Below are 57,671 nucleotides of genomic sequence, written 5' to 3'. Positions count from 1 at the left end.
AATTCGGCAATGCGCCGGAAACCGTTCGTCGCATCGTAAAGTCCGGTAACGCCGCGCTCGCCGTCATAGTCGTTTTCCGTAGCAAGGAGCAGACGCCCGTCCGGCGTGAAAACGCCGTGGCCATAGAAATGCCGGTCGGGAGGCGGCGCAAAAGCCCGCGGCTCATCCTTGCCATCGAGGGAAAAGACGACCGCAAAGCGGCCCGGCGAGCGAGCAAAGGCCACGGCCCGCCGGCGCGGCAGGTCAATTGCGAAAGAGTGGCCGCGCGCCTCCAGCGGCACCACCAGCCGGTCATTGCCTGCAGCATCGATGACGGCGGCCTCAAACCCTCCGCCATTCAGGCGCGCGCCCAGAAAGAGCGCCTCTTCCGCCGCGTTTGCCACCGACAGCGGATAGAGGCTTGCGGCGCTGCAAAGCGCGAGAAAAGTTCTCCGATCAATCTCCGTCGAGCGCATTGAATCCCATGACCAGTCCGAGCGCGCCGGACAATTCCCCGTTGAGCGTATGTTTTGCGCCCTCCATGGCGACCGTCGCATAGGAAATGCGCGAACGATCCTCGGGCGCGGCGAAGGCTTGTTCCGGTTCAGCCTCGACAGAAGCGAGGGCATCGCGCGCATGGCTGACGTCAAAAACCATGGCCCGGCCATAGCCATTCACGAGGTCGGATGTTCCATCCACGAAACCGGCCGCGTGAACAAGCTGGTCCACCCCATCGAGCTGAGCGGCGGCGAAGGCAAAACTCTGGCCGCTGCGCCAGAACGGCGCGCGGCGTCCCTGCGCCTTTTCCGGCGCATCCCCGAGAGCGGGAAGGAGTTCGGCATTGCGCACAAATTGCAGCGCGGTTCCTGCCGCCTTCACGATCTCGGCAGCCACCTCCTCCCCGGAACGATAGGGATCCAGATCCGGCGCCGGGTCGGTGAAAGCCTTGTGAAACGATGTGCCCTCGCTCCAGCCTTCGACCAGCGTATCAACAATAGCCTCGACATTGGCAGCGATGGACACGCCATAGGCGCATCGCCGCTCGCCATCACCTGCTTCGGCGATCGCCTCCGCACCGGTCCCGTAAAGCACATATTCGAGCGCCGGCAGTCCCTGCAAAGCAACACTCTGCCCGGCTACATCTGCCGAGAGCGGAGCATCCGAGGCAAGCAGCCCCTGGACCTGGCGAAGCGTCACGCCACGCGGATCGGGCCAGAAGAAAACCCGTTCAAAGCGGTTTTCGCGAACCAGAGGCCCGAAACGCAAGACCGAAACATAGCCCCAGGCAGGCACTGTTTCGGCAAAGGCGTCGCGCGCGCTCTGAAGTGCGTCCGCAGACGGTGCCCGGCATAATTCTTCCATCGAGGAGGCCAGTGTCGCACTCGTCTCGCTCAGGGCGCCCAGAACCGGGTCCACGAAGCCTTGAATAACCGCCGATCCGATATCCGGGGCAATGGCATTCGGATCCGGGGAAACCTCGCCTTCCTGTGCGAGCGCCGCAGCCGACAGGAGGCAAAAAGGGAAGAAACAAAGGGTCGAGCGCGCGCGCATCAAAAGGCTCCGGACTTTCGCTGTGAGCGCGGCGACACGCCGTCACGCTCGGTCCATAAAAATGCAGGTGCAACGACACCCGCTCAGCGCATCGGCCTGAAGACCTGAGGGAAGCTTTCGGAAAGCACGACGCGCGATTTTCATAATCCATGGCCTGCGCGTCCCAAAAGGCACGCAGAGCTGTAGGGCTTAGCGCCGACGGACACAGATCACAAGGGCGCAGGCATGATCATCGATAAAAATTGAACGCACTTGTCCAGAATAAGCGTTTCACATCAATCAATTATACATATGAAACCGGTGTTTTTGCGAAAGAGCTTGCATCGCCCGCTAACCGAAGCCACATTGAAATAAGCCGTCGCTGCGTCAGCCAGCCCTTTCCAGACGGCATCCGCACCTTCATCGCTTTCTCTTCCAATCGGCCTTTCTCGCCGTGGTGCGCCCACTTTTCCCAGACTTGTTTCGCCGCGCTGTTTCCAGCGCGCCTTCCTTCATCAATCACGTTTTGGAGATGACCATGCCCGCCAATCGACGGGACCCTTTCGCCGCCTGCACGGTCCATGCGCCTGGAGACAGGCTGCTCCTGAGCCTGCTGGCGCTCTGCGTCTTCTTTGTCGGCGCAACCGAGTTCATGGTTGCGCCCCTACTCTCCCCCATAGGCACGGCATTCAACGCAACACCGGCAGAAGCCGCGCTTCTGATCTCCGGCTATGCGCTTGCCTACGCAATCGGAGCGCCGCTTCTGGGCCTTCTTTTTCGCTCGAGCGGGCGCCGCCCCCTGCTTTTGAGCAGCCTTTTTTTGCTGGCGCTGGATGGGGTTGCCGTCACTCTTGCCCCTTCCCTGCCCCTAGCCATCGGATTGCGCATCCTGGGCGGTCTGGCGGCTGCCGGGCTCATTCCAGCCGTTTTCGCGCTGATCGCGGATCACTACTCACCGGCTCGTCAATCGGCGGCCATGGGACACGCGATGCTCGGCATGACTGCCGGTATCGTCAGCGGTCCTGCGATTGCCGGGGTTCTTGCGCAGGAGCTTGGGTGGCAGGCCCCGTTTTTAGCCAGCGCGCTCGGTTGCCTTCTTCTGCTACCGGCAGCCTGGAGCATTCTGCCCCATGGAACCTCCCGACGCCCCCACGCCACAGACAAACCCGCATCAACCGCAAAAAGGCAATGCGCCGGATTGCTGATCGCCAAGGCGCTCTGGAACGGAACCGCGGTCGCAGGTTTTGCACTGACGGGTGAGTACCTTCGCCGGCGATACGGGCTTGCGACAGCCGAAGCCGGGTTTGCCGTCGCCTTTTTCGGGATCGGGCTCGCCGCCGGCAATCTGACGACCGGCAGAGCTCGCGGTTTCATGGGCAGCGACGAACGGCTTCTTCTTTCCGCTGTTTTTCTGCTCGGCGCGGCATTTGCTGCTTTCCTGATCCTGCCTCTGCCCCTATTCGGCGCATTGGCCGCGCTTTTTGCTTCAGGCCTTGCGCTTGGTTATGCGGCTCCTGCAAGCACGACGCTCCTTGCCGCGCGCGCGGGACCATCGAAGGGGGTGGTGCTTGCGCTTTCGGAAAGCGCAAACAATCTGGCGCTGCTGTTCCTGCTGTCGCTCTCGGCAAGTGTTTTCGAGCAACAAGGCATGATGGCGGCGGGCATTCTCCTTCTTTGCGGGATGGGGTGCGGCATTGCCCTTCTGGTTTCAGACCTTGGCCAAGGCACTCAACCGAAAGAACGCGAATGAGCCTTGCCCGCCGTTTTCCCGAAACTGCACCAATGCGTTCCCCGGCGGGAGAGCGCTAGTATCCAGCTGATAACCGGCCAGGAAAGGACGTTCCATGGAACTCGACGGTGCCGTTCTGCTTCTCGTCGACTATCAGCAGGCTTTCGACGGAGCGCCATGGCCACGCCGCTGGAATGATGCGCTCGACGATAACGGATTGGCGCTCCTCGCGGGCTGGCGGAAGGCCGGCAAGCCGATCATTCATGTGCGGCATGATTCCGTCGAGGCCGGTTCAAGCCTCGGCCCCGGCGCACCGGGCAACGCGCTGCGCCCCGGCTTCGCTCCGCTCAAGGGCGAACAACTGGTGAGCAAGAGCGTGAACTCCGCCTTCATCGGCACCGATCTCGACTTGCGCCTGAAGCGGCTTGGCGCAAAATGCGTCGTGACGGCGGGCATTTCCACCGACATGTGTGTTTCAACCACCATTCGCACCGGTGCGAATATGGGCTGGAAAATGATGCTTGTGGCAGATGCCTGCGATTGTTTCGACCTGCCGGACGGTCATGGCGGAACGGTAGCCGCAGAGACGGTGCAAGCCGTGCATGTGGCAACGCTCGGCTTCGAATTCTGCACGGTCACATTCACACAGGCGCTGCTGGCCTCGCTTTGACCTTCCGGTTTTCGGGAACTCTCGGGAAGGCAAAGCGTTTTCAGAAAACGGAGCCGCCCGTGTCAACCGGGCATGACGGCAAGGAATACAGGGACGATTTTCCCGGTTTCCCGCCCTGGCAACAGCGAATGGGCATACGCCTTCCTATCCCGTCCGGGCGGCTTCGATTTTTCTGAAACTGCGATGGCAATACGCACGATATCCCTTCAAGGAGTGTGGTTGAAGGCCTCTTGAATTAATTGAACGTTCATTTTATTTTTTGAGGAACGGAGGACTTCATGGCCCGAACGACCGGATCGGATGGTGAGAAGACCGAGGCGGCAATCCGCGAAGCGGCTGTCGGTCTCATTGCCCGCCTTGGTTTCGAGGCCATGTCCATGCGCCAGCTTGCCGGCGAAGTCGGCGTGCAGGCGGCCGCGCTTTATCGCTACTTCCCGACCAAGGAAGAGCTGCTTTACACGCTGATGCGCGAGCACATGGAAGACCTGATCGCCTCCTGGGAGGAGGCCCGGCCCGCCGCAGCGCTGATCGATGCAGCGCCGGCGGGCCGGCTTGCGACCTTCGTGGAAAACCATATCCGCTTCCACCTTTCGCGCCGCAGCGCCACGCATGTCAGCAATCTGGAACTGCGCAGCCTTTCGGACGAGAAGCTTGCCAGCATATTGGCGTTGCGCGCCCGCTATGAGGATGAATTGCGAGCAATCCTGCGCGATGGCGTCTCGACGGGCCAATTCAAGGTAGAGGATGTGCGGCTGACCGCCATGGCCATCATTCAGATGATCACCGGCGTCATCGTCTGGTTCCGGCCGGAGGAGCGGCTCTCAGCGAACCAGGTGGCAAAAACCTATCACATGATGACCATGCGCCTGGTCGGCGCGCGCGATTGATCGGAGGAGAGCAATGTATACGGGATCGATGAATTTCGGCCTGGGCGAGGATATCGACGCTCTGCGCGACATGACGCATCGCTTCGCACAGGACAGGATCGCGCCGCTTGCGGCCGAGATCGACGCCAGCAACGAGTTTCCGGAGCACCTCTGGAAAGAAATGGGAGAGCTCGGCCTGCTCGGCATGACTGTCGATCCCGAATATGGCGGCAGCGGCCTTGGCTATCTCGCCCATGTGGTGGCCATGGAGGAAATCAGCCGGGCCTCAGCCTCAGTCGGGCTTTCCTACGGCGCCCATTCCAACCTCTGTATCAACCAGATCCGCCGCTGGGGTAGCGACGAGCAGAAGCGCAGATACCTGCCAGCCCTGTGTTCGGGCGAGACCGTCGGCGCGCTCGCCATGTCGGAAACCGGATCCGGTTCCGATGTGGTTTCGATGCGCCTCAAGGCGGAAAAGCACAATGACCGCTATGTGCTGAACGGCTCGAAAATGTGGATCACCAACGGTCCCGATGCCGGCACGCTCGTCGTCTATGCCAAGACCGCGCCCGATGCGGGTCCGCGCGGCATCACCGCCTTTCTGATCGAGCGGAACATGAAGGGTTTCTCGGTGGCGCAGAAGCTCGACAAGCTGGGCATGCGCGGTTCCAACACCGGCGAACTCGTGTTCGAGGACGTCGAAGTGCCCTTCGAGAACGTGCTCGGCGAAGAAGGCAAGGGCGTCAATGTCCTGATGTCAGGCCTCGACTATGAGCGCGTGGTTCTGGCGGCCGGGCCGGTCGGCATCATGGCGGCCTGCCTGGATGTCGCCATGCCCTATGTGCGCGAGCGCAAGCAGTTCGGCCAGCCCATCGGCGCATTCCAGCTGGTGCAGGGCAAGCTCGCCGACATGTACACGACGATGAATGCGGCGCGTTCCTATGTCTATGCCGTGGCGGCGGCCTGCGACCGGGGAGAGACCACCCGTAAGGATGCTGCCGGGTGCATTCTCTATTCGGCGGAGAAAGCCACGCAGACCGCTCTCGATGCGATCCAGCTTCTGGGCGGCAACGGCTATATCAACGAGTTTCCGGCAGGCCGGCTGTTGCGCGACGCCAAGCTCTATGAAATCGGCGCCGGGACCAGCGAAATTCGTCGCTGGCTGATCGGCCGTGAGATGATGGCGGAGTTCGCCTGAAACAGCGGGTTCCGGTTGCACATAATTTCACCATGACCTTATCCTGTGCTTCGGCATAGTTCCGCCTCCCCTGTGCCTCAAGCACAGTTTCGCTCCATGTGCTTGAAGCACAGTTTCGCCATCCTGTGCTTGAAGCACAGTCCGCATCGATATGTTCCGTTGAGCAGAGGATTTCATGACCGTTCTTCAGTCACAGCTCTCGCCCTCCTCCGACGCATTCAAGGCGAATGCGGAACGCATGCGCACCCTGGTCGCGGAGACGGCGAGGAAAGCAGCGGAGATAGCGCTTGGCGGCCCTGCCGAAGCACGCGAACGGCACGTCAAGCGCGGCAAGCTGCTGCCGCGCGAACGCCTCGCCCAGCTTCTGGACGTCGGTGCGCCCTTTCTGGAGATCGGCCAGTTCGCCGCCTATGACATGTATGGGGGCGATATTGCTTCGGCAGGCATGATTGCGGGCGTCGGACGTATCGAGGGGCGCGAATGCGTGGTCGTCGTCAACGACGCCACGGTCAAGGGCGGCACCTATTATCCACTGACGGTCAAGAAACATCTGCGCGCCCAGGAGATCGCGCTGGAGAACAACCTTCCCTGCGTCTATCTGGTCGATTCGGGCGGGGCCAACCTGCCCAATCAGGACGAGGTCTTCCCGGATCGGGAGCATTTCGGCCGCATCTTCTTCAACCAGGCCAACATGTCGGCGAAAGGCATTCCGCAAATCGCCTGTGTGATGGGCTCATGCACCGCCGGCGGTGCCTATGTGCCGGCCATGAGTGACGAGACGATCATGGTAAAGGGCCAGGCCACCATCTTTCTGGGCGGCCCGCCGCTCGTGAAGGCGGCGACGGGCGAAGTGGTGACGGCGGAAGAGCTTGGTGGCGCGGAGGTTCATACGCGCGAATCTGGCGTTGCCGACCATTACGCGCTCAACGACGACCATGCGCTCGCCATCGCAAGGCGCATCGTGAAAAACCTGAATCGAAAGAAGGACGTAAAGCTCGATCTTCGCAAACCGATTCCGCCGCTTTACGACCCGCAGGAACTCTACGGACTGATCCCTTCCGATACGCGCCAGCCCTATGATGTGCGTGAGGTGATTGCCCGTGTGGTCGACGGTTCGGAGTTCGATGAATTCAAGGCGAACTACGGCACGACACTGGTGACGGGCTTTGCCCATCTCCATGGAATTCCTGTCGGCATCATCGCCAATAATGGCGTTCTGTTTTCCGAATCGGCGCTCAAGGGCGCGCATTTCATCGAGCTGTGCTGCCAGCGCAAGATACCCCTGATCTTTCTGCAAAACATCACGGGCTTCATGGTCGGCCGGAAATACGAAGCCGGAGGCATTGCCCGTGACGGCGCCAAACTGGTGACCGCCGTTGCAACCGCGCAGGTGCCCAAAGTAACAGCGATCATCGGCGGCTCCTTCGGCGCGGGCAATTACGGCATGTGCGGTCGGGCCTATTCACCGCGCTTCCTGTGGATGTGGCCCAATGCGAGGATTTCCGTGATGGGTGGCGAGCAGGCGGCGACCGTTCTTTCCATCGTGCGCCGCGAGGGCATCGAGCGGCGCGGCGGCAGTTGGTCGGAAGAGGAAGAGGCAGCGTTCCGCAAGCCTATCCTCGAAAAATATGAACGCGAAGGCAATCCGCTTTATTCCAGCGCGCGGCTTTGGGACGATGGCATCATCGATCCAGCCAAGACACGGGATGTGCTCGCACTCAGCCTGAGCACGGCGCTCAACGCGCCCATCGGCGAGACCAAATTCGGCGTGTTCCGTATGTAGGGGAAGCTGTTCCCGTTCGGACTTCGGACGGCACGGATATCCTACCCGTTCACCAGCGCCAGAACGAGGCGGTGGACATTGCCGCCATCGCTCATTTCCTCGCGGTCGAATTCGCGTCCCCGCCTTCTCTGCTCCTGCGAAAGAGCGCCCAGATGTTCCTGAAGCTTCTGGCGCACCTTCTGGCATTTAGGGTCGTTTTCAGCACTAAGCCCGACCGACACGGCCTCGATCTTCCTGACCATCTCGACAATGAATTCGCCATGCACGCGCTCATGCGCGGTGACGCCTGCAATGAAGGTCTCCCAAGACTGGCGCGTCTGCGGTGGCAGGGTCTGGGAAGGTTTCGGCAGGCGATAGGTGATGACGAGATTGGGTTTGGCCGAGGCAAGCGTACAATTGCCTCGGCGCGGCTGATAATCGCGCCGCCAGGTGAGTTTGAAATCCGTATAGGCGATAACACGCCCCATGCCGATCTTCGGGCCGCGCTCACCGATGGAGCGATAAAGCTCGATGCCGCTTTGGCCTGTTATTGTGTAGGTTTCGACCCGCTCCGTGGCGCGCCATTCTGCCCTGGCTGCACCCGCAGCCAGAACCGCCGCCACCGTCAACACCAAACCGCAAACCCGCATGCATCGCCCCGCATCTCTCATCAACGCAGCAAGCGTTAAGAGATTGGCCAGGTGATGGCAATGCGGGGAAAAAGATCCTTCCCGCCGATTGACCGAAGGCGGGAAGAGAAAAGGCGGCCGGCATCTCCCCTCTCGGCGATGCCGGCCCGGGCGTCAGAACTTGCCGACCACGTTCAGGAAGGGGCCGCGATCGTCCAGCGTGAGGTCACGCAGGTCGTCCGAAAAACGCCCGAAATTATAGCCCGCGCCAACCTTAAAGTTGTTACCGACATGGCGATAGACGGCGGTCATGAGACCGTAGTCCGTGGACTCGATATCCGGCAGGTAGAAGGCCCTACCCTCAATCATCGCGTCCCAGTTCTTCACGATATGCAGGTCGGTGCGCAGGATGCCGAGATGAGCGGTCGATTCTTCCCAGGCACCCAGCGTGTTGCTGCCATCCGAAGTGCGTTGACGAATCTCACCCATGCGCATGGCGTATTTTCCGCCAAGCGACAGCCAAGGCAACAGATCGTAGGTTACGTCCGCAGAAACGATGTGGCTGCGTTGCAAGGGGCCATTCTTGCTCCCTGAAAGGCCGCTGATCTGATCGTTGCCTGGCAGATCGTAGAGATAGGTGTAGCGGAACAGCGCATTCACCATGTCATGGTCAACGGGCCGATAGGCATAGCCAAGCGAGGCTTCAATATAGTCGCCATTGTAGTATTCGCCAGCATCCGTTTGGGAGATGACCGCATCCACATTACCGAGAACACGCCCGCTTTCGTCATGTTTCCAGGCAAGGCCAGCGCTCATGAGATAGGTGTTGCGGTCACGGCTGCCGTCGTCGGAACGCTCGAACCGCGCTTCACCGCGCACACGCGAACTCAGCCCAAGTTCCTCTTCCTTGAAGCCGACGCTGAGGGAACCCGCGTAGCGTTCGAAATCGGAGTATTCCTGGCCGGTGGCCGGATTGATGCGACCGTCTTCCACATCACCCGCCTCGAAACCGGCATCGACGGTCCAGAGCGGATCGGGCGTGTAGATGACACCATAGGTCTGGGCAAGCGAGACACGGCGCCCGAACAGATCGTAATTGCTTTCCGAATAGGCCGAAGCGACATCGTTGATACGCTTCTTCACGCCGGCAACAATCGCGCCGCGATCATGGCCCACAAGATCGTAGCCATAGCTCCCGTCGCCCGCCCGATCAGGGTCCAGGCGGTAACCGAGATAGTAGTGGTCCTCAGCCGTCGGATCATAGGTCAGGCCGGCAAGACCGCCGAGGCCGGCGGGACCCCAGGAGACTTCACCCTGGGCACCAATCTTCTCGGTCAGGCGTACTTCCGCACCCACGCCGTAGCGGTCGTTTTTCTTGACGTCGCCCTTCTTGTCCACGGTCGCCTGGGCGAAGCCGTAGTAGAGGTAGTCCTCGCTCTCCCGGTAGTCGACACGCACGCCTGCATCGAGGCGCGTTCCGTTATAGCCGGATTTGCCGGCTGCTACAGAAGTGGGTGAATAGAGCTTGGAATAGGAGACGCCAAAGGCTGCCTTCCAATATGCATCATACTCCCAGCTGACGGCCACCTCGGCTTCGCTTTTGCGACGCCCTTCGTCGTTTCGATAGTCGTCATAGGACAGATCGAGATCGAGTGTTGAGGTGAGAGGCAATTCCGCATGTGCACCCCAGATCCGCTCGTTCACTCGAATCTGATCAGTCAGGCTTGTAAAGCCCGCATCCTTGCTCTCGTAATAGCCGCCTAGGGTCCCGGGGAACCCCAGACGCTTGAAGTCCTTCAAATCCATCTGGCCACGTATGGCCCACGCCTGCGATGCCTTGTCGCTACGGCCCGTGGTGGCGGTGTCAGAGATGGTCAGGCCACCGTCAGTGGAATTGGACAGGCCGAAGCCAGGCCCCTTGGTCCTTGCGAACTCCGCGTCCAGATAGCTGTTTTCGGAGCGGCGAATGCGAATATCGGCGCCATAGGCCCGGTAGTCGGCGGTTCCGGTTTGATCGGAAATACCGGTAACCCCGACGCGGACACTATTGCGGAGCCATGCTTCGGCCCGACCGCCATAGGCATAATCGTCCATCTCATCCGCTCGTCCCTTATACTCGTACTGCGCGATGAAGTAGGTGGCATAGCCGCCCAATGCACCGTCACGGACAGGACCGGACACCGCGGTCGACGACGGTAAGGGCTTGGATAGAATGACAACGCCCTGCAGGTAGTCGATCGAATAGTCCTCGCCATAAGCGAGCGCCCGCCTTTCGATGACATGACCGGTGATCGGGTCGCGATATTCAACATGAAGGGTTTCCGAACCCTCGATAATCTTCTGCCGCTTCAGAAAATATGCCGAGCCACCCGTTCCCCGATATTCATCGCGTTGCGGCAAGGTCTCGGGCTGCGCTCCAAAGGCGGTTGCCTGGAAGCGCGGCTCTCCGAAGGAGGTATTGCCTGGAGAACGCAAAACCATGTTGCCGCCATAGAGGCCTCGGTCGACCTGCAGATAGCGGGTGCCGGAAATCTTGGTCTTGTAATTGCCCCACATGACATGACTGTCGCCACGCTCGAGACGGACGTAGAATTTACCGCTGGTGGGAGCATCATCCACCGATTTCGAATCGTCACCATAAACAGGGTAATATTTGTCCGGATCGATCCGGCGCAGAAATTCCTTAGGATCGCGGGCGTCGAGATCCTTGAAGAGATGTTTGATTTCGTTTTCACCGGTGTCACCGGCAGCGGTCAGAAGGAACTTTCCCTTGATCTTCCCGCGCAAATAGAAGGCAAGCCTGCCCGAGTTCCATACCCGGTCATATTCACCGGAGCGCACGTCCTCGATGCCGTCGTCGCCGGTTCTCTTGCCAAGCGTGAAATCGGCCAGCGCCACATAGAACCAGTCGCTTGTCGGAATATTCACGTCACGGCTGAAATAGACCCCGCCGCTTTTTGAATCGCCATCAACGGCAATCTCCACCTGATGTTGACCGGGAGGCAGAATGCGCTGGGTAACGAATGTACCCTTCGCATCAATGGGCACCATCTCGTCGAAAGCGATAACACCGTAGCCCTGTGGCACGTTCTTACCGTAGATTGTGACTGCGCCGCCATAGACGGGAATATTGCGGAATGCAGTACGGTCCTCTGCGCGACCCGGAGCAATCGCATCGCCTGAATCGCGCACTGGTTCAGTGCTGCTCACCGCAAGCGAGAGAGGAACCGTTTCATCAAAACGCCCGCGGTCGTCATAGACGCGCAGGACATAGGTATATTCGCCATCGCGAAGGGCCGGCATCACCCATGTCGCCTCGGAATTGGCACGAATGGGGATGATTGCGACCGGTTTGGAACGCTTGGCCTGGTCGGCATTCTCGATGCGGATTTCCGCCCTTGCGATGAAGGCTGGGTAGTTGCTGGTCGCGTAGAATTGAACCGGCTCGCCGGGCTTGTACATCCGACGCATGGGAACGGTGGAGACGTTCAGCAGAGGTTCCTGATCGAGACCGTCGAACTTTACCTGAATATCGACGGCACTGAGGTCCAGATCGGTCTTGCGCTGACGGTCGATGGAACTTGCAGCAGGATCGACGCCGAAGACCCCTTCGTCGCGGATTATGCCATTTTCATCCACCACCTGACCGTCAACAGAAATAACGAAGGGAAGCGAAGGCGTGTCACCAGGGGCAGCTATTTCCGTGTTTTCGCCAATGCGCAACCTGCCTGTCGTGCTGTTATCCAGCATTTTACCCCGAACCATGGAGGGACATGGGACTCCACCGCAAATCTCCCCACCCCCGAAAATCGATTCCGATTCCTCATCCTTGTAGACAGGCGCTTCGTCAGCAGACTTGAAAACCGGAGAGGCATCGAAAATCGCGCTCTTCGCACGCGGTGGATCAGGCGTCACGAGAGGCGGCTCGGGAACCGGATCAATGCCATTTTGCGGATCGGCAGCAAAACCAGGGCCGGCGTAGGCTGCCAAAATTGCGGAAAGCGCCGTTGTTGCCGCAAGAATGCAAGTCCTGGAACGTCTCATCATATGTTTTCCAAATGAATATAATTAAAATCATGACCGTCCATTCTGAAATTTAGACGCCAATAAATCCCAGTTTATGAGACGCTTCGATTTTCGAATTATTTTTGTCAAAACTCACAAATACATATTTACAAAGCTATACTTAAATAATAAACTATTTTAGTTATAATAAAATTTCAATTATTTATTTATATTAATATATTATAATACGTTACAATTATTTTCGTTTCTGAAAATTAGTTATTAATTAGCTCATAATTTTATGCGATTATATGAGGAAAACTTACTGATTATATGGTAGGATTAATTTCTGACAAGGTGCATTATATTGACGGTCGATGTCAGTATCCGAGGTGTAAACTTACGGTATTTCACCCCATACGATGCAGTATAGTCAGGGTCTTCAGCCGCACGCCGGGACCGGGCCATTCAATTGCTTCAGGCAGGCAGGAAATCTTCTTCCTTGAAATGCCAGAGAAGCTGATATTTGCTGCATTTCAAGGTGTCTGACCGCGGCTTCTCAAGCTGGCGGAATTGCTGAGGAGAGACGTATGTTCCAGAAGATTGTCATCGCCAATCGCGGAGAGATTGCCCTGCGCGTCATGCGCACCGCCAAGCGGATGGGAGTTGCCACCGTCGCGGTCTATTCGCAGGCCGATCGCAATGCACAACATGTTCTTCTGGCAGATCAGGCCGTCTGCATCGGGGATGCGCCCGTCGGTGAAAGCTATCTGCGGGGCGACCGGATCATCGAAGCCGCACTTGCCACAGGCGCTGAGGCCATCCATCCCGGCTATGGCTTCCTGTCTGAAAACCCGGATTTCGTGGAGAAGGTCGAGGCAGCGGGGCTGACCTTCATTGGCCCCTCCTCCAAGGCCATCCGCGCCATGGGCCTGAAAGATGCTGCCAAGCGGTTGATGGAGCGCGCGGGCGTCCCGGTGGTGCCCGGTTATCACGGAGAAACGCAAGCGCTGGTGGCGCTTGCGGCCAAAGCGAACGAAATCGGCTTTCCTGTCCTGATCAAGGCCCGGGCGGGCGGCGGCGGCAAGGGAATGCGGCTCGTCTCCGATCCTGACGCCTTTCCCGAAGCCCTTGCGGCGGCCCAGCGCGAAGCCAAGGCAGCCTTCGGCGACGAACGTGTCCTCGTCGAGAAATATGTGGAGACGCCGCGCCATATCGAAGTTCAGGTTTTCGGAGACATGCATGGCAATGTGGTGCATCTGTTCGAGCGCGATTGCTCCGCACAGCGCCGCCACCAGAAAGTGATCGAGGAAGCTCCCGCACCGGGAATGAACGCGCAAACACGTGCTGCCATGACCGAAGCAGCAGTCAAGGCAGCCCAGGCCATCTCCTATTGCGGCGCAGGCACCATCGAATTCATTGTCGATGCCTCCGAGGGGCTGCGACCCGACCGCTTCTGGTTCATGGAAATGAACACCCGGCTGCAGGTGGAGCATCCGGTCACCGAGATGATCACCGGTATCGACCTTGTGGAGTGGCAGCTGCGAGTGGCATCCGGCGAGCCGCTGCCGCTACGGCAGGACGAAATCATGGCGAACGGCCATGCCGTGGAGGCGCGCCTTTATGCAGAAGACGCTGAGCGGGATTTTCTTCCGGCCACCGGCACGCTGCACCATCTATCTTTCCCCGACCACATCGATGGGGCGAAGCTGCGTGTCGATGCCGGCGTGACGCAGGGCGACACGATTACGCCCTTCTACGACCCAATGATCGCAAAGGTTATCGTTCATGCGGCAACCCGTGCCGAGGCGCTGAATGGACTGGCATCAGCGCTCGACACCACACAGGTGGCCGGCTCCACCGTCAATCTCGGTTTTCTCACCCGGCTGTTGCGCGATGAAGATTTCGCGACAAGCAATCTCGAGACAGGCCTGATCGGTCGCAAACAGGACGCCCTTACCCGGATTCCGGTGCCTGCCACGCGTCATGTTGCGATGGCAATCGCAGCCACGAGCGGCGCTGAACTGGATACGAGCAATGGCGATCCCTTCAGCGCGCTGGCTGGCTATGGCCATTTCACGCAGATGTCGCACCGGCGCGAGCTGATGCGCGGCGAGGAAAAGGTGACGGCGCTCGTATCTGCGCAACGGGATGGCTCGCTGGCAATCCATATCGGGGAGAACGAAGCCACACAGCCTATTATCGTGCGCCGCGCGGATGCTGCGCGGGCAGCCGTCTGGCCGGGGCATGTGACCGTATTCGAGGGAGCCGACAGCCTCACCTTCGACGTGCCGGACCTGCTTCAGGCTGCCGATGACGCTGCTGGCGGCGACCGGCTGCGCGCGCCCATGCCTGGCTTGGTGAAACTCGTGCGAGCGCAAACGAATGACGCAGTGAAGAAGGGACAGCCCTTGCTCGTGCTTGAAGCCATGAAAATGGAGCACACGATCAGCGCGCCCCATGACGGCGTTATCGCGGAAATCGCCTCCGAGGGCGCACAGGTCAATGACGGCGCAATGCTGGTGCGCTTCGAGGAATAACGTTACCGTTCTTTCGCCGGAGGCGAGTTGCCCCTCAAAAGGACGCAACACTGGTTTCCGCCCGGACCGCACACTTCGGCTTCCGGCCCGGCGGGGTGAAAAGCCCCGACCGGCCACCTGATTGCTTCTATATCGCGCCGGACGAACCGTCCGGCTGCAAAATGCTGACCTTGCGCATTTGTGCCACGCCGGACGAACCGTCCGGCTGCAAAATGCTCAGTGCACTGTCATCCAGTCACGGGCATCGCGAAGAGCCTTCGCCAAATCTGCCTTCGACATGCTGCCGGCCACTTCGGAACGAAGCGCTGCAGCGCGCTCACATCCCTTGATGGCTGCGATGTTGAACCATTTGTGGGCAGCCACCAGATCGACATCGCAATCGCGACCGGTCGCATACATCATTCCCATCTGGAAGAGCACGTCGGCCTGGGTGGACGAACCAGCCGCGCCGAAGCCTGCTTCCTGAACGTCATAACGTGCCATTTTACCAAACCCTGTTTTTGTCTCCCGAGAGCCTTTATTTCCCCGTTTCCGGGCTGCTCTTCGATGGTTTCGAGAATGCAGGAGCGGGCTGAAATCGCCGTTAAATCTTGTGCTTAATTTGAAGAAAACAAAGTTCAAATTTTCAGTAAACGCCTGTTTTTGTTAAGCATCGGAAGGCGGACGAAAGCAGGCTTTGGAGCATTTTGCGCGGAATTTTCGTTAAGCGGGATGTCAATTCTTCGCTAACCACACCACACATCGATCAAGACAATTTTCTGAAAATTCGAATGAAGAACCGCTCCTCCCGGCGCAGCCCTTCAACGCGTTAAAAGCGGATTTCGCGACGAATCTTTCAGGAGCAACGCCGGTCCCGAGAAGGATTGATTTACTTTTACGTTTGCGTAAGATGTATGCATCGTTCGTTTTGGGAGGAACGTTCATGATCCGCAGCCTGTCTCTTGCCGCCGCGCTCGCCACCCTTGTTACCGGTGGCGCTCTGGCAGACCCAATCGAAGGCAACTGGAAAACCGAAGCCGGCAGCACCGCCCAGATCGTAACCTGCGGTGGGGCCTTCTGCATCACGCTGAAAAACGGCAAGCATGCGGGCAAACAGATTGGCACGTTGAAGGCGGCCGGCGACGGCAATTATGCCGGCAAGATTACCGACCCCGCCAATGACAAGACCTATTCGGGCAAGGGTTCGCTTTCGGGCAACCGGCTGAAAATGGGCGGCTGCGTTCTCGGCGGGCTTATCTGCCGCAACCAGACCTGGTCCAGAATCTGATCCGCCGAATGGAACACCTCTGGCTCACTCCGAAACAATTCCTGCCTCGCGCATACGCGTGAGGATAATGCCGTGCGCCTCCAGCGGCAGGGGGCCGGCAGCGTTCGCGCTGCCGGCCAACGGCTCGCGGCTGCACACGAAATAGGGATACCAGACTTCGCCAAGCCCGTGATTGATCTGGCCAAGCTGGGCATAATCTTCTTCGGAAAGCAGTGGCTCCGGCACATAACCCCAGCCAAGCCCGTCGCAGATCGCGTCCTTGCCAAGTTCGAAACTGCTGAGTGCAATGCGTTCGCTGCCCATCGCGTCGAGATGGAAACGTTCGCTCTGCGTGCTGTCGAGATAGGTGATCTGCGGCAGGGTGGCGAGGTCCTCGTCGGCCACATAGCTCATCGAATGCAGGGGGTGATTGCCCGCCACCATCATCTTCATCCCGATCCTGGTGACGACGCGGCTATACAATCCTGCCGCAGGGCCCGAGCGGCCCGACGCCACGAAATAGGCGATGTCCAGCTGTCCTTCGCGCACCAATTCGGGCAGGACGTCGCTTTCGGCGTAGCGCATGCTCAAACGCAACTCCGGGCGCGCGCGCCGGATTTCGCGGATGACATGGCGCCAGAAATCTTCCGGCAGAACATCGTCACGGCCAATCCGCAGTTCCCGGCTGCCCGTCTCCGCTCCCCGGGCACAGCGTTCAGCTATGCCTTTCGACAGGGCGACGATACGGGCGCAATCATCGAGAATATGCTCGCCCACGGGTGACAGGGACAGGCTGTTGCCACGCCGCACGAAGAGATCGACCCCAAGTTCGTCCTCAAGAGCCGAAATGGCCATGCTGATCGTGGAACGATTGCGACCAAGGGCCAAAGCGGCACCTGAAATGGATCCAGCTCGCGCCGCAGCTTCGAAATATTCCAGATATTCGAGACGCATGCTCACGCCCCTTCGTCAGAAAACTTGTCACTGAGCGATTTTTCTTACCGCCAATCGTCGACTATCTCAATCAAGCGACATTGAATTTGATTGTTTATATGAGGCATGAAATGCATTGGTTCTATCTGACGGCAGCGGTTTCGGCTGAAGTTATCGGAACCACCTTGATGAAGTTCCTGGTTTCGGCCGATCAGCTGGCGCTCGGCACATTAGCCGCGCTCACCATGATTGCGCTTGCCTATCTCTTTCTGGGAAAAGCCACATTGCGCATTCCCGTGGCCCTGGCCAACGCCTTCTGGGAGGGGCTGGGCATGATCCTGATCGCCCTCGTCTCGCTCCAATTGCTCGGCGAAGCCATGTCTCTCCTGCAGGGCGTGGGCATTGGTGTGGCCATCGTGGGTATTGCAGTGCTCAATTACGGGCACTACCAGCAGGAGCACGCGGAATGAGCATCTATATGGGGTATGTGCTCGGTTCCGTGGCGCTCGATATTTCCGCGAATCTCGCTTTGGCCAAGTCCGGCGGATTTGCCCGCAGGGGCTGGGGCATTTTCGCGGTTCTGCTCATCATGGGCGCCTTCGCCCTTCTGGCACTTGCCGTCACGGGCATGGATCTCTTCATCGCCTATGCGGTGTGGGGGGTAATGTCGATCCTGGGAACGGCGCTGGCCACGCGAATGGTCTTTGGCCATCGCCTGAATATCACGAGTTGGGCGGGAATGGCTCTTCTGATCCTTGCGATCCTTCTGATCCGTCTCGGCTGAGACAAGAAAAAGACGGGCAGCCAAAGGCCGCCCGCCGTTTCCACTCATCGCGCCACTTCAGCGCAATCAGCGCGCGCGCTGATCGAACAGGACCTTCTGGGCGTCCTTGTCCTCGGCAATGTTGCGGCGGTGCTCCTGCCCCACTTCGAGACCGCGAATAACCGCGGGGCGCTCCATGATCGTCTCGAACCAACGCTTGAGATGCGGGAAATCCTCAAGATCCTGCCCCTGGTTCTTGTAGGGCTTGACCCAGCCGATGCTTGCCATATCGGCGATGGAATAGTCGCCCGCCAGGAATTCGCGGTCCGCGAGGCGCTTGTTCATCACACCGTAAAGGCGATTGACCTCATTGGTGTAGCGATTGATGCCGTAAGGCACTTTTTCCGGGGCATATTGACGGAAGTGATGAGCCTGACCCGCCATGGGCCCGAGACCACCGACCTGCCAGAACAACCATTGCTCCACTTCCACACGAGTCCGTTCATCGCTCGGGTAGAACTTGCCGGTCTTGCGACCGAGATACTGAAGGATGGCGCCAGACTCGAAAACCGAGATCGGCTCACCGCCCGGCCCTTCGGGATCGATGATGGCGGGCATGCGATTGTTGGGCGAAATTTTCAGGAATGACGGCTCGAATTGCTCGCCCTTACCGATGTTGACGTATTTCACCTCGTAGGGAAGGCCTGCTTCCTCGAGATAGATGCTGATCTTCCAGCCATTGGGTGTTGGCCAATAATAGAGTTCGATCGGCTTGTTCTGGGTGGTCATGCGTAGTGCCTCCAAGATTGAGCGCCGCGCGGTCGGGGGAGGTTCGCGGCGCAGGGAGTGAGGTAAGCAAGCATCGGCCGATTTGCAATATCGCGCGGCAGGCGATCCTGCGAGCATCGGCTGTGCGGAGCTTCTTCCCTTCCCGGTAACACTTGTGAACGGCGGATGAATGTTGCCCTCAGAGGCGGTTCAGACGCCCGCTGGCATGATCGGCACCATGATGAGGGAAGAAAAAAATGCTGATGCGCCGCTTTACCATCGTCTGCCTGCTGACCGCCCTGTTCGGCATGGGACTTGCCATTCTGGTGGCCGAGGCAAGCAGGCCTTCCGGCGACTGGAGAGACAACCGGCCTATCGCCTGCACAGTGGCGACCGGGCCCTGCGCGAGGCCTCATCGATAGCGCGCAATGCAATTTCGATAGACCACACCCTATGCAACCCGACTGCAAAGCATTCTTGAAAGGAGGCCTGACGATGAAAAAACTGATTTCAACCCTCGGCCACCTTGCTAAGGCCCTGGCCGTGGCCGCGGTGGTGAGTTCCCCGTTGATGGCCGTTCAGAATGTGCGCGCCGGCAATGAAAACGTCATTGAAGGCCGCTATGACAAGTCAAGCGGCGCAGGCTTCGTGCTGATGGTCAGCCTGAAAAGGGCACGATAGGCGTCAAACCGCTTCCACTTGAGCCGTCTATCCTGGTGGAACCTTGTCACTTGGAGTCTTCTCTCTTGAAGTCCAGGCCTTGAGAAGAAAAACAATTTCCATATAAAAGGCCATGGAAAAGCAAATCTACCCTCAGCCTATTCAAACCATCGCCTCACCGGAGCCTTTTGCCCGGAAGAGCTTTACGGATGCGCGCGAGGCCGTCGCGGCCTTAAAGGCGCTTTACGAACGCAATACCGCCTTTCTGCGGGATGCCTTTTCACAGGTGGCGCAAGCCGGCGAAAGCGACCGCCGCTACCGCGCATTCTATCCTGAAGTGAGCCTGGCAACCGGCTCCTACGCGCAGATCGACACGCGGCTTGCCTATGGCCATGTGGCAGCGCCCGGTGTCTACGCCACGACCATCACCCGCCCCGACCTCTTCGAGGACTATCTGGTCGAGCAGCTTGGCCTCGTCATCAAGAATCACGGGGTCCCCGTCACCGTTTCGGAATCGCAGACGCCGATCCCGCTGCACTTCGCCTTTCTCAACAACACCTATGTGGAAGGCTCGGTGGCGGACCGGCTCAAGCGGCCGCTGCGCGATCTCTTCGACGTGCCGGACCTGAACGCGACGGACGACCACATCGTCAACGGCACCTATGAGGTTCCGCCCGGCGACCCGATGCCGCTTGCACCCTTCACGGCGCAGCGCATCGACTATTCGTTGCACAGGCTTTCACACTATACGGCGACGGCGGCTGACCATTTCCAGAATTTCGTGCTGTTCACGAACTATCAGTTCTACATAGACGAGTTCTGTGCGCTGGCTCGCCAGATGATGGAGGAAGGCGGCAATGGCTACACCTCCTTCGTGGAACCGGGAAATCTGGTGACACGGGCGAGCGAGAGCGAGCCGCAAGGCAACCCTGTGGCACGGCTGCCCCAAATGCCCGCCTATCACCTGACGCGCGACAATCATTGCGGCATCACCATGGTGAATATCGGCGTCGGCCCCTCCAACGCAAAGACCATCACCGACCATATCGCCGTTTTACGCCCGCATGCCTGGCTGATGCTCGGCCATTGCGCGGGGCTCAGGAACACCCAGGCGCTGGGCGACTATGTGCTGGCCCATGCCTATGTGCGCGAAGACCATGTGCTCGACGACGACCTGCCGGTCTGGGTGCCCCTGCCCGCTCTCGCCGAAGTGCAGGTGGCGCTGCAGGAAGCGGTTGCCGAAGTGACCGGTCTTTCGGGCTATGAGCTGAAGCGGATCATGCGCACGGGAACGGTTGCGACCATCGACAACCGCAACTGGGAACTGCGCGAACAACGCGGCCCCGTGCAGCGCCTCTCGCAATCGCGCGCCATCGCGCTCGACATGGAATCGGCCACCATCGCCGCAAACGGCTTCCGCTTCCGCGTCCCTTATGGCACGCTGCTGTGCGTTTCGGACAAGCCACTGCATGGTGAATTGAAATTGCCGGGCATGGCGACGGAATTCTACAAGAGACAGGTCTCGCAGCACCTGAAAATCGGGATGCTTGCGGTGGAAAAACTGGCGGCGATGCCCCCCGAACGCCTGCACTCCCGCAAGCTCAGAAGCTTCTTCGAGACCGCCTTTCAATAGTCCAAAACCTCCGTTACGGGGGCGGCTCAAACTCCGCGCCAAAGGAGACGAGGCAAAAGGATGCAGCGAAGCAGACCAAGGACGGTCATTCCCGCGTTGCTCGCACTGGGGGCTGTGGCGATCTCGCTGCCCCTGGTGGCGGGCTATTGGGGGCGCATCCATCCGGCTTTCGATTCCATGGCCCATTTCCGGCTGCATCTGGCAGCCCTTTTAACGCTTTTCGCGCTGCCCCTCCTGTTCTTCAAAGGGTGGCGGCAGATCGGGGCCGCCTCTTGCGTGCTTGGCATCGCGGCCATGAGCGCCACGATGACATCGGGCCTTTCTGCCCGCCCCGCCACGGCCGCAGCCGCCGAGGCACCGGCGGCACGATATCGCCTGATGCAGATGAACCTGCGCTACGACAACACCTCGCCCAAGAAGCTCTTTTCGCTCATTGGCGCGATGAAGCCCGACGTCATCACGCTGAACGAAGTCTCGGGCATGTGGGTCGAGCAGCTCAAATATCTTGAAGCAACCTATCCATACCGCATCATCTGCCCGCCGCCCGCCCGGATCGGCGGGGTGGCGATCCTGTCGCGCCGGCCCTTCCTGCATCCAGCGACGGTGACTTGCCACGATCGCGGTTCCATGGCGGTCGCAAGCATCAGCTTCGGTGGGAGCTCGGTCGATGTGGCCGCATTGCATCTGGGGTGGCCCTGGCCCTTCGAGCAGAAAGCGCACGTCCGGCGCATCACGCCGGCAGTCGAGAAACTCGGTAACACGGCAATCCTTGCCGGCGATCTCAATGCCACTCCATGGAGCGTGACAGCGCGGACGCTTGAAAGCGTGGGCCACATGAAGGCTCTGCCGGGCATCGGCGCGACATGGTTCATCCCGTCCTTTCCCATTGCGGTGAGAAAGGTCGCGGGCCTGCCTATCGACAATGTCTTCACCAAGGGACGCGTCGTCCCCATATCGGTAAAGCGGCTTGGCGATGCGGGCTCCGACCATCTGCCGGTGCTGTTCGAGTTCAGCCTCCTGCCGCGTCCGCAGGGGGAGGACGAGGGCGTCCAGCAGGCAAAGGTGAGCACCCATTCGCCAGCGTGAAAGCGTCTGCGATATCGCACATAGGAAGGTTGTCGCCGCCGATGCGGGTCGCACAGGGCTCGGGAAGTGAAGCTATCACCGGCGCTGAGACAGCTTCAAGCGACACGCAAGAATGTTCTGCTGCATCGAGACCGTGCGTGATTGCCGCGAGATCGAGCCTCAAAGCTTACGGGCGATAACCAGATGGCCGCGAACGGGCTTTCCCTGTTCGTGGCGCACCGTAATGGGCCTGAAGGCGAGACAGGCAAACCCGTTCTCCTTCATGAGACCGCGCAAATAAGCCTCGGCGTGAGCGAAGCGCTGGTGCGGACCGACCATGAAGGGGCGGCCCTCAAAGGTTTCCGTCGGAAGCGTTTCGGTGGAGAAAGCCAGGATGCCGCGCCGGGCCATCACGGAAGCGGCCCCGGCAAAAAAGCCTTCCAGATGCCCCATATAGGGCAAGACATCCGTGGCCGTCACGAGATCGTAGGGCTCGGTCTCGACACTCTCCAGAAAGTCGACGACCTCCCCCACATAGAGTTCGTCATAGACGTCTTTTTCCTCGGCGAGCTCAAGCATGTTTTCCGACAGATCGACGCCCGTCACATGCGCGGCCATATCGCACAGTGTCTCGCCGCTGAGCCCCGTTCCGCACCCAAGATCGAGCAGGCGCTCGTAGTTTCCCGGCGCGAATTTCTGCAGGGCCTTGCGCACGAGATCGGGAACGCCATAGCCCAGCTGGTCGACGAGGATGTTCTCGAAATCGCCAGCATGCTGGTCGAAAAGCGTGGTGACATAGGCATCGGGCGCCTTCGGAGGCGTTTCCCCGCGGCCTATGCTGGCAAGCCGGACGGCGGCGCCGCCGTGATCGTCGGGATCAAGCCGCAACACTTCCTGATAGGCGGATGCAGCCGCCTCATAGTCGCCCGACTTTTCCAGCGTGAGCGCCCGGTTGTAGGCTTCCGCCAGCGCTTCCTCGTCGATGCCGCCGTCTTTTTCTTCCGCCAAGGACGTCACATCCCCGTATAAACGGGGCCCTCGCCGCCCTGCGGCGGAACCCAGTTGATGTTCTGATTGGGGTCCTTGATGTCGCAGGTCTTGCAGTGGACGCAGTTCTGCGCATTGATCACGAACTTCGCCTCGTCTGCATGGGTACCGTCGGTAAGGGCATTGCCCTCCGCGTCCACCCATTCATAGACGCCAGCCGGACAATAGCGCGAGGACGGCCCCGCATAGACCGCATATTCGGACGTCCTTTGCAGTTCCATGTCCCTGACCTGAAGATGGACCGGCTGATCCTCCTCATGATTGGTGTTGGACAGAAACACCGAGGACAACCGGTCGAAGGTCAGCACGCCATCGGGCTTGGGATAGTCGATCGGCTTGTAGCCGGCTGCAGGCTCCAGCGAAGCGGCGTCAGTCTTGCCGTGCTTCAACGTTCCGAAGGGCGAGATGCCGAACAGGGTGTTCAGCCACATATCGAAGCCGCCGATCCCCACGCCCAGCAGCGTGCCGAAGCGCGACCAGAGCGGCTTGACGTTGCGCACCTTCTTCAGGTCCTTGCCGATATCTGAACCGCGCCAGGCGTTTTCATAGGCCTCGAGCGTGTCATTGGAGCGCCCGGCGGCAAGTGCCTCGACCAGATGTTCGGCGGCGAGCATGCCCGAAAGAACTGCGTTGTGAGACCCCTTGATACGCGGAACATTGACCATACCGGCCGAACAGCCAATGAGAGCACCGCCCGGAAAAGCCAGCTTCGGAACGGACTGCCAGCCACCTTCGGTGATGGCGCGAGCGCCGTAGGAAATGCGCTTTGCACCCTCGAACGTCTCGCGGATCGCCGGATGGGTCTTGAAGCGCTGGAACTCCTGGAAGGGCGACAGGAAGGGATTCTTGTAGTTCAGATGCAGTACGAAGCCGACCGCCACCTGGTTGTTCTCCAGATGGTAGAGGAAAGAGCCGCCGCCGGTCTTCATGTCGAGCGGCCAGCCGAAGGAATGCTGCACCAGGCCCGGCTTGTGGTTCTCGGGCTTCACTTCCCAGAGTTCCTTCAGGCCGATGCCGAATTTTTGCGGCTCGCGACCTTCGTCGAGCCCGAACTTAGCGATCAGCTTCTTGGCAAGCGATCCGCGAACGCCCTCGCCGATCAGCACATATTTGCCGAGCAAGGCCATGCCGGGCTGATAATTGGGGCCGTGCGAGCCATCGCGCTCCACCCCCATGTCGCCGGTAACGACACCCGTCACCGCACCTTCGTCGTTGTAGATCAAATCAGCAGCTGCAAAGCCCGGATAGATCTCGACGCCGAGCGCTTCGGCATGGCCGGCCAGCCAGCGGCAGACATTGCCCAGTGAAACAGCGTAATTGCCGTGATTATTCATCAATGGCGGCATGATGAAATTGGGAATGCGGATAGCGCCCGCAGGGCCAAGCACGAGGAACTTATCCTCCGTCACCGGGGTCCTGAAGGGGTGATCGGTCTCGCTGCGCCACTCCGGCAACAGGCGGTCGATGCCGATGGGATCGACAACGGCGCCGGACAGGATATGGGCTCCGACCTCGCCGCCCTTTTCCAGAACGACGACGGAAAGCTCGGGATCAAGCTGCTTCAGCCTGATCGACGCGGCCAGCCCCGCCGGACCTGCGCCGACGATGACCACATCGAATTCCATGCTTTCGCGTTCCGTTTCGCTCATTCGACCCTCCGCGTTTCGCGATTTAGGCCTGCCGCATCCCTCCGGCGGAGACCTGTCGTTGTAAAGGCTACGCAATCCCGATCAGGACGTGCGCCAATCGTGCGGCTATAGCGCATCCGCCGAAGCTCGAAAACCGTCGAAAACAGCGCATCCGCTTTTGTAACGATTAGATTGTGCCGCGACCAGCCGACTTCTGGCGCAAGTGCAGGAAGGCATGGAAAGCTCTCGCCATTCCGGCTATCACAACATTCACGATCCGGGCTTCCGGCCTGATGCGGCGGGGCACTTGCGCATGCATTCAACGATACGTCACGAACAGAGCGGAGAAACAGCTTCCTCGCTCCGGTTGGTTCTTACGCTGATCGCCCTTTTATGGGTTCTTTCCGATATCGGTTTCTATTTCCTGCTGCCGGCTCTTGGCCAGACGGCGAGCTATAATGAGAACCCGATAGGAACCAGCCTCTATTATGTGTTCTGGGTGGGGATCGCCGTCATCACCTTCTGGCCGCAATATGCGCGCTGGCAACGAGTGTCGCGCTGGCGCATGTTCGGCAACCGCCTGACCAGCATCGCGGTATGGTCCCTTGCCTTCATCGCGGCCATGGCGTTTCTCGCCTATCTTCCCAAACTGCCGCCAATCGACCTGCAGGGCGTTACCTTCCGCGAGGGGTTCACCCTGCCGGAGCTGCCCCTGGCAAATGGCTGGTATTTCCTGCCGAAATCGGTCGAAATCCTGTTTCAGCAGCTTCTGGTGGTCGCCCTTGTCCTTGCCATGGCCTCGGAAGGGATCAGGGTGGGAAAGATCGCCCTTTATTGCGGTCTTCTCTTCGGCGGAACCCATCTTCTTCTTGCCTTCGGCGACGTGCCGGTCGGTTATGTCATCCGCTTCGCTTTTCTGGCCGGGCTTTTCGGTCTGACGATCCCTTACCTGATCCTGCGCGTGCCCAATGGCTTTGCCTATTCCTATGCGATCCACTGGGGGTATTACGCGGCCACCGTCATGATGGCCCGGATCGTGGGGCCAGAAGCTGTTCTCACGATCATCAGGTCACTGTTCGACTTGTCATAAGGCGCAATCGAACGGCCTCGAATCACTGTAAGGGTTTCCAGGAGAAGACCGAAAGGGCCATCCATGAACACATTCATGAACTCCGGGCAGAACTGGTTCACGCGGACCTATGCACAGCACCCCGTTTTCGTGACGCTTGCCATCATCCTCGCGCTGATGAGCGCGCAGGCAGCGTTTCTGGCTGCCATGGGACACCCCGCGATCTGCGATTGCGGAAACGTCAAGCTTCTCTATCCCGATCCCTCCGGCCCCGAGACGTCGCAACACATTGCCGATTGGTACACCTATTCGCATGTGCTGCACGGGCTGATCTTCTATCTGATCCTGTGGCTCATCGCCCCCCGCATGCCCGTGGGCCTGAGGCTTGCGCTTGCGGTGGGCATCGAGGTCGCATGGGAGATGGCCGAGAACACGCCCATGGTGATCAATCGCTACCGCCAGTCGGCGCTCGCGGAAGGCTATTATGGCGACAGCATACTCAATTCGCTCTCCGACACGGTGTCTGCCATCATCGGTTTCGTCATAGCGCGGGTTTCACCCGTGTGGCTGAGCGTCGGCCTGATCGTGGCGACGGAGGTGTTCATGGCTTATATGATCCGGGACAATCTCACCCTGAACATCATCCAGCTTCTCCACCCGAGCGAGGCGATCTCGCGCTGGCAGACGGGCGGATAGGCGCGTTCCGGTCGTTTTCCCCTTGGCCCTTTTCCCCGGCCCTTTTCCCCATGCAAACTTGCATCGGGCTGCAAAGAGTCAGACAGTGCGGTGGATAATGCGGGCGTGCCGCACGATAGGAACCGGACGGGTATGGAATCCGCAGGAACAAGGGAGCTTCTGAGCTTCTATGCCGATGCCGGCGTGGACGATCCCGTATGGGACGATGCGGCTGACCGTTTCGAGGAAACGCGCATCGAGGCCGAGAAGCGGAACGAACGCCGTGCACAGGCACAGGCCGCCCGGAACAATAGTTCCCAGCGCCCTGCGCCAGCACAGCGTGCAGCCTCCGCCCCTGCGACAGCCGCCGTCCCGGACGACGCACAGGCAGCGCGAGCGCGAGAAATTGCGCGTGGGGCAGAGACACTCGACGCACTGCGCGAACAACTTAACGCCTTCGATGGCTGCAATCTCAAGACCACGGCCAAGAACACCGTCTTTGCAGACGGCAATCCGCAGGCCGACATCATGTTTATCGGAGAGGCGCCGGGCCGCGACGAGGACATTCAGGGCCTGCCCTTCGTGGGGCGATCGGGCCAATTGCTCGACCGCATGCTTGCCGCAATCGGCCTTGACCGGACATCCGCCTATATTTCCAACGTCATTCCCTGGCGTCCGCCGGGCAACAGGGACCCTTCCCCGCTGGAAACCGAGATTTGCCGCCCCTTCATCGAACGGCATATCGAGCTTGTGGCACCCAAGGTGCTGGTGACACTCGGCAACCCCTCGACCAAGCTGCTTTTGAACACCCAGACCGGCATCATGCGCATGCGCGGCAATTGGGCGGTTCACAAGACACCATCCGGGCTCGATATACCGACCATGCCGACCCTTCACCCGGCCTATCTTCTGCGCAACCCTGCACATAAGAAACTTGCGTGGCGCGATTTTCTGGCCATTCGGGCGCGGCTCAACGAAAGCGCATCCTAGATTCGCTCCTTCATCTTCCGGCCGGCGCTTAAACTGCCGCTTAACCATGTCCATGCACACTGACCGAGTAAACCCAGTACCCGGAGACGGCCATGTGCGTTCGTTCAGTATCCGGGGGGCATCTTGCGTTTATCCTTTTTCTACTTTCCAGCCCCAATCCCAGTTTCGGCGCCGATGCGCCAAGCGCCCGCAACCTCGAAGAACCACCGGAACTGAATGACCTGCCGCCCCTTGTGGAGATGGGCGCAGCGACGATCGGCTATATCTCTATCGAGCAGAGAAATGGCACAGGCACGCTGGACGACCTGTCCGACAAAACATCCTCATGGGCTCTGCGCGGTGCAGCAAGCCGCGACATGGGCAATGACTGGAACATGCAGGTCGATGGCCACTACGGCGCGGCCAAGGCCGGCCTTGCGAAGGCGCAAACCAAGGGAGGCGCAGCCCATGTCTATTATCGGCGCCCCTCAAGCCACGCGTTTGGAGGCTTTGTCGAAACCTCTCAACTGGATGCGCAACTGGCCGAACTCGCAGGCGGTGGCAAAACCGACGCGAATGCAATTCTGGGCGGTCTGGAGGGAGCCTATTTTCTCGAACAGGCCACACTTTACGGAAAGGCGGGAGCCGGTAAAGCCATAGGCGGAGAGAAATCGGCCGTTCAGATCGCGGCAGCTGCTGGAGCTCGCTACTATATCAACGATAATCTACGCCTCGATTTCGAGGGCGATTTCCGCCGTTGGCAGGCCGACGGAAAGACACTCGACACATTCGGCGCTTCCACCGTTGCAAATTACCGGTTGCATGACAGCCCGTTCGCGGCCTTTGCCGGATACCGCTATGAGCGAACAAGCTCAGACACCGAGCCCTATCGCTCGCACGGGCTGATGGCGGGGTTCCGCTATCATTTCGGCTCAGGCAGCCTGAAGGACGCCGAGCGCAACGGAGCGCTTTGGTGACGTCGGATGATTTCGGTCGTGTTCAGTTGCGTTGCAGCGACCTTGTGCGTGGTTTGACAAGCCAACCCGTACCTCATGGTGAGCTTGTCGAACCACGCACGGGAGCATTGCAATGTGGGAACCGGGCTATGAACCGGGCGGCACGAAACGCCGGGCCGCCACGCGCTTCAGGCCGAGCTGGCGCTCGCGCCAGATAATGAACAGGCCTGCACCGATGACGATCAGGCCACCGACAAGCGTGTAGAGCGTGGGCACATCGCCAAAGGCGAAAAAGCCGATGACGATGGCAAGCAGCATCGAGGTGTATTCGAATGGTGCGATGGTGGAGAGTTCGGCATGACGGTAGCACTCCGTCATGAGAATCTGCCCGATGCCGCCGGCAAACCCGGCTCCGACGAGGCAGAGCGCCTGTTTCCACGACAGGCTCTCCCAACCGAAGGGGATGCTGAAAAGCGCAAGCACGGTTGCCGTGACGGAGAACCACAGGACGATGGTTGCGGTCTTTTCCGTCGTGACAAGCTTGCGCACCAGAAGCATCGCGACGGCGGAAATGGAGGCTGCGCCGAGAATGGCAATGACGCCGATGCCCTGCCCCGCATCCATGCCCTGAGCGCCCGTCAAAAGAGTGAGCTTCGGCAAAGCGATGATCACGACGCCGATGAAGCCGATAGCGACCGCGCTCCAGCGGTAAATACGCACGCTTTCGCCCAGGAAGATCGCCGAGAAGACGACCACTATGAGCGGCTGGGCGTAATTCAGTGTCACTGCATCGGGCAGCGGCAGGCGGGTCAGGCCGAAGAAGCCAAGCCCCATGGAAAAGACACCGACCAGGCCGCGCATGACATGGCTGACCGGCCGCGTGGTGCGGAACGCGGTGGCGAGCTCATGGCGCCAGGCGAGCATGGCAAGGATCGGGAAAATGGCGAAGAGCGAGCGAAAGAAGACGATCTGTCCCGCCGGGACGGTCCCCGCCGCCTTGATAAGCGAGGACATGATGACGAATACGGAAACCGAAACGATCTTGAGAGCAATGCCGACGAGGGGCCGTCCCTCGACGTTGAGTTCGTTCACGGCCGGCATAATCGAGCCTCTGTAAGAGCCACCTCCAACCCGAGAGGCCGGAAGCTTATGAAATGGGAGAGCACGATCAGCCGCGCGCCTCCCGAATTGCCTGCCATATGCGAGAAGGTGTCGTGGGCATCTCGATATGGCCAATACCATGGGCGCGATACAGCGCATCCGTGACCGCATTCAGCACCGCCGGCGTCGCGCCGATCGTGCCGGCCTCACCCGCTCCCTTGATGCCAAGGGCATTGGTGGTCGAGGGGACATTGCGTGTCTCGAAATGGATGAAGGGGACATCGTCGGCGCGCGGCATGGCGTAGTCCATGAAACTTGCCGTCACCAATTGTCCGTCCTCCGAATAGACCGTTTCTTCCGTCAGTGCCTGGCCAAGCCCCTGCACCACGCCGCCATGCACCTGGCCGGCGAGAAGAATCGGGTTAACGGTAGCGCCGAAATCGTCAACGATCCAATAACCGATCACATCGACCTTGCCCGTTTCAGGCTCAATCTCGACCTCGCATATATGGGTCCCGTTCGGATAGGTCGCTTCTTCCTGAACGAACTCCCCAAAACCGTGCAGGTCTTCGGGCTTGGCCGCCGCGCGCGCAATCGCGGAAAACTCCACCGAACGGTCGGTGCCCACGATGCGGGCCGTGCCGCCCGACAATTCGATATCCTCGACGGAAGCCTCCAGCTCGTCGGCTGCGATGCGGCGGATCTTCTGCGCCAGATCCTCGCCCGCCCAGGCCGCTGAGACACCGCCTAGCGGAATGGAGCGGGAACCGCCCGTGCCGCCGCCCGAGGCAAGCTCGTCGGTATCGCCCTGGCGCACCGTCACCTTGTCGATATCGATGTTGAGCTTGTCGGCCACGAACTGCGCATAGGCGGTGGCGTGGCCCTGGCCGTTGGACTGGGTGCCGATCAGGAGCGTGACCGTACCATCGCCGTTCAGACGGGCATGGGCGGGCTCGGATCCCGCGAAAGCGCAGGCCTCGATATAGGTTGCCATGCCGATGCCGCGCAGCCTGCCGCGCTTTTTCGCCTCTCCGGCGCGCGCCTCGAAGCCCTGCCAGTCGGCACGGTCCATGGCGAGGTCCATGTGGCCCTCGAACTCGCCCACATCGTAGAGGCGGCCCGTCTGCGTGCGGTAAGGGAACTGCTCAGGGCGAATGAAGTTACGCCGGCGGATTTCTTCGCGCCCCATGCCCAGGTCGCGCGCGCAGGCATCGACCAGTTTTTCCAGCAAGAAGGCGGCCTCGGGCCGCCCCGCCCCGCGATAGGCATCCACGGGGCATGTGTTGGTGTAGACGCCATCGATGGTCACATCGATGGCCTGAATGTCATAGACACCGGTGGACATGGACACGCCCACATAGGGAATGAAAGCAGCGTACTGGGAGATATAAGCGCCCATATTGGCAATGAGCCGGACGCGCAGCGCGAGAAACCGCCCTTCCTTCGACAGCGCCATCTCCGCTTCGACGACATTGTCGCGCCCTTGCGCGTCCGTCAGGAAATGCTCGCTGCGGTCGCCCGTCCACTTGACCGGACGGCCAAGACGCCGCGCGGCCTCCATGACAAGCGCATATTCACGATAGACGAAGCTCTTGGGGCCGAAGCCCCCGCCCACATCGGGGGTTATGACGCGAATCTTCTCCGGGCCGATCCCGAAGGTGCGCGACAGGATGGATTGCATGGAATGCACACCCTGCGACCCAGTCGTCAGGACAAAGCGATCTTCATCACCGCGCCATTCGGCGAGGGCAGCGCGCGGCTCCATGTAATTGCAGACCAGACGATTGTTGATGAAGGAAATCCGGGTGACGCGATCCGCCTTCGCGAAAGCGGCCTCGGACTTCTCCTTATCGCCGACATGGTAGAGAAAAGCGCGGTTGGTGCCGGCATCGGGCCAGACCAGCGGTGCATCCTCGTCCAGCGCCGAAGCGGTGGCGACCACCGCTTCCTCATCCTCGTAATCGATATCGATCAGCTCGGCCGCATCCTGCGCGTGAGCGCGGCTGTCGGCGACAACGCAGGCCACCGCGTCGCCCACATAAAGCACCCGGTCGCGGCACAGAATGGGGATGTCGCGGGTGGTGGCGCGCGTGCCGTCCGGCTGTTTCTGCATGGAACCGGATTTCAGGTCGGCCAGATGGGCAAGGTCGGCGCCCGTCAGGACGAGATGGACACCGGGAGCCGCCCTGGCTTCATCGAGTGAGCCCACCGTGAAACGCGCATTGGCGACCGGGGAGCGCAGAACATAGAGATGCAGCGTGCCTTCAGGTGAGAAATCGTCCGTATAGCGGCCCTTTCCGGTGATGAAGGCCGCGTCCTCCTTGCGGCGCACGGAGGCGCCCATTCCGAACTTCTGCCCAAATTTCGGGGTCATCACGGTCATGCAAAATTCCTCCTGGCCGGGCTATGCCGCCCCGCTCATGGTCCCCGCTGTCAGGAAACAGTCGATTGACATGCAAGGTCACAGTGTTGTCGAGCCGTATGATTGTGTAAAGAGCGCCCAGGAAATTTGTTGGACCAGAAGGCCGGCAAAATTGTCGGCCAGCGAAAAAGGCCATAGAAAGAGTAGCATGCGTACGGATAGCGGCCAGATTTTTCGTCTCGAGGATTACCGGGAGAGCGACTATCTCATTCCCGAGGTGGAGCTCACCTTTCTGCTCGATCCGCAGGAGACGCTGGTCCGTGCGCGGCTTATTGTCGAGCGCCGGGAGAATGTGGCCGCGGTAACGGCGCTGGAGCTCGATGGCGACGGCCTGAACCTGTCGAGCCTCGCCATCGACGGAACGCCCGCGACGGGGACTGCCTTCGAAGCGACGCCCGATCGGCTGATCATCGCCCGCCCGCCTTCGGCAAAACGCTTTACGCTCGATATCGAAACCCGCCTGCAGCCGTCGCGCAACAAGGCGCTGATGGGCCTCTACGTTTCCAGCGACGTGTTCTGCACGCAATGCGAGGCGGAAGGGTTTCGCCGCATCACCTATTTCCTCGACAGGCCGGATATTCTGAGCGTCTACACCGTGCGCATCGAGGCGGACAAGAAGGCAGCGCCGCTGCTTCTTTCCAATGGCAATCCCGTCGAAAGCGGAAAACTCGATGGCGGGCGGCATTTTGCCGTTTGGCACGACCCGCATCCCAAGCCATCCTATCTCTTCGCGCTTGTTGCCGGCGACCTCGGTGTGGTGAGCGACAGCTTCACCACAGCCTCGGGCAGGAAGGTGGCGCTTGGCGTCTATGTGGAACACGGAAACGAAACGCGCGCGGCCTATGCGATGGACGCGCTCAAGCGCTCGATGCGCTGGGACGAGGAGCGCTTCGGGCGCGAATACGATCTGGACGTGTTCAACCTCGTCGCAGTCTCCGACTTCAATATGGGGGCCATGGAGAACAAGGGCCTCAACATCTTCAACGATAAATATGTGCTTGCCGATGCCGACACGGCGACCGATCTCGACTTCGCCAATATCGAGGCGATCATCGGACATGAGTATTTCCACAATTGGACTGGTAACAGAATCACTTGCAGGGATTGGTTCCAGCTATGCCTGAAGGAAGGCCTGACGGTCTTCCGTGACCATGAATTCTCCGCCGACCAGCGTTCGCGCCCGGTCAAGCGCATCGCGGAAGTGCGCGGCCTGCGCGCCCATCAGTTCCCCGAGGATCAGGGGCCGCTCGCCCATCCGGTGCGACCGCGGCGCTATCGCGAGATCAACAATTTCTATACGGCCACGGTCTATGAGAAGGGTTCGGAAGTGGTGCGCATGATCCGCACCATTCTGGGCGAGGATGCCTTCCGCGCCGGCATGGACCTCTATTTCGAGCGCCATGACGGACAGGCCGTCACCATCGAGGATTTCATCAAGGCCTTCGAGGATGCGTCGGACCGCGACCTGGCGCAATTTGCGCTCTGGTATCACCAGGCCGGGACGCCGCATGTGGCCATCAGCTCGCGCTACGATGCGGGCGAAAAGAGCTTCACCATCGAGATCGAGCAGTCCGTTCCGCCGACACCCTCCGAAAGCCGCAAGCGGCTGATGCATATCCCGCTCGCCTTCGGACTTGTGGGTGCGGATGGGCAGGACATGGCCTTCGACGCGGTCGAGGGCGCCGTGGTCGAAGACGGCGTGATCCATGTGCGCAAACGGCATCATTCGGTGCGCTTCACCGGCGTTCCCGCCAGACCGGTGCTGTCGATCAACCGTGGCTTTTCGGCTCCGATCACGCTGTCTGGCGAAACCAGCACCGACGACCGGCTGTTTCTGGCACGCCATGACAGCGACCCCTTCTCGCGCTGGCAATCGCTCAATACGCTTTTCACCGAGGCGCTGCTTTCGGCGACCCGGACGGTGCGCGGCGGGGACGAGCCACTGTTCGCCTCCGAGCTGGTGGGCGCTGCCGTCTCGCTTGCGGCCAACGACGCGCTTGAGCCCGCCTTCCGCGCCCTCGCCCTGACACTGCCGGGGGAGCCGGACGTGGCGCGCGAGATCGGCGCAAATATCGATCCCGATGCAATCCACACCGCCCGAATCGCCCTGCTGAAGGCCATTGCCCGAGAGGGCCGCGCGACATTCGACGCGCTCTATGCCGGTCTGCACGACAACGCACCGTTCATGCCCGATGCAGCGGGTGCGGGGCGGCGGGCGCTGCGCAATGTGCTGCTTGAATATCTCGCGCTGGCCGATGAAAATCCGGCTCCGGCCAAGCGCCAGTTCGACGCTGCCGACAACATGACGGACCGTGCCGCAGCGCTGACGGTGCTTGCCAATCACTTCGGCGAGACGCAGGAAGCGCGCGCGGCACTTTCCGCCTTCGAGGCGCGCTATGCCGACGACCCGCTGGTGCTCGACAAGTGGTTCCAGATTCAGGCGAGCGTCCCGGCACCCGAAACCGTGGCGCTGATGCGGAGCCTGATGGAGCATCCGCATTTTTCCATCACCAATCCAAACCGCGTGCGTGCCTTGATCGGTACCTTCGCCATGGGCAATCAGCGAGCCTTTCACAGCGCCGACGGCAGCGGGTACCGGCTTGTCGCCGACACGGTGCTGGCGCTTGAGGCGCACAATCCGCAGGTGGCCGCCCGGCTCGCCACCGCCTTCCGCTCCTGGCGCTCGCTGGAGACGGGGCGGCGGGATGAGGCCCGGCGCGTGCTTTCCGACATCGCGAAACACGAAAACCTGTCGCGCGACCTCGCCGATATCGTGGAACGCACTCTCGCCTGAACGCACGGTTTGAGGCCCGGATACCGCGCCTTGGAACGCGGGCGCGCACCCCTCACCTCCAGCTGGGGCCTTTTCCCGGCCATTGGAGGAGAAGGAATACGGTAGCGCGTGCGGCGATGCATTCGTTGAGGTGGCAATCAGCATGCTTCGGGTTGCGGCAAAATGGCGTGTCGCGGATGATGCGCCCTCAACCCATGGCCGGGGAGGCTATGGCGCATGTCCAGGGCTTCGGCCTAAAGGCCATGGCGGTCGTCTCTGGGCGGCTTACGAACTTCCCGGTCACCAGCCCGCCAACCCCGCGCCCCGCGAAACGCCCATCCCGTCACCGCCCGGAATATTTTCCTGAAACACGTTCTTTCAGGCTTTGCAGGGCAATGAGCAGGGCTTACAGTCGCACCAGAGCCGGCGATGCCGGTTTCGGGGCGTCGTAACCCCTCTCAGAGCGGCCGGTGTCGGCCGCAATGACACCTCCTCAGCCTATGGCCGGGGAGGCTGTGGCGCATGTCCAGGGCTTCGGCCTAAAGGCCATGGCGGTCGTCTCTGGGCGGCTTACGAACTCCCCGGTCACCAGACGCATGAAGCGCTGGTGGCCTTTTTCAGGCGACAAGCTCGGGGAGCCGACAATGGAAGACGCATCTTTCCTGCAGAACCTCATCGAAGCCTACAGCAACTCATCCGTGGGCGTGCAAATCCTGTGGGCCCTATCGCCCACCACCACACTGTTCCTGCTGATCATCGCCATGGGCGTGTGGACGCGAATGCGCGAACAGGAACCCGACATCGAGCGGGGCGAACTGATCTACAGCATCCACTGCCGGGCAGACAGCACGCTGCGCGTTGAAAGACATGGCCATTACAGGCCCCATGAACCCGCCCTGCTGATGGTCGCGCCGCCCATGCAAGGGTGGCAGGTACCGCTCTACGGGATGGATTAAAAGCGGTCCGTTAATGTCTTTTTTACCCGGCCCTCTGGACAAGGCGAATCACCTTTGATTCCTTATGGATGATTCGGCAGTTGGCGGTACCGAATCATCTGACTGAACAAGGAACGAGGGAGCCCGTCGCATGGCGAAGGCTGAGGGCTGGGTCTTGCCCGGAATTACGGGCCGCTCTGCCAGGTCACGGCATCGACGCAAGTCGCGCATGGGCCTGGCGGGCAACGCGAAGATCATTGCGGCACCCGCTTACGAACGCCTTCTGGCGATCGAGCCGCATTTGCGCCGTTCCATCCCCATTCTCATCATCATTTTCCTGCTCGTGGTGGCCGCCGCGCGCTTCGTTTCGCTTCTGAACTGGCGCGACGATATCGAGCGCGACGCCAAGACGATGCTGGCGCTTGCAGCCGAATCCATCGCCGTCACACTGTCGGTGGAAACATCGAGCGAGGAAGACGGTGCAGACCGGGCCCGCGCGCTGATCGAGGAAACCTCGCGCCGGGTCGGCTCCGCCGAACGGCGGGTGCTTGCCGTGACCGATGCCGGCTTCAACGTGATTGCCGCCTCCTCCAACGGACAGGACATGGTGGGCCGGTCGCTGGAAGCCGTTCTTTCGGGCGGGCAGCCGCTGTTCCTGTTCGGCGCACGCGCCGGCGTCATGGATGTGGAGGTGGCCGGCGAACCCTGGCTTGCCTTGATCGTTTTCATTCGCGGGCAGGACGGCGCGGTGGCGGCGCTGACCTCGCGCGATGCGCTTTTTGCCGAATGGCGGCGTTCGGTTTCGCTCAACGTGACGCTGTTCTCGCTGACGGCGGGGATCCTGATGGTGATCCTCTATGCCTATTTCAGCCAGGCAGCGCGGGCGCAGGCCGCTGACCGCATCTATCTCGAAGCCCATGAGCGCATCGACATGGCCATGGTGCGCGGACGCTGCGGCCTCTGGGACTGGGACATGGTGCGCGGCAAGATGTTCTGGTCGCGCTCCATGTTCGACATGCTGGGCTATGAGCCCACCGACGAAATGCTCTCCTTCGGCGAGGTTTCCGCCATCATCCATCCCGAGGATGGCGACCTTTTCGAGATCGCCAACCGGATCGTGGCGCGCGAGATCGACCAGGTGGACCGGGTGTTCCGGATGCGCCACGCGGAAGGGCATTGGGTATGGATGCGGGCGCGCGCGCAGGTGGTGGACCCGCAGGCGCCGGAACTCCACCTGATCGGCATCGCCGTGGACGTGACGGAGCAGCGCACGCTGGCCCAGCAGACCGAGGCCGCCGATCTTCGGTTGCGCACGGCCATCGAGAGCATTTCGGAGAGCTTCGTGCTGTGGGATTATTCGGAGCGGCTCATCATGTGCAACTCCAAATACCAGCAGGATATCGGCGTCGAGGCGAACCATGTGGTGCCGGGTGCGCGGCGGCGCGACATCGAGACGCTTGCGCCTTCCTTCCGCTCCGAAAGGCGCATCCTGACGGCGGCATCGGCCACCAGCAACAGCGCCACCTTCGAACGCCAGCTCTCCGACGGGCGCTGGCTGCAGGTGACCGAAATGAAGACGCGCGACGGCGGCACCGTTTCGGTCGGCACCGACATCACGCAGCTGAAGCAGCACCAGGGCAAGCTGGTGGATAGCGAGCGCCGGCTGATGGCGACGATCCACGACCTGAGCGTGGCGCGCCGCGCCGAGCAGGATCGTTCCGCCGAACTCAGCGAACTGAACCGCAAATACATGCGCGAGACGGAGCGCGCGGAGGCGGCCAACCGCGCGAAGTCGGAATTCCTCGCCAACATGTCGCATGAGCTGCGCACGCCGCTCAATGCCATCATCGGTTTCTCCGAGGTCATGCAATCGGGCATGTTCGGCCCGCTCGGCTCGGAGCGCTATGAGGAATATGTGCGCGACATCTGTTCCAGCGGTTCCTACCTGCTCGGGGTCATCAACGACATTCTCGACATGTCGAAGATCGAGGCCGGACAGTTTTCGGTGGAGCGCGAGGAGATCGACCTTTGCCCGCTGATCCGCGAGACGGTTCGCGTCGTGGTGTTGCAGGCGGCGGAGAAGAACATCGAAGTCAAATCGGATATTCCCGAAACCATGACAATGTTCGCGGATCGCCGCGCCATAAAACAGATCGTCATCAACCTGCTTTCCAATGCGGTGAAGTTCACCGGCGAGGGCGGGCACATCACGCTGCGGGCGCGCAAGGTGGGCTCGGCGATCACGCTGACCATCGAGGATTCAGGCTGCGGCATTCCGCGCGACGCGCTCAAGAAGCTCGGCCGCCCCTTTGAGCAGGTGCAGAACCAGTTCTCCAAGAACCACACGGGCTCGGGCCTCGGGCTTGCCATTTCGCGCTCGCTGGCCGAACTGCATGGCGGCGTGTTGAAAATCCGCTCCAACGAGGGTGTCGGCACGGTGGTGTCGGTGCGCATTCCGGTTCAGGAGCGCAAAAGGATTCACCCCGCCGCTGCGTGATGGCGGTGGCGGATGAAGGACGGGCGCCTTGCTGGATATGGCGGTGCCGAGGCGCGCCTCCTCTGCCCTGCCGGCACCTTTTCCCTGTTTTAACGGGGAGAAGGAATGCGGCGGCAACGCGTTTGGTAGGGAAGCATAAGGCGCCCGATTTCCGCTACTTCTTCCCCTGCCCCAACAGCGTCTCGAAATGGCGGCGCACGCGGCCAGCGGTTTCCTCGACATGGGCTTCAAGAACCTTCAGCTCCGGCAGATCCGTCTGACGCAACAGGAGATCGGCGAAACCGGGCGGTGCCTCATCGGGGTCGAAACCGCCCTCAAGACAGAGCCGGGTGATCTGCGTCAGCATGGTGTAGAGCCGATGTGCGTCGGCAAGTTCCCCGCGTGTCTGGGGCGGGCAAAAGGCATCCGACAACGTGTTGAGCACATCCACCGTGCCTGTGGGCCGTTCACCGGCGGCGCAACCTCCCGTCAGAACGGCAACCTGTGCAATGAACTCCAGGTCGATCAGGCCACCCGGCAGAAGCTTCAGGTCCCAAAGGTCCCGGGCAGGCTTTTCCTCCTCCAGGAGCGCGCGCATCTCGGCTGCATCGGTAAATATCTTCGCGCGGTCGCGCGGCAGAGCAATGATTTCCTCCACCTCCGCCTCGGCGCGGACCCGCAAGCCCTCGTCGCCCGCCACCGCGCGGGCGCGGGTGAGCGCCATGTGCTCCCAGGTCCAGGCCTCATTGCGCTGATAACGCGAGAAGGCACCGATCTCGGTGGCCACCGGACCCTTGTTGCCGGAAGGACGCAGGCGCAGATCGAGCTCGTAAAGCACGCCCTCCGCAGTGGGTGCCGAAACCGCCGCGATCAGCCGTTGCGTCAACCGCGCATAATATTCGGAAGGGGCAAGCTGCTTCTCGCCATCGGAGAAATCGGCTTCGGGCGCATGGTCATAAAGCAGGATCAGATCGATGTCGGAGCCCGCCGTCAATTCGCGGCTGCCAAGCTTGCCCATGCCGAGAATGGCGACACGCCCCTGCTCGATACGCCCGTGGCGGAGGGTAAAATTGGCAATGACCGCATCGAGCGCCGATCCGACCGTCAGATCGGCCAGATCGGAAAAGGCCCGGCCCGCCCGCGCCGCATCGATCGCACCCGTCAGAAGGCGTATGCCGATCAGGAATTTCTGCTCGGCGGCGAAGATGCGCAGCCGGTCGAGGATTTCCTCATAGATCTGCGCACCGGCAAGGAAGGAGTCCAGTCTTTCGGCGAGATAATCCCGGTCAGGCAGTTCCGACAGAAGCGCGGGGTCGAGAAGCCCGTCGAAGACATGCGGCCGGCGGGTGATGATGGCCGCCAGACGCGGCGCAGCACCCATGATGCGCACCAGAAGGTCGAGCAGCGCCGGGTTCGACTGGAGCAGCGAAAAGAGCTGGATGCCCGCCGGGAGACCGGCCAAAAAGGCGTCGAAGCGCAAAAGAGCCTCATCGGCGCGGCGCGTGGCGCCAAAGGCTTCCAGAAGCGCGGGCGTCAGCTCCGTCAGGCGCTCGCGCGCCTCTGCCGACTGGGTGGCCTTGTAGCGGCCATAGTGCCAGCCGCGAATGACGCGGCACATGTCACTCGGACGCTCGAAGCCAAGTTCCGACAAAGTCTGTAGCGTACCGGGATCGTCCACATCACCGGTGAAGACGAGATTTCCGATGCCGCGGGAAAGCTGAGGTGCGGTCTCGAACAGGGCGGCATAGTGCTTTTCGACCAGCCGCAGGGTCTCGCGGAACGCCACCGAAAAGGCCTCGGCATTCTCGAAGCCCAGAAGATGCGCAACCTGTTCGATTTCCTCGTCTTCCTCCGGCAGGGTGTGGGTCTGCTCGTCGGCGATCATCTGGAGCGCATGCTCGACATCGCGCAGGAACCAGTATTGCCGGGTCAGCGCCTCGCGCACCTCCTCGCCGATCCAGCCATGGGCGGCGAGCTGGCCGAGCATGGCGACCGTCTGGCGACCGCGCAACTCCGGAAAGCGCCCGCCGGCAATGAGCTGCTGGGTCTGGACGAAGAACTCGATCTCGCGAATTCCGCCGCGCCCGAGCTTGACGTTGTGTCCCTTGACGGCGATCTCGCCATGGCCCTTGTGCGCATGAATCTGGCGCTTGATGGAATGCACGTCGGCAATCGCCGCATAGTCCAGATATTTCCGCCACACATAGGGTTGCAGCTCTTTCAGGAAGGCAGTGCCGGCGGAGATGTCCCCCGCCACCGGGCGGGCCTTGATCATGGCCGCGCGTTCCCAGTTCTGGCCCCGGCTTTCATAATAATGCAGCGCCGCGTTCACAGGGATGGCGAGCGGCGTCGATCCCGGATCAGGGCGCAGCCGCAGGTCGGTGCGGAAGACATAGCCGTTCTCGGTGCGCTCCTGCAAAATTCGGATCAGGCGCCGCGTCAGGCGCACGAAAAGATCAACCGCCTCGTAGGGCTCGGTGATGGCTGGCGCCTCCGTATCGACAAGAACGATCAGATCGATGTCGGAGGAGAAATTCAGTTCATTGGCGCCGAGCTTGCCCATGCCGAGGACGATCCAGCCGCTGCCGGAGGCGGGTTTTTCGGGGTCGGGCAGATGGAGCTTGCCGGCCCGATGCGCATCGAGCAGCAGATAGTCGACCGCAGCGCGCACGCAGGAATCGGCAAGCGTGCTCAAGCGCCGCGTCGTCTTTTCGGCGTCGGCCTCGTCCGCCAGGCGGCAAAGCGCGATCAGGGCATGGGCTTCGGTCTTGTGGGCGCGCAACGCCTTCATGATGCCGCTTTCGCTTTGCCCCTCGGCAAAAGCGGAACGCTCGATTTCGTGGATCAGGGTTTCAAGGCGCGCATCGGCCACCTCATCGAACAGGGCTTCCAGCGCATGCGGATTTCGACGTGCGCAATCGCGCAGGAAGGGCGAGAGTTCGAACACGGCCTCCAGAAAGCGTTTGAGCGGTGCCTCGCCGGCAAGGAGTTTCGACAGTCTCTTGCAGCCGGCTTCCGCAGCCGCATCCGACACGATTTCCAACGCGTCCCGCGCAGCATCGGCATCCACGGGCTTCAACGCCGCTACGGGCTTGCCGAACCATGCACTTCCATCGTCCACTGCACTGCGAGCCATTTGCCCTCCCTTTCGCTCCGCCCACGCTGATCGCCCTGAAAGCCGGATCGCGGAGGGGAGACGTCAGGATTTCCGGGATGCTGGGCTCGCCGGGAAGACCATCGCCACCGCCAGACCCGGATTGTTGTCGGCGAATTCGAGGCGGCCACCATGAAATGTCATGACCGCCTTTGCAAGACTGAGACCGAGGCCGGAACCGGGTTGCGTGCGGCTTTCCTCAAGACGCACGAAACGCTCTGTGACGCGGTCGCGGTCAGCCTCGGGAACGCCGGGGCCATTGTCGCGCACCGTCAGACGGATTTCATCGCCGCTTCTTTCCAGAACCAGCTCGACGCGCGGCGCATCGCCCGAGCCGGAGGAATATTTGATGGCATTGTCGACGATGTTGGAAAGGGCCTGGCCGACCAGTTCCCGGTTGCCCTGGAATTCCACCGCGCCTTCGGGCTTGCTCGCAGTCAGCGTCACGCCCTCTTCCTCGGCGAGGGGTTCATAGAGCTCCTCGACATCATCCACGATGGCACGCAAATCAACCGCTGTTGTAAGCTCGGCCGAATAGCCGGCCTCAAGACGCGAGATCATCAGGATGGCGTTGAAGGTGCGGATGAGCTGGTCGGATTCGGCGATGGTCCGCTCGAGAGCCTCGCGATAGTCATCGGTCTTCGGCTTGCCGGCAAGGGCCGCCTCCGCGCGGTTGCGCAGGCGGGTCAGCGGTGTCTTCAAATCATGCGCAATGTTGTCGGAGACCTGGCGCAGACCTTCGTTGAGCGCCGCTATGCGGTCGAGCATCTTGTTCAGATTGTCCGACAGACGGTCGAACTCATCGCCGGCGCTGGATATCGGCAAACGCCCCGTCAGATCGCCGGCCATGATGCGCCGGCTGGCGGCAGACACCCGGTCGATGCGCTTCAGGGCGCGGCGGCCAACAAAATACCAGATCAGGAAAGCGCCCAGGCTCATGATGGCAAGGGTCACCACCAGCGCGCGCTGCATCACCCGCCGAAATTTCTCCGGCTCACCGAGATCGCGACCGACCAGGACGATGAACTGGCTCGGCAGGCGGAAGACAACGGCCATCGCCTCGTGCTTTTCCTCGACACGTCCGTTCAGTCGCTGTTCGCTTTCGCCATAGCGCGTGTAGGTGAAGGGTCGTTCCGTCCAGCCCGTAATGTCCAGAATGCCCGGCTGGAGGCTTTCCACATTGCCCGAGAGGATGCGGCCATTGATATCGGCCAGCATATAGAGATTGGCGCCCGGCTGACGGGCGCGCGCCTCCATCACGCGGACGAGAACGGGAAGCCCACCGCGCTGATAGGCCCTGTCGAGCCCCCTCACCTCCTCATTGATGGCGTCGCGCGTCTGCGAAACCAGCATGTTGGCAGAAAGCGACGTCATGTAGATGACGAGAAAGGTGGCGCAGACGGCAAAGAGAAGCAGATAGAGCGCGGAAAGACGCGCGGCCGTCGTGTTGAGGATCGCAAGGAGCCTGGCCATTCAGTCCTTCAGCATATAGCCGGCGCCGCGCACCGTGTGCAGCAGGGGCTTGTCGAAGCCCTTCTCGATCTTGCCGCGCAGCCGCGAGATATGAACGTCGATGACATTTGTCTGCGGATCGAAATGATAATCCCACACATTCTCCAGAAGCATGGTGCGCGTGACGACCTGACCGGCATGGCGCATCATGTATTCGAGAAGCCTGAACTCGCGCGGTTGCAGCACGATTTCCCGACCGGCGCGGCGCACCGTGTGGGAAAGCCGGTCGAGTTCGAGATCGGCGACGCGATAGACCGTCTCGACCTCTTTCGCACCCGACCGGCGCTCCAGCACCTCGACACGGGCAAGAAGCTCGGAAAACGCATAGGGCTTGGTGAGGTAATCGTCGCCGCCGGCGCGCAGACCAGTGACCCGGTCGTCCACCTCGCCGAGGGCCGAAAGGATCAGGGCCGGTGTCTTGTTTCCGCCCTCGCGTAGTTCGGTAATGATGGACAAGCCGTCGCGGCGCGGCAGCATGCGGTCAACAATGTAGACATCATAGCTGCCGCTATCGGCCAAGGCGAAGCCGCTATCGCCATCGCGGGCAATATCGGCTGTGTGACCGGCCTCGGCAAAGGCGTTCTTCAGATAGTCCGCCGCCTCCCGGTCGTCTTCTATGACGAGAATCTTCATTCCGCCCTTATACCCCGGAATTGAGTGAACACCGGCCCGAAAACCGGAGCAGGCAAATGGAAACGCGAAGCGTTTGGCGACTTGCCTTTTGCCGGCAGGAACCCTTCCCCCACAACAGGCGTGCGGGGGAAGAGGCTTTTCGACGAAGGATCAACCCTCGTTGGTGGGCAGAGCCACGAAACGGCTCGCGTCCTCACGCTCGATTTGAACCAACACGGCCTTGCGCCCGGCCTTCGTCGCCGCGTCGACCGCTTCCTCGATATCCTTGCCGGACTTCACCTCACGGGAGTTGACCGTGAGGATGATGTCGCCGGCGCGAATGCCACGATCCTCGGCGGCGCTGCCCGGTTCCACATCGGTCACGACGAGACCGCGACCATCCTCGGAAGGCGTTACCGTGAGACCGAACTGGGCATCCGTCGGGCTGGCGTTCGGGCCACTATTGTCAGCCGAAGCCATCTTGTCGGCAGCCGGCATCTCGGACAGCTTGACCTTGATGTCCTGGGTCTTGCCGTCGCGCCATACGGTCACGGCGACTTCATTTCCAGGAGCAAAGCCGGCAACCGTGCGGGCGAGGTCGCGCGGCGAAGCGACCGTCTGGCCTTCAACCGCGACAATAATGTCGCCGGACTTGATGCCGGCCTTGGCCGCAGGCTGGCCATCCTGCGCATCGGCGACCAGCGCTCCCTTTTCCTCGTCCAGGCCGACGGATTCGGCAATATCCTTGGATACGGGTTGAATCTGAACGCCAAGCCAGCCGCGCTGGACAGAACCACTCTGGATCAGCTCGTTCACCACCTGCTTTGCAGTACTTGCCGGAATGGCGAAGGCGATGCCCACATTGCCGCCCGAAGGCGAGAATATCGCCGTATTGATGCCCACGACCTCACCGGTAAGATTGAAAGCCGGGCCGCCCGAATTGCCTCGGTTCACGGCCGCATCGATCTGGATGAAATCGTCATAGGGACCCGCGCCGATGTCACGGCCACGCGCAGACACGATACCGGCTGTGACCGTGCCACCGAGACCAAAGGGGTTGCCCACAGCAACCACCCAGTCGCCGACACGAACCTTGGCATCGTCAGCGAAGGCGACATAGGTGAAGTCGCGCTTCTCGTCGACTTTCAGAACAGCGAGATCGGTGCGTGGATCGGTTCCAATCAGCTTGGCGTCATACTCGGTGCCGTCGTCCATGACGACGGTGTATTCGCTGCCGCCCTGCACGACGTGATTGTTGGTAACCAGATAACCGTCGTTGGAGATGAAGAAGCCGGACCCCTGAGACACCGGGCGAACGCGATGGCGCGGCTGGGCGCGGCGGTCCGAACGCGGTCCCTGATCGCCGCGGAATTCACGGAAAAAGCGCTTCAGCGGATGACCGTCCGGCAGATCCTGGAAGCCGGGCATATCGAACATGGAGCCACCGCTGTTGTCGGAAGCAGTTTCCACATCCGCCTTTACCCGCACGCTGACGACGGCGGGGGAAACCTTCTCGACGATGTCGGCAAAGCTCGGTGCCTGGACCGGCTGGTCCATGCGGACGGCTTCAGCCAGAACCGGTGCCGTCCCGCTGGTCACGATACCGAGGCCAACAGCGCCTGCAATGGCGACAGAGGCGATCGTCGCCATCAGGCGACGGCGTCCCGTGCCGATGGTGCCGCGCTCCCGGTCTGAGCTTTTAGGATCCTGATGCATTGTGATCTATCCTCTTGAAAATTCTCGTTTTGCAACGCGCGGCCTGCGCGTTTCGCCTGAAGAGATAGTCCTCGCTACATTACAAGGCCATTTCCTGGCGATGAACTTTTCGTAATCTTCTGTCTCGATTTCATTGTTCTGCGATGCGGGTCTGGACCTGCGAACTGCGCTCCAGCGTCCTGTGGACCGGGCATTTTCCTGCAATTTCAAGGAGCTTATCGCGGATTTCGTCCGATATCTCACCCTCCACGGAAATGACACGGCTGAACCGGTCGATCCGCCCCTTGCCCTTCAGCTCATCGGAGCAGTCGATGCAATCCTCCATGTGCACCTTGGCATGGGAAACATCGACACTGATGCGACCAAGGGCCAGCCCCTTGCGATCCGCATACATGCGAAGCGTCATGGCCGTGCAGGCACCGAGCGCGATGGACAGGAAATCGTAAGGAGAAGGTCCGGTGTCGAGACCGCCCACGCTTCCAGGCTCGTCGGCGAACAGCCTGTGCCGGCCGGCCTGAACCGCATTCTGGAAGCGGCCCTCTCCCGTTTCCATGACACGAACGTGCTCCATGGCTTCGCTGCCTTGCGGCTCGTCCGGCACGATGTAGCGCGACAGCCAGCCCGCGATCACACTGGCGGCGAAAGCCGTGTCCGCCGGGTCGGTCAGGAGATGATCGCTTTTGTCCAGCGAGACGAAACTCTTGGGATGTCTGGCTGCAAGAAAGATTTTCGTGGCGTTGTCGATGCCGACCACTTCATCGAGCGGTGCATGCATGATGAGCAGCGGCTTGCGCATCACCTTCACTGCATCGAGCAGGCTGTGCTCCTGCACGTCCTCGACGAACTGCCTGTCGATACGAAAGCTGCGCCCGGCAAGCGTTACGTCGGCTGAACCGTCGCGGCTGATGGCGTCAAGCGAGCCGCCCAGCTTTCCCAGAACATGGGCTGCATCGGCCGGTGCACCAATGGTGACGACGGCTCTGACCTCGACCAGAGTGCCGGCAAGCGCCAACACCGCAGCCCCGCCCAGCGAGTGCCCGATCAGGACGGAAGGGGCTTCGTAGTGCGCACGCAGAAACTCCACCGCGCACAATAGATCAGCGAGATTGGTGGAGAAGTTCGTCGAAGCAAACTCGCCTTCGCTCGCGCCAAGCCCCGTGAAATCGAAGCGCAGAACGGCAACACCCTCCCGCGCAAGGTCGGCGCCGATACGGCGCGCTGCCTCAATGTCCTTGCTGCAGGTGAAACAGTGGGCAAACAGCGCATAGGCGCGCACCGGCCCATTGGGGAGATCAAGGCGTGCGGCCAACCTCGCACCGGAATGACCGTCGAATTCCAGCTTTTCGGTGATGGTCGTCATATCGCCCTCCCAGAGCGGTTCATCGTTTCACGCAAACGCCGTCCCGCTCCAGTTTTCCTGCGCTTATGTGGACATCAGGTGATTCCGCCCGACTGCAAAATGCTTCAGGTTGAGGAAGCGGACGCTACAGCATTTGCCGGGTGGCTGAAAACAGGGCGCGTTTTGGAAATCGGAACATCGAGGCGAGCCCCCAATGCCGATATCAGTCACCATCCCTGAGTATGGTCTTGAGACGGGCTTCTTCCTCGCCGCTGAGCGCGGCCGGCCCCCGACCGGGCCGCCGACGCGAGGCCACAAGAAGAACCATACCACCGATAAGGAGAAGCACCACGGGCGCGCCCCATAAGAGCGCATTGCGGATGCTGAAGCGTGGCTTCAGGAGCACAAACTCGCCGTAGCGGGCAACCACATAGTCAAGCACCTGCTCATCGCTGTCGCCCGCCTTTAGCCGGTCGCGCACCAGAACACGCAGGTCGCGAGCAAGCTCCGCGTCAGAATCATCGATAGATTGGTTCTGGCAGACCATGCAGCGCAATTCGGCTGAAAGCGAACGCGCCCGCTCCTCCAGCTTCGGATCCTGCAACACTTCGTCAGGTTGCACTGCCGCTGCCGGGGGAGGCAACAGGCAGACTGCCAGCAATGCCATCGCCGCGAATTTTCTGGCAAAGATGTTCATCCCCGCGCTCCCTCGCCGGCCACCTTTGCCTTGCCCGGCTTTGCGCGCGGCATGGGAGCGCCCACCCTCAGACGGCGGTCGAGCAACGAAACTGCCCCGCCTGCCATCATCACCAGCGCACCGAGCCAGATGAGTGTGACGAAAGGCTTCCACCAGACACGCACGACCAGAGCGCCATTGGGCGTCCGGTCGCCGAGCGAGACATAAAGCTGGCTGAGGCCGAGCGTCCGGATACCGGCTTCCGTGGTTGGCATCTGGCGCGCCTGATAGAGCCGCTTTGCCGATACGACCGCGCCAAGCGGCTTGCCGGTAACCCGGTTCAGCACGAAATGCGCCTGGTCTTCGGTGTAATTCGGACCCGTAAAGGGACGCAGGCTTTCAAAACGCAAAACGAAACCGTGAATTTCCACCGTCTCGCCCGGTTGAAGCGCCACGATGCGCTCTTCCTGCTGGGTGGAAACAGCCGCGATGCCGATCATGGTCAGGCCGAGGCCGGCGTGGGCAAGCGCGGTACCGAAAACGGAACGCGGCAGACCTATGAGCCGGCGCCAGGCCACCGCACCGGTGGCCTTTCCGAAGCCGGATTTCAGGACGATGTCGGTGGCAGCCCCAAGCACCAGCCAGGCGCCCAGACCGATACCCGCAGCGCCCAGAACCGAGGAGGGATCGATCACCACATAAGCAAGCATGGCCACAAGAAGGGCCGCACCAAAGGCGAAGAACAGGCGTTGCGAGGCTGCCCAGAGGTCGCCTCGCTTCCATGCAAGCAGCGGCCCGAATGGCACGATAGCAAGCAAAGGCAGCATGAGCGGCCCGAACGTCAGGTTGAAGAAGGGCGGGCCAACGGAAATCTTCTCACCCAGAAGCGCTTCGATCAAAAGCGGATAGAGCGTCCCGATCAACACCGTGGCCGTGGCCGTGGTCAAAATCAGATTGTTGAGAACCAAAGCCCCTTCGCGGGAAATAGGCTGAAAAAGCCCGCCCGCCGTCAACGATCCGGCTCGCCATGCAAACAACGCCAGCGAACCGCCGATAAACAGCATCAATATGCCAAGGATGAACACGCCTCGCGCTGGATCGGTCGCAAAGGCATGGACAGACGTCAGAACGCCGGAGCGCACGAGGAACGTACCGAGAAGCGACAGGGAAAAGGTCAGGATCGCGAGCAGAACGGTCCATATCTTAAGTGCGGAGCGCTTTTCCATCACCAGAGCGGAATGCAGAAGCGCCGTCCCGCCAAGCCAGGGAAGCAAGGAGGCATTCTCGACCGGATCCCAGAACCAGAATCCGCCCCAGCCAAGCTCGTAATATGCCCAATAGGATCCCATCGCGATCCCGCCGGTCAGGAACATCCAGGCGGCCAGTGTCCAGGGGCGTACCCAGCGCGCCCAGGCGGCATCGATCCGCCCCTCGATCAAGGCGGCAATGGCGAAGGAGAAGGAAACCGAAAATCCGACATAGCCAAGATATAGAAGCGGCGGATGAACGGCCAGGCCGACATCCTGGAGGATCGGGTTCAGGTCCCTGCCCTGCATGGGAGCAGGATCAAGGCGGGTGAACGGATTGGACGTCATCAGGATGAAGAGCAGGAAAGCACTTCCAATCGCGCCCTGCACACCAAGCACATTGGCGCGCAGAGTGAGCGGCAAATTCCGGCCGAAGAGTGCCACCAGGGCACCGAAAAAAGCGAGGATCAACACCCAGAGGAGCATTGAGCCTTCATGATTTCCCCATGTGCCGGTGATCTTGTAGAGGAGCGGTTTGGCGGAGTGGGAATTCTCCCACACATTCAGTACCGAGAAATCGGACAGGACATAGGCGCTCAGAAGCGCTGCAAACGACAACGAGATCAAAGCGAACCCGGCCATCGCCGTCGGTTCTCCAACCCGCATCAACGTCTCGTTTTTCAGCTGCCCGCCGATGATCGGCACGCACATCTGCACGAGCGCCAGCGCGAATGCCAGAACGAGTGCAAAATGACCGAGTTCGATGCTCATCTTCGACTGCGCTCCTCGCCGGTAGCACGAACCGGGAGCAATCCCGGTTCGTCTCCTTCACCCTGCCTCATACGGCGAGACCAAACGCCGCTAGAGGTGTTCAATTTTCCTGCCAGACGCCTTTTTCCTTCAGGCTGTCGGCCACTTCACGGGGCATGTAGTTCTCGTCGTGCTTGGCAAGCACCGAATCTGCGACGAACACATGGGCGCCATCGAAAGCGCCTTCCGTCACAACGCCCTGCCCCTCTCGAAACAGGTCCGGCAGAATGCCCGCATATTTCACGGTCACCGATTGCTCGCCATCGGTGACGGCAAATCGCACATGGGTATCGTCGCTGCGCTGGATCGATCCTTCCTCGACCAGCCCGCCAAGACGAATGCGCTGTCCTTCAGCAACAGGGCGGGCCTCCAGGTCAGCCGGCATGTAGAAATAGGAGGTTTGCTGCCTGAGCGCATAAAGCGTCAGTCCGGTCGCTATCGCCAGGAAACCGATGGCGCCTGCAATGATCGTCAGTCGTTTTTGCTTTCGGGTCACACCACACCTATTCGCCAGGAAGACCGAGATCGCGCGCCAGGGCAGCCAGCGCCCTGCCTGCTTCGGTATCCGCGCCGAGCGCTGCCACGCCACGGTCAAGCGCTTCGCGCGCTTCATCGGGCTTCTTCAATACCATGTAAGACTGGACAAGCCGACGCCAGCCCTCCGGATCATCCGGATTATCGCGCAATTTCTCATCGAGACGCGATACCATTCCCTCGATCATGGCCTGCCGGTCCCCGCCCGACAACTGCGAGGCGGCCGCCACATCTTCCTGTGTCGGCCCCGGAGCACTGGATGCGCCACCAGATGCGCCACGGGCATTGCCATCGGCGCTTGCCAGCGCCTGAGCCGCGGCCTCGCGCCAGGGCGAGCCTTCCGGCTGCGCCTCCTGCAAGGCCTGCCAGCCCTGACGGGCTTCATCCATCTTGCCTTCCTGAGCGCGCCCCAGAGCCAGAAAGAAACGGGCCTTGGGATTGGCCGGGTCGGCTTTCAATGCGGCTTCAAACGCAGCTTCCGCATCGGCGGTCACGATCCCCTGGGAGGCAGCCGCAATCGCCTCGCCGAGAGCAGCCTGCACTTCAGGTGCATCACCCGACAGGCGCAGAATGGCACGCAGCGCCGTTTGTGCATCGGCGAAACGGCCAAGACGCATATAGACCGGCGCCAGAACCTGCCAGCCGCGCACATCCTGCGGATTGTCCGCCAGATGCGCCTCGGCACGCGCAACGAGCTCTTCAATAGAAGCGTTGGAAGGATCCTGTTCAAGCCGAGCCTGCAGAGGCTGAGCAGGCATTCCAGGCGAACCGGTTACCGCATAAAGCCCCCAGCTGATGAGCGGCACGGCAAGAATCGCTGCCGCAGCAGTAAAGCGCGCCGCCTGGCCGCCAGCATCGCTCTTTGCCGTATCCTGCGACGCGTCTGTCGCCTTCAGGATACGCCGGCCTATTTCAGCACGGGCCTGCTCGGCTTCATCCTTGCCAATAAGGCCGCGCTCGACATCGCGGCTCAATTCGTCGAGCTGGTCGCGGTAAACTTCGATGTCGTGGGACTTTTCGTCCGTCGAGGTTGCTTTACGCGAAGCAAAAGGCCTCATCACCGCAAGAGCGGCGGCAAGCGTCAGCAGTGCGGCAAGAATCCAGAACAACATGAGCTCTAAATAGCCATCGCCAGCGTGGCTGCCAACACGGTGAACCTGCGGCCATTTGGCTTTCGCACAGGCGGGCCGCAGCGCCCGCACCCGCAAAGCGGCACTGAAAGCCGCCTTCCCGCGATCACGGACCTCAGCTCAGCAGCGTCCAGCTGCCGTTTTCATTGCGGCAGGCCGTACCACGCGCTTCCTGGCTGGCTCCACCCATTTCAAGCGTGTGGATATACTGGCGACAATCCTGCGACCCAACCCGATAGGGTTGCGCCGCACGGACCGAGCCGCTGCGACCGCTGCTCGCATCCTTCCAGGTCACATCCTGGCCGGCGGGGGTATTCTCCAGGGCCTTATATTCCGCCTCGAGGCCAAGTCGCCTCTGCTGGCGGGTCAGGGATGATCCCAGATTGCCGCCGATAAGGCCCCCACCCTCAATGCCGGCGAAGGTCTCCGAACGTGGCGCGGCTGTGGCTGCGAACTGGCTCGGCTGCAACTCGCCTTGCGAGAGACTGCCACTGACACAACCAGACAACGCAAGCGCGGACGCGACAACGGCGATGAGCGCGGATTTCATAGGATTTGCTTATCCCCTGAGACAGATCGCAAGTAGAGGGTCATAACAACCCGGTTTGGCCGAATTTGGGCGGTTACGCCTCCACGCGCGGTAATTCCACCACGGCCTTAAGCCCGCCAAGGGAGGACCGCTCAAGAAAGAACGCACCTCCATATTCTTCCACGAGATCCGTGACAATCGCAAGCCCGAGCCCGGTGCCCGGTTTTGTCTCGTCGAGCCTGCGACCACGCTTCACCGCTTCGCGTGCCTGTTCCTCGGGAATACCGGGCCCATCATCCTCGATAATGATGCGAAACATGCGGGGCCCCTTGCTCGCAGAAGGAAGTTCTGTGTGCAGGACCACTCTCGTCCGTGCCCATTTCATTGCGTTTTCAAGCAGATTTCCGTTGATCTCTTCAAGATCTTCACGCTCGCCAGCGAAAATCAGGTCCACGCCAGGCAGCCTCGCATCGAATTCTATGGCGGGATTGAGTTTTGTCATAACGCGCACCATGCGCTCCAGAGCCGCACGCACAGGGGTGCGGAAGATCAGCGTATCGCGCTGCGCGGCCGCACGTGCGCGCTGGAGATAGTGATCGAGCTGCTGCTGCAACGCGAGCGCCTGCGCTGTAATCAGAGCTCCGCGCTCACCGCCGACTGCGCGTCCTTCGTTCATCACGACTGCCAGCGGCGTCTTCAACGAATGAGCGAGGTTGCCCACCTGCTTGCGGGACCGCTCGATGATACGCCTGTTGTTGTCGATCAACGCATTGGTTTCATCGGCAAGGGCGGCGATTTCTCGTGGAAAGGAACCTTCCAGACGCCGCGCCGTGCCTGCGCGTATATCGGCCAGAGCCTGTTGAACCCGGTTCAATGGCCGCAGGCCATAGAGAATGGCAAAAACATTGATAGCGATCATGCCCGCGCCGAACATGGCGAGATAGCCATAGACCTGTCGGATGAACTGGCCGATTTCATCTTCGAGTTCGCTGCGATTGCCCATGACCCGGAACCGCGCCACCTGCCCCTGATCCCCAACAACGAGTTCAGCCTCGAAAACCTCGATCTGATGCCCCCCCGGACCGACGGCAATGTAGTTCCTTTGAAAAAAATCGTTGAAGGGGACCTCGCGCGTGCTCGGTGCAGGAACATTGCCTGTCAGCGAAGCAGAACGAAGAGCTGGCCCAAGGTCGTTGGTCACCGGCTCGACCGACCAGTACCAGCCCGAATTCGGTTGCAGATATCGCAGATCGTCGAGGTTTGGATTCCCCTGCAAGCGGCGATTGTCCGATGCGCCAACCGATCCGATGACGTTGTTCAGATGGGCAAGAAGGACACTGTCGAAACCGCGTTGGGAGACCTGCCGGAAAAGGGCCGAGATGATCGTGGCGATAACCACCAGCGCGATGATCGCCCAGAACGACGAAAACGCGATCACACGGACGGCAAGCGAGCGTGTCAGAAACGACCACAAGAACGAGGCGGTACCTGAGCGCAGCATGCCGGCCAGCGTCCTATTCGCCGCCGGGATCGCGCAGCCTGTAGCCCATGCCACGGACGGTCTCGATCAGGTCTGCATCGCCCAGCTTCTTGCGCAGGCGTCCGACAAAGACCTCGATCGTGTTGGAATCCCGGTCGAAATCCTGATCGTAGAGATGCTCTACCAGCTCCGTGCGGGAGACCACCGCGTCGCGATGATGCATGAGATAAGCAAGCAACCGGTATTCATGCGAGGTGAGCTTCAGCGGCACACCGTTGACATCGGCCTTTGAGGATTTGGTGTCGAGGCGCACCGGGCCACAGCGCAATTCAGGCGATGCATGGCCGGCAGCCCGCCGGATCAGCGCGCGCAAACGCGCCAGCACTTCCTCGATATGGAAAGGCTTGGTCACATAATCGTCGGCGCCGGCATCGATACCGGAAACCTTGTCACTCCACCGGTCGCGTGCCGTCAAAATCAGGACCGGCATGTTGCGGTCATCCTGGCGCCAGCGCTCCAGAACACTGATTCCGTCCATCTGCGGCAGGCCGATGTCGAGTATCACCGCATCATAAGGCTCCGTATCGCCAAGGAAATGTCCTTCCTCGCCATCGAAGGCGGTGTCGACCACGTAACCCGCATCGCTCAGCGCATCGGTGATCTGGCGGTTGAGGTCCTTATCGTCCTCGACAACAAGTATGCGCATCCATCCCCCGTTCCAGCTGATCCGCTCAATACAGGGCGCCGCTCGCCATCCGCAATCGCGGTCAGTTGGCCGGCACCACGAATTCGGCGCGCTTCGGGCGCTGCCCATTGTTTCCCGGAATGACGATGACAACACGGCAGACGGTTTGCCCGCCGCGATTTTCCGCCGTAGCCTGCACAAGCTGGCCGCCCTGCTGGGCGGCAACCCGCGCGCCGACCGAATAGCAGTCCGCGCCACCTTGTGCGAGCAGAAGCGGCTTGCCGGCTGCATCCGCCAGAGCGTTCCCCGGAAGGGAAAAGGCCAGCGAAAACGCCAGAAGCGCAATCTGCCCGGTTCTATGTGCAAGTAGCCTCAACATGCCAACGGGTTTAGCTCAGCGCGGCTGAATAGGAAATGAACAATTTGATTGTCGGTTATGCGGGAGGGGACGGAAGGGTTCCTTGCAAACGCTGCCGTCCCCTTCAGCTTCACAAGATACGGCTTTTTGCTGCCACACGCCCGAAAATGGCGATGAGACCGGAAATAGCCGAGATCGCACTCAACATGCCTTCCGAAACAGCTCCGCTGTCGATCTCATCGACCTGATAGCCGAGAATACCTGCAGCGGCCGTTGCTATGGTTACCATCGAGGCCCAGATGGTGCGGGACAGATACCAAGGTTTGCTGTCGGTCATTTCAGGTCCTTTCCTGTTTAAAGAGAGTGTCAGACTTCAAGGAAAATGCGCGCGGGAAGCCCCGCTCCAACTGCTGCGCTCTTTTGCGCGACAGTCACTTCGACGCGGCTTCCCGCCGCCGGAAAATCACCTGCCAGCAAATCGGCATCGTAGATCCAGAAGGGCTCCTCAACCGCTACGCTGCGCAGCGGAACACCCGCGGCGGATGCGACATCGATCCGATAGGCCTCGCGATCTTCCGAAATCGGCGTTTCCGAGACTTCCCAGGCATCGGCGTCGATCCGTTCCCGCCTGACCCAGGAGAATACCCAATCACCATTGGGCCTTCGGCGCGCCCGCAAATGCACCGGCGACAGAGGTCGCTGAGCGCGGACCCCGCCGCTCGTACTGAATTGCAGAAACCGGTCGCTTCCCGTTTCCTCTCCCGCAGGCCCAATCCGCCAGTTGCGCGGCAGGCCGATTTCACCCACCCCCAATCCTGCTGGGCGCACCGCATGATCGAGCAGCACGAAACCCGCCCCTTGAGGCGCGCCCGCCAGCATCGCATCGCCGGTGCCCGCCTGGCCGCGCAACAGCCCGGTGAGGCGCCAAAGCGACGGCTCCACTTCCTCAGCTGTTGCAAACTGCACCACCTCCCAAATCCCAACCGCAGAGAAAACAGCCGCGGCATTGCCCCCACCCAGCACATGCATTCGAGACAGGCTCTGCAACTCCCCCTGCAACAGCTGCACGAGGATCGAGGCCTTGTGGTCGAACCGCCCCTCGAACCCCACGCCGAGCGCCTCGCGAAGAAAGCCCATCGTGGCAGGTCGCGCGAGCGTCGTGCGCAGATCGAAACCGTCATCGTCAGGTGAAGACAGAACCACCTGCTGCCGCCAGGGACTGGCCCGCGCCGCGATCTTCAATCCCTCCTCAGGCATTTGCATGCCGGCAAGCCAGGGCAGATCCATCATCAGTGCAAAGGGCCTTGCCGCGATCTCCGCCTTCGTGCCCACGGGAGAACGTTCTACGATGGCGGAAGGCGGCGCGGCGCGCTTCACACGCTGTGCCTTGATCGCACGGACAATCCCCTCCTCGATCTCCGTCACGACATATTCGGCACCGCGCTCGTCTTCTGGCAGACGCAGGAGCGATCCAGGATGAATACCGCGCTCGGTCATGGCGGTCGCAAAGGAAATCCGTTCGCGCCCCACCCATTGACGACGCAGCCATTCTTCTGCCTGTGCGCCGGCGACAGAGGCGGTCAGCACACCGGGAAAACTCAAAAAGCTACGCTTCTTTCCCCTGGCCCCCGAATGCCGTGCCAGAGACGTGGCCGATTGATGCTCCTTCATCTGATCGCGAAAATCGACATGCAGCTCGGCGGACAGAAGATGATCGGGCTCACGAATCCGCTCGACAACGGGTGCATCCGGGGCAAGCACAAGATCGCGGGCGATCGGTGCTGCACCCACATGACGCCCCAGGCTGTAGAATGCCAACTCGCCCGCCGTCTCGCGCGCTCCGATCCCGAACAGGTCAAGCAGAGGTTCAAGTGCGGCGCGCGCCGTGGAGGGATTGGAAACCACATAGCCGGCAACCGTCCCGTCCGCCATCTGCGTATCGGCAGAGGGAATTCCATGGTCCGCCAGAACAGCATCGATCAGGTCGGCGGCGGTCGTCCCGTTCACACGGCCGTTCAGCCAGTGACCACAGGCCCAATTGTCACCGTCCCCCCAAAGGTCGCTTCTGAGCGGGAAGGCAGGAAACGGCCTCGCGTCCCAAGCCCATATCGCGATATTTTCGGGCTGCACCATCGGCCCGCCATACACTTCCGAAACCGGGTTTTCAGGGCCGGCTTGCCCCCAATGAGCATAATGCGCCTGTAGAAACCGATGCTGCGCTAGGTCGGAGCGGCTACCATTGGAAAAATACGGCAAGGTCCCTTCCGAGGACTTCCGGTCGGGAAAGGCATTCGGCTGGTTGGGGCCTTTATCCACCGCTGCGCATCCAAGCTCGGTGAAAATCACCGGCTTGGAGCGTGGCACCCAGGCGGTCGGAGCCCCGGCCTCGATCCCGCCGTGACGATTATAGTGCGGATTGGACCACCACCCGGCCAGATCCTTGTAACGGAAGACCCAGTGCTTGCCGTAGGCGTCGTCCGATATCGGGCTCCTCAGCCGCAAAGCGCGATCCCCAGCGCTCGCGTAGTACCATTCGAAACCCTCGCCCGACGATAGCGCCGCCTCCAGACCTTCGGCATCGTAGGGGCCTGAAAACCCGTCAGGATTGCCGCCCGCGCAATCCTCGTCGCGCCAATCGGAGAGTGGCATATAGTTGTCGATGCCGATAACATCGATCTCAGGATCGGCCCAAAGTTCATCCAGATGGAAGAGGACATCGCCACTGCCATCTGTGGGCTGATGCCCGAAATACTCTGTCCAGTCAGCCGCATATGTGATGATCGTTCGCGGGCCCAGCGCCTCGCGCACCTCACCTGCCATGCGACGCAACGCCTCCACAAATGGGAATTTGCCCTTTTCATCCCGTAGCACGGTCAATCCGCGCAGTTCCGAGCCGATCAGGAATCCGTCGACGCCACCCGCCGCCGCCGCAAGACGAGCATAATGCAGGAGGAAACGCCGGTATCCCCAATCGTCCGGCGCGCCCTGAAACTCGACCGTGACATCAGTCTCGAACAGGCCAAGCGGCCCCCCGGTCCCGTCTGAGAACTCAAACTGCGACGGTTGTGCGTTCCCAAGAAACGCTGAAATCTGATTGCGGGCGGCGTTGGTTTTGTCGGCGCTGCCCGGTCTGCCGATGGCAGGAAAGCATGTTACGCGCCCACGCCATGGATAAGCGGGCTGTACCGCCTCTCCTCCCGGATCGGGCAATCCGTTACCTTCTGGAATATCCATCATTACAAAGGGATAAAGCCAGACTTTCAGATTTCGATTCCGGATGGCACGGATCGCCTCCAGCACCGTCTTGTCGGAAGGCGTGCCCCCATAGGCAGCCCCCGAAGAGGTCGTTGATACCGTCTGCGCCTCATATCGCCTGTTCCCGGAAACCACCCACGGGGCCGAGTGCTCACCTTCAAGCCAGGGCGAGAACAGCATGGCGGGAATACCCATTTTCCCCCACCACTCTTCCCACATCTCAGGAAAGTTCCGCTTGCCCGGTGTGGCTACCATGGGTTTGATCCGGCATTCCCCGGCCCGCAAATCCGTTCCGAACCAGGAGACGACCAGCGAAACCGTTTCGAGATTGGGAAACAGCATCTGCAATTCATCGAGCGAAGCTTCGAGATCGCTTGCCGCAAGCAGGGTGTTGCGATTGACGACAGTCTCCTCCCCCGGTGCCGTCGCGACATCGACCGGTGTCGGCGACAGACCATATTCGGTCGCCCCGGGTATCAGGGCGACCGAACGTATCTGCTTGTGCAGCGTGCCGACCGGCCGCATCACCTCGAACTGGAACTGCGGTATGCGGCGTCCGTAATCGTCGATGGGAATACGGTCGATGACCACATAGGCTGTACCGCGA

At 60.9% G+C, this 57,671-nt stretch carries 46 protein-coding genes (2 of these 46 only partly in view); 20 read left to right on the top strand and 26 right to left on the bottom strand.

Annotated features, from left to right (window positions below; translation table 11 throughout):
- Together NA8A_RS20140 and NA8A_RS20135 are read right to left on the bottom strand one after the other, a co-directional pair.
- A protein-coding gene (locus tag NA8A_RS20140; RefSeq protein ID WP_009452236.1) for a DUF1513 domain-containing protein crosses the window boundary here: on the bottom strand, positions 1-455 show its 5' portion. 649 nt of this gene lie to the left of the window's left edge; only the first 455 of its 1,104 coding nucleotides appear in the window; it begins with the start codon at positions 453-455; its stop codon lies beyond the left edge, outside the window.
- Positions 436-1,530, bottom strand: coding sequence for an imelysin family protein (locus NA8A_RS20135; protein ID WP_009452235.1), 1,095 nt, complete (start codon positions 1,528-1,530; stop codon positions 436-438). Before NA8A_RS20135 ends, NA8A_RS20140 begins: the two co-directional genes overlap by 20 nt.
- A gap of 517 nt (positions 1,531-2,047) precedes the next feature.
- Between NA8A_RS20135 and NA8A_RS20130 the strand changes: the two genes are divergently transcribed.
- From NA8A_RS20130 to NA8A_RS20110, 5 genes are all read left to right on the top strand, one after another.
- Entirely contained in the window at positions 2,048-3,259 is a 1,212-nt protein-coding gene (locus NA8A_RS20130; RefSeq protein ID WP_009452234.1) for an MFS transporter, read from the top strand.
- A 94-nt stretch (positions 3,260-3,353) separates the two neighbouring features.
- Positions 3,354-3,908, top strand: coding sequence for a cysteine hydrolase family protein (locus NA8A_RS20125; protein ID WP_009452233.1), 555 nt, complete (start codon positions 3,354-3,356; stop codon positions 3,906-3,908).
- 278 nt (positions 3,909-4,186) lie between these two features.
- Positions 4,187-4,795: a TetR/AcrR family transcriptional regulator gene (locus NA8A_RS20120; protein WP_009452232.1), complete on the top strand. Its 609-nt coding sequence runs from the start codon at positions 4,187-4,189 to the stop codon at positions 4,793-4,795.
- 13 nt (positions 4,796-4,808) lie between these two features.
- A complete protein-coding gene (locus NA8A_RS20115) occupies positions 4,809-5,972 on the top strand; it encodes an isovaleryl-CoA dehydrogenase (protein ID WP_009452231.1) in 1,164 nt (387 codons plus the stop codon).
- A 175-nt stretch (positions 5,973-6,147) separates the two neighbouring features.
- A complete protein-coding gene (locus NA8A_RS20110; protein ID WP_009452230.1) occupies positions 6,148-7,755 on the top strand; it encodes a carboxyl transferase domain-containing protein in 1,608 nt (535 codons plus the stop codon).
- Positions 7,756-7,796: 41 nt separating this feature from the next.
- On the opposite strand, the gene NA8A_RS20105 is transcribed toward NA8A_RS20110, so the two are convergent.
- Entirely contained in the window at positions 7,797-8,384 is a 588-nt protein-coding gene (locus tag NA8A_RS20105; RefSeq protein ID WP_009452229.1) for a DUF922 domain-containing Zn-dependent protease, read from the bottom strand.
- Positions 8,385-8,537: 153 nt separating this feature from the next.
- Positions 8,538-12,410, bottom strand: a complete 3,873-nt coding sequence (locus NA8A_RS20100) for a hypothetical protein (protein WP_009452227.1) — start codon at positions 12,408-12,410, stop codon at positions 8,538-8,540.
- Positions 12,411-12,958: 548 nt separating this feature from the next.
- Here NA8A_RS20100 and NA8A_RS20095 point away from each other — a divergent pair.
- Positions 12,959-14,908 carry an acetyl/propionyl/methylcrotonyl-CoA carboxylase subunit alpha gene (locus NA8A_RS20095; protein ID WP_009452226.1) on the top strand — a complete coding sequence of 650 codons (1,950 nt, stop codon included), beginning with the start codon at positions 12,959-12,961 and terminating at the stop codon, positions 14,906-14,908.
- Positions 14,909-15,124: 216 nt separating this feature from the next.
- On the opposite strand, the gene NA8A_RS20090 is transcribed toward NA8A_RS20095, so the two are convergent.
- Complete coding sequence (locus NA8A_RS20090) at positions 15,125-15,391, bottom strand: SEL1-like repeat protein (protein WP_009452225.1); 267 nt, start codon at positions 15,389-15,391, stop codon at positions 15,125-15,127.
- 439 nt (positions 15,392-15,830) lie between these two features.
- On the opposite strand from NA8A_RS20090, the gene NA8A_RS20085 reads away from it, so the two are divergent.
- Positions 15,831-16,175: a DUF2147 domain-containing protein gene (locus NA8A_RS20085; RefSeq protein WP_009452224.1), complete on the top strand. Its 345-nt coding sequence runs from the start codon at positions 15,831-15,833 to the stop codon at positions 16,173-16,175.
- A 24-nt stretch (positions 16,176-16,199) separates the two neighbouring features.
- Here NA8A_RS20085 and NA8A_RS20080 read toward each other — a convergent pair whose 3' ends face one another.
- Entirely contained in the window at positions 16,200-17,108 is a 909-nt protein-coding gene (locus tag NA8A_RS20080) for a LysR family transcriptional regulator (RefSeq protein ID WP_009452223.1), read from the bottom strand.
- 110 nt (positions 17,109-17,218) lie between these two features.
- On the opposite strand from NA8A_RS20080, the gene NA8A_RS20075 reads away from it, so the two are divergent.
- Entirely contained in the window at positions 17,219-17,557 is a 339-nt protein-coding gene (locus NA8A_RS20075; protein WP_009452222.1) for a DMT family transporter, read from the top strand.
- Positions 17,554-17,871 carry an SMR family transporter gene (locus tag NA8A_RS20070; protein ID WP_009452221.1) on the top strand — a complete coding sequence of 106 codons (318 nt, stop codon included), beginning with the start codon at positions 17,554-17,556 and terminating at the stop codon, positions 17,869-17,871. The genes NA8A_RS20075 and NA8A_RS20070 overlap by 4 nt, the downstream gene beginning before the upstream one ends.
- 66 nt (positions 17,872-17,937) lie before the next feature.
- Here NA8A_RS20070 and NA8A_RS20065 read toward each other — a convergent pair whose 3' ends face one another.
- A complete protein-coding gene (locus NA8A_RS20065; RefSeq protein ID WP_009452220.1) occupies positions 17,938-18,639 on the bottom strand; it encodes a glutathione S-transferase N-terminal domain-containing protein in 702 nt (233 codons plus the stop codon).
- Between the two features lie 236 nt (positions 18,640-18,875).
- Here NA8A_RS20065 and NA8A_RS25305 point away from each other — a divergent pair, with 236 nt between their 5' ends.
- The 4 genes from NA8A_RS25305 to NA8A_RS20050 all read left to right on the top strand — a co-directional run bounded on the left by NA8A_RS25305 (position 18,876) and on the right by NA8A_RS20050 (position 21,997).
- Positions 18,876-19,040, top strand: coding sequence for a hypothetical protein (locus NA8A_RS25305; protein WP_009452219.1), 165 nt, complete (start codon positions 18,876-18,878; stop codon positions 19,038-19,040).
- 73 nt (positions 19,041-19,113) lie between these two features.
- Positions 19,114-19,299: a hypothetical protein gene (locus tag NA8A_RS20060; protein WP_009452218.1), complete on the top strand. Its 186-nt coding sequence runs from the start codon at positions 19,114-19,116 to the stop codon at positions 19,297-19,299.
- A 112-nt stretch (positions 19,300-19,411) separates the two neighbouring features.
- Positions 19,412-20,911, top strand: coding sequence for an AMP nucleosidase (locus NA8A_RS20055; protein WP_009452217.1), 1,500 nt, complete (start codon positions 19,412-19,414; stop codon positions 20,909-20,911).
- A 60-nt stretch (positions 20,912-20,971) separates the two neighbouring features.
- On the top strand, positions 20,972-21,997 hold the full coding sequence (locus NA8A_RS20050) for an endonuclease/exonuclease/phosphatase family protein (RefSeq protein WP_040673185.1): 1,026 nt from the start codon (positions 20,972-20,974) through the stop codon (positions 21,995-21,997).
- A gap of 159 nt (positions 21,998-22,156) precedes the next feature.
- On the opposite strand, the gene NA8A_RS20045 is transcribed toward NA8A_RS20050, so the two are convergent.
- The gene (locus NA8A_RS20045) at positions 22,157-22,984 is read right to left on the bottom strand and encodes a class I SAM-dependent methyltransferase (RefSeq protein WP_009452215.1); all 828 of its coding nucleotides are present in this window, start codon (positions 22,982-22,984) and stop codon (positions 22,157-22,159) included.
- 5 nt (positions 22,985-22,989) lie between these two features.
- Positions 22,990-24,672 carry an electron transfer flavoprotein-ubiquinone oxidoreductase gene (locus NA8A_RS20040; RefSeq protein ID WP_009452214.1) on the bottom strand — a complete coding sequence of 561 codons (1,683 nt, stop codon included), beginning with the start codon at positions 24,670-24,672 and terminating at the stop codon, positions 22,990-22,992.
- A 214-nt stretch (positions 24,673-24,886) separates the two neighbouring features.
- Between NA8A_RS20040 and NA8A_RS20035 the strand changes: the two genes are divergently transcribed.
- The 4 genes from NA8A_RS20035 (at position 24,887) to NA8A_RS20020 (ending at position 28,341) form a co-directional block, all read left to right on the top strand.
- A complete protein-coding gene (locus NA8A_RS20035; RefSeq protein WP_009452213.1) occupies positions 24,887-25,741 on the top strand; it encodes a hypothetical protein in 855 nt (284 codons plus the stop codon).
- 75 nt (positions 25,742-25,816) lie between these two features.
- A complete protein-coding gene (locus tag NA8A_RS20030) occupies positions 25,817-26,416 on the top strand; it encodes a DUF2585 family protein (RefSeq protein ID WP_051018040.1) in 600 nt (199 codons plus the stop codon).
- A gap of 132 nt (positions 26,417-26,548) precedes the next feature.
- A complete protein-coding gene (locus tag NA8A_RS20025) occupies positions 26,549-27,385 on the top strand; it encodes a uracil-DNA glycosylase (RefSeq protein ID WP_009452211.1) in 837 nt (278 codons plus the stop codon).
- Between the two features lie 92 nt (positions 27,386-27,477).
- Positions 27,478-28,341 (top strand): hypothetical protein, encoded by an 864-nt coding sequence (locus tag NA8A_RS20020; RefSeq protein ID WP_009452210.1) that lies wholly within the window; start codon positions 27,478-27,480, stop codon positions 28,339-28,341.
- A gap of 126 nt (positions 28,342-28,467) precedes the next feature.
- On the opposite strand, the gene NA8A_RS20015 is transcribed toward NA8A_RS20020, so the two are convergent.
- Positions 28,468-29,421 carry a DMT family transporter gene (locus tag NA8A_RS20015; protein WP_009452209.1) on the bottom strand — a complete coding sequence of 318 codons (954 nt, stop codon included), beginning with the start codon at positions 29,419-29,421 and terminating at the stop codon, positions 28,468-28,470.
- Positions 29,422-29,488: 67 nt separating this feature from the next.
- Positions 29,489-31,804 (bottom strand): xanthine dehydrogenase family protein molybdopterin-binding subunit, encoded by a 2,316-nt coding sequence (locus NA8A_RS20010; RefSeq protein WP_009452208.1) that lies wholly within the window; start codon positions 31,802-31,804, stop codon positions 29,489-29,491.
- Between the two features lie 187 nt (positions 31,805-31,991).
- Here NA8A_RS20010 and pepN point away from each other — a divergent pair, with 187 nt between their 5' ends.
- The 3 genes from pepN (at position 31,992) to NA8A_RS19995 (ending at position 38,048) form a co-directional block, all read left to right on the top strand.
- On the top strand, positions 31,992-34,637 hold the full coding sequence (pepN, locus tag NA8A_RS20005) for an aminopeptidase N (protein ID WP_009452207.1): 2,646 nt from the start codon (positions 31,992-31,994) through the stop codon (positions 34,635-34,637).
- 461 nt (positions 34,638-35,098) lie between these two features.
- Positions 35,099-35,572, top strand: coding sequence for a hypothetical protein (locus NA8A_RS20000; RefSeq protein ID WP_143087967.1), 474 nt, complete (start codon positions 35,099-35,101; stop codon positions 35,570-35,572).
- Between the two features lie 130 nt (positions 35,573-35,702).
- Entirely contained in the window at positions 35,703-38,048 is a 2,346-nt protein-coding gene (locus NA8A_RS19995) for a PAS domain-containing sensor histidine kinase (RefSeq protein ID WP_040673183.1), read from the top strand.
- Positions 38,049-38,202: 154 nt separating this feature from the next.
- Here NA8A_RS19995 and NA8A_RS19990 read toward each other — a convergent pair whose 3' ends face one another.
- The 15 genes from NA8A_RS19990 to NA8A_RS19920 all read right to left on the bottom strand — a co-directional run.
- Positions 38,203-41,163 carry a bifunctional [glutamine synthetase] adenylyltransferase/[glutamine synthetase]-adenylyl-L-tyrosine phosphorylase gene (locus NA8A_RS19990; protein ID WP_009452204.1) on the bottom strand — a complete coding sequence of 987 codons (2,961 nt, stop codon included), beginning with the start codon at positions 41,161-41,163 and terminating at the stop codon, positions 38,203-38,205.
- Positions 41,164-41,226: 63 nt separating this feature from the next.
- Positions 41,227-42,654: a sensor histidine kinase gene (locus tag NA8A_RS19985; RefSeq protein WP_009452203.1), complete on the bottom strand. Its 1,428-nt coding sequence runs from the start codon at positions 42,652-42,654 to the stop codon at positions 41,227-41,229.
- Positions 42,655-43,326, bottom strand: coding sequence for a response regulator transcription factor (locus NA8A_RS19980; protein ID WP_009452202.1), 672 nt, complete (start codon positions 43,324-43,326; stop codon positions 42,655-42,657). It abuts the gene before it with no gap.
- A 150-nt stretch (positions 43,327-43,476) separates the two neighbouring features.
- Positions 43,477-45,021: a DegQ family serine endoprotease gene (locus NA8A_RS19975; RefSeq protein ID WP_009452201.1), complete on the bottom strand. Its 1,545-nt coding sequence runs from the start codon at positions 45,019-45,021 to the stop codon at positions 43,477-43,479.
- 130 nt (positions 45,022-45,151) lie between these two features.
- Positions 45,152-46,381, bottom strand: coding sequence for a bifunctional alpha/beta hydrolase/OsmC family protein (locus NA8A_RS19970; RefSeq protein WP_009452200.1), 1,230 nt, complete (start codon positions 46,379-46,381; stop codon positions 45,152-45,154).
- Between the two features lie 202 nt (positions 46,382-46,583).
- The gene (locus NA8A_RS19965; RefSeq protein WP_009452199.1) at positions 46,584-47,057 is read right to left on the bottom strand and encodes a cytochrome c-type biogenesis protein; all 474 of its coding nucleotides are present in this window, start codon (positions 47,055-47,057) and stop codon (positions 46,584-46,586) included.
- A complete protein-coding gene (locus NA8A_RS19960; protein ID WP_009452198.1) occupies positions 47,054-49,054 on the bottom strand; it encodes a heme lyase CcmF/NrfE family subunit in 2,001 nt (666 codons plus the stop codon). Before NA8A_RS19960 ends, NA8A_RS19965 begins: the two co-directional genes overlap by 4 nt.
- Before the next feature lie 100 nt (positions 49,055-49,154).
- Positions 49,155-49,589 (bottom strand): cytochrome c maturation protein CcmE, encoded by a 435-nt coding sequence (gene ccmE, locus NA8A_RS19955; protein ID WP_009452197.1) that lies wholly within the window; start codon positions 49,587-49,589, stop codon positions 49,155-49,157.
- A gap of 7 nt (positions 49,590-49,596) precedes the next feature.
- A complete protein-coding gene (gene ccmI, locus NA8A_RS19950) occupies positions 49,597-50,739 on the bottom strand; it encodes a c-type cytochrome biogenesis protein CcmI (protein WP_040673211.1) in 1,143 nt (380 codons plus the stop codon).
- A 133-nt stretch (positions 50,740-50,872) separates the two neighbouring features.
- The gene (locus tag NA8A_RS19945) at positions 50,873-51,307 is read right to left on the bottom strand and encodes an RT0821/Lpp0805 family surface protein (RefSeq protein ID WP_009452195.1); all 435 of its coding nucleotides are present in this window, start codon (positions 51,305-51,307) and stop codon (positions 50,873-50,875) included.
- A 73-nt stretch (positions 51,308-51,380) separates the two neighbouring features.
- Positions 51,381-52,787, bottom strand: a complete 1,407-nt coding sequence (locus NA8A_RS19940) for a sensor histidine kinase (protein ID WP_009452194.1) — start codon at positions 52,785-52,787, stop codon at positions 51,381-51,383.
- Positions 52,788-52,800: 13 nt separating this feature from the next.
- Positions 52,801-53,472, bottom strand: coding sequence for a response regulator transcription factor (locus NA8A_RS19935; protein WP_009452193.1), 672 nt, complete (start codon positions 53,470-53,472; stop codon positions 52,801-52,803).
- A 61-nt stretch (positions 53,473-53,533) separates the two neighbouring features.
- Positions 53,534-53,830: a hypothetical protein gene (locus NA8A_RS19930; protein ID WP_009452192.1), complete on the bottom strand. Its 297-nt coding sequence runs from the start codon at positions 53,828-53,830 to the stop codon at positions 53,534-53,536.
- A 109-nt stretch (positions 53,831-53,939) separates the two neighbouring features.
- A complete protein-coding gene (locus tag NA8A_RS19925; RefSeq protein ID WP_009452191.1) occupies positions 53,940-54,146 on the bottom strand; it encodes a hypothetical protein in 207 nt (68 codons plus the stop codon).
- Between the two features lie 29 nt (positions 54,147-54,175).
- A protein-coding gene (locus tag NA8A_RS19920; protein WP_009452190.1) for a baseplate multidomain protein megatron crosses the window boundary here: on the bottom strand, positions 54,176-57,671 show its 3' portion. 503 nt of this gene lie beyond the right edge of the window; 3,496 of the gene's 3,999 nt are visible here — the last part of the coding sequence; the start codon falls outside the window, past its right edge; it ends in the stop codon at positions 54,176-54,178.

The sequence above is a fragment of the Nitratireductor indicus C115 genome (genome assembly GCF_000300515.1).
Lineage (GTDB): Bacteria > Pseudomonadota > Alphaproteobacteria > Rhizobiales > Rhizobiaceae > Nitratireductor > Nitratireductor indicus.
This window is presented reverse-complemented; position numbering and strand designations above follow the sequence as displayed.

Coding starts and splice junctions, on each gene's coding strand:
- NA8A_RS20020 (WP_009452210.1), top strand. CDS start 27,478: ATGTGCGTTCGTTCAGTATCCGGGGGGCATCTTGCGTTTATCCTTTTT.
- NA8A_RS19990 (WP_009452204.1), bottom strand. CDS start 41,163: ATGGCTCGCAGTGCAGTGGACGATGGAAGTGCATGGTTCGGCAAGCCC.
- NA8A_RS20040 (WP_009452214.1), bottom strand. CDS start 24,672: ATGAGCGAAACGGAACGCGAAAGCATGGAATTCGATGTGGTCATCGTC.
- NA8A_RS20110 (WP_009452230.1), top strand. CDS start 6,148: ATGACCGTTCTTCAGTCACAGCTCTCGCCCTCCTCCGACGCATTCAAG.
- NA8A_RS25305 (WP_009452219.1), top strand. CDS start 18,876: ATGCTGATGCGCCGCTTTACCATCGTCTGCCTGCTGACCGCCCTGTTC.
- NA8A_RS20080 (WP_009452223.1), bottom strand. CDS start 17,108: ATGCGTCTCGAATATCTGGAATATTTCGAAGCTGCGGCGCGAGCTGGA.
- NA8A_RS19940 (WP_009452194.1), bottom strand. CDS start 52,787: ATGCTGCGCTCAGGTACCGCCTCGTTCTTGTGGTCGTTTCTGACACGC.
- NA8A_RS20125 (WP_009452233.1), top strand. CDS start 3,354: ATGGAACTCGACGGTGCCGTTCTGCTTCTCGTCGACTATCAGCAGGCT.
- NA8A_RS20095 (WP_009452226.1), top strand. CDS start 12,959: ATGTTCCAGAAGATTGTCATCGCCAATCGCGGAGAGATTGCCCTGCGC.
- NA8A_RS19945 (WP_009452195.1), bottom strand. CDS start 51,307: ATGAAATCCGCGCTCATCGCCGTTGTCGCGTCCGCGCTTGCGTTGTCT.
- NA8A_RS19980 (WP_009452202.1), bottom strand. CDS start 43,326: ATGAAGATTCTCGTCATAGAAGACGACCGGGAGGCGGCGGACTATCTG.
- NA8A_RS19975 (WP_009452201.1), bottom strand. CDS start 45,021: ATGCATCAGGATCCTAAAAGCTCAGACCGGGAGCGCGGCACCATCGGC.
- NA8A_RS20120 (WP_009452232.1), top strand. CDS start 4,187: ATGGCCCGAACGACCGGATCGGATGGTGAGAAGACCGAGGCGGCAATC.
- NA8A_RS20055 (WP_009452217.1), top strand. CDS start 19,412: ATGGAAAAGCAAATCTACCCTCAGCCTATTCAAACCATCGCCTCACCG.
- NA8A_RS20115 (WP_009452231.1), top strand. CDS start 4,809: ATGTATACGGGATCGATGAATTTCGGCCTGGGCGAGGATATCGACGCT.
- NA8A_RS20130 (WP_009452234.1), top strand. CDS start 2,048: ATGCCCGCCAATCGACGGGACCCTTTCGCCGCCTGCACGGTCCATGCG.
- NA8A_RS20085 (WP_009452224.1), top strand. CDS start 15,831: ATGATCCGCAGCCTGTCTCTTGCCGCCGCGCTCGCCACCCTTGTTACC.
- NA8A_RS19995 (WP_040673183.1), top strand. CDS start 35,703: ATGGCGAAGGCTGAGGGCTGGGTCTTGCCCGGAATTACGGGCCGCTCT.
- NA8A_RS19985 (WP_009452203.1), bottom strand. CDS start 42,654: ATGGCCAGGCTCCTTGCGATCCTCAACACGACGGCCGCGCGTCTTTCC.
- NA8A_RS20100 (WP_009452227.1), bottom strand. CDS start 12,410: ATGATGAGACGTTCCAGGACTTGCATTCTTGCGGCAACAACGGCGCTT.
- NA8A_RS19960 (WP_009452198.1), bottom strand. CDS start 49,054: ATGAGCATCGAACTCGGTCATTTTGCACTCGTTCTGGCATTCGCGCTG.
- NA8A_RS20025 (WP_009452211.1), top strand. CDS start 26,549: ATGGAATCCGCAGGAACAAGGGAGCTTCTGAGCTTCTATGCCGATGCC.
- NA8A_RS19970 (WP_009452200.1), bottom strand. CDS start 46,381: ATGACGACCATCACCGAAAAGCTGGAATTCGACGGTCATTCCGGTGCG.
- NA8A_RS19965 (WP_009452199.1), bottom strand. CDS start 47,057: ATGAACATCTTTGCCAGAAAATTCGCGGCGATGGCATTGCTGGCAGTC.
- NA8A_RS20060 (WP_009452218.1), top strand. CDS start 19,114: ATGAAAAAACTGATTTCAACCCTCGGCCACCTTGCTAAGGCCCTGGCC.
- NA8A_RS20015 (WP_009452209.1), bottom strand. CDS start 29,421: ATGCCGGCCGTGAACGAACTCAACGTCGAGGGACGGCCCCTCGTCGGC.
- NA8A_RS20090 (WP_009452225.1), bottom strand. CDS start 15,391: ATGGCACGTTATGACGTTCAGGAAGCAGGCTTCGGCGCGGCTGGTTCG.
- NA8A_RS20030 (WP_051018040.1), top strand. CDS start 25,817: ATGAACTCCGGGCAGAACTGGTTCACGCGGACCTATGCACAGCACCCC.
- NA8A_RS20010 (WP_009452208.1), bottom strand. CDS start 31,804: ATGACCGTGATGACCCCGAAATTTGGGCAGAAGTTCGGAATGGGCGCC.
- NA8A_RS19935 (WP_009452193.1), bottom strand. CDS start 53,472: ATGCGCATACTTGTTGTCGAGGACGATAAGGACCTCAACCGCCAGATC.
- NA8A_RS20105 (WP_009452229.1), bottom strand. CDS start 8,384: ATGCGGGTTTGCGGTTTGGTGTTGACGGTGGCGGCGGTTCTGGCTGCG.
- NA8A_RS20135 (WP_009452235.1), bottom strand. CDS start 1,530: ATGCGCGCGCGCTCGACCCTTTGTTTCTTCCCTTTTTGCCTCCTGTCG.
- pepN (WP_009452207.1), top strand. CDS start 31,992: ATGCGTACGGATAGCGGCCAGATTTTTCGTCTCGAGGATTACCGGGAG.
- NA8A_RS19930 (WP_009452192.1), bottom strand. CDS start 53,830: ATGTTGAGGCTACTTGCACATAGAACCGGGCAGATTGCGCTTCTGGCG.
- ccmI (WP_040673211.1), bottom strand. CDS start 50,739: ATGTTGTTCTGGATTCTTGCCGCACTGCTGACGCTTGCCGCCGCTCTT.
- NA8A_RS20035 (WP_009452213.1), top strand. CDS start 24,887: ATGGAAAGCTCTCGCCATTCCGGCTATCACAACATTCACGATCCGGGC.
- NA8A_RS20065 (WP_009452220.1), bottom strand. CDS start 18,639: ATGACCACCCAGAACAAGCCGATCGAACTCTATTATTGGCCAACACCC.
- NA8A_RS20070 (WP_009452221.1), top strand. CDS start 17,554: ATGAGCATCTATATGGGGTATGTGCTCGGTTCCGTGGCGCTCGATATT.
- NA8A_RS20075 (WP_009452222.1), top strand. CDS start 17,219: ATGCATTGGTTCTATCTGACGGCAGCGGTTTCGGCTGAAGTTATCGGA.
- NA8A_RS20000 (WP_143087967.1), top strand. CDS start 35,099: ATGACACCTCCTCAGCCTATGGCCGGGGAGGCTGTGGCGCATGTCCAG.
- NA8A_RS19925 (WP_009452191.1), bottom strand. CDS start 54,146: ATGACCGACAGCAAACCTTGGTATCTGTCCCGCACCATCTGGGCCTCG.
- NA8A_RS20050 (WP_040673185.1), top strand. CDS start 20,972: ATGCAGCGAAGCAGACCAAGGACGGTCATTCCCGCGTTGCTCGCACTG.